Here is a 56181-nt window from a genome sequence, read left to right as displayed (position 1 = left end):
CGGAGGAAACCCGGGCCGTCGGAGGTGGTGAGAGTGGCGAGGTCGTCGACGAGCCGGGCCATCCGGTCGACCTCGTCCAGGAGGAGCGTCCGGGTGTCAGCCACCTCGTCGCGGCTGGTGGCGTCCAGCAGCTCCAGGTGCCCGCGCATGATGGTGAGGGGCGTACGAAGCTCGTGGCCGGCGTCGGCGAGGACCTCGCGGTACCGGTTCGTCGCCAGCGGGGCGAGGATGCGACCGGCGATCGGCCAGGTCGCGAACCCGACCAGGAACAGTCCAGCCGGCACCAGGAAGAGATATCCCGTCGCGGTGAGGGCGACCCCCACCGCCGTAGCGAAGACCGCCAGGCCGACGATCTTGAGCTGTGCGGAGCGGGTGGGCCGTCGCGCGAGCACTGCCGGGCCGCCGGCCCTGTGCACACCTGCCGTCGACGTCACCACGTCGCCCCCGAGTTTCTTCGCCCGATCTAGGTGCGATTATCGACGCTATCGAAAGATTTGTTGTACGAATCCAACGATTTTAATCCTTCGTACGAACGCCGGTGTTTTGTGACACCTCACGGGGAACACGCTAATTGAGTGGCAGGCTGCATCGGGTCTGATCTCGACGTGTCCTGGGTGGGCCGCTCTTTCGTCGGCAGGTTTCGCGTGAGCGGGGAGCCTCCGTTTCTGAGCGACAAAAACGATCGAGCACGAGGGGGCGGGTATGAGCAACATCCTCATCGCGGAGGACGAGTCCGGGATCTCCGGATTCATCGAGAAAGGATTGCGGGCCAACGGATTCTCGCCGACGACGGTGACCGATGGTGCGACCGCCCTCGACCATGCGGCGACGGGCGATTTCGATCTTCTCGTCCTCGATATCGGCCTGCCGGACACTGACGGGTTCGAGGTCCTGCGGCGTCTTCGTGAGGCTCGCAACTCCATCCCGGTCGTGATCCTCACCGCACGGGACTCGGTTGACGACACGGTGGCGGGTCTGGACGGCGGCGCCGACGACTACATGAGCAAGCCGTTCAGGTTCGAAGAACTGCTCGCGCGGATCCGGCTCCGGCTCCGCGCGGCCAACAGCCCGACGACGACCATCGTGCGCAACGGGGACCTCGCCCTCGACCTGCGGACGCGCCGGGCGTACGTGTCGGGGCGCCCGGTCGAGCTCACGACCCGGGAGTTCCTGCTCGCCGAACTCCTGCTCCGCCACCCCGACCAGGTGCTCACCCGGGAGCAGCTGCTTTCCCATGTGTGGGGGTACGACTTCGACCCGGGCTCCAACGTGGTGGACGTCTACGTGCGTTACCTGCGCCGCAAGATCGGCGCCGAACGCATCGAGACGGTCCGCGGTGTGGGGTATCGGCTCGTGCACGCGAGCCGTCGAATGACGAAAGTCTAATCTCGGGGAGCCCTCTGCACGGACCAGCCAGAATGACACCGGCAACGGGCACGACGGCAGGTCTCGGGGGGGTTTCGAACGTGGGTGCAGAATCGGCTCGATGGACGATGGTGACGGTCGACAACCGATGTTTCGGCCGGCTCACGGTCCGGACTCGTTGGCTCGGCCCGGACGATGATCTCGCCGCGGTCCTGCTCGAGTACTGCTCAGAACGCCGTCCGGGCGACACGATCGTGGTCAGCGAGAAGGTGGCCGCGCTGCTGACGGGCCAGTCCATTCCGGTCGAGAGTGTCCGGGTGGGCTGGGAGGCGAGGTTGCTGTCTCGGTTCATTCGTACGCACCATGACACCCTGGGGTTGTCGGTCCCGGTGAAGATGGCGTGGGTCGTGCAGCACGTCGGTCGCGTGCGGATCTTCGCCGCCGCGGCGGCGGCCGCCGTGACCAGGCCCTTCGGCATTCGTGGGACGTTCTACCGCCTCGCGGGAGACCCTGCCCGCCAGATCGACGGCGGGAGTCCACCGCACGCGGATCTGCTCTTTCCGCCGCTCGACGGCGAGGTCGCGGGCGCGATCTGCGACGAGATGGAAGCCAAACTCGGCGTCGGCGTCGCGATCGCCGACATCAATGATTTCGGTGGCTCCATTCGCGGTGTGTCAAAAGCCGCGCTTCCGAAGGGAATCCTGGCCGACGTTCTCGCGGACAATCCCATGCGCCAGAAGGCGACCGGTACACCTTTTGCCATCGTGCGGCCAGCGTGAATGGCGTCTCTCGGCTTTCGCGAGTTCATCCGGAAAGGGTGGGCTGACCCTTCGGCGTGCCGGGCAGTGGCTCTGTGAAGCAACCCCGAGCGCGATCGTAAAGGGATGTACACATGGCGCACCGCAAGCTCAAGCTCCTCAAGCGTGATGGCTTCGTGATCCTGGATCCGTACGAGGGGCGTATCTCACCCGAGGAGTGGGAGTCGCTCAATTACCTGGACTGGAAGTCCGGCGGTGACACGAATTTCGCCGTCCTGGCCTCGGCGGACGGCACGGACGACCCGCGCGGATTCTGGGAGTACGGAAAGCCCGACAAGGACGGCGTGTGGACCGAGAACATCCAGAAGGCGCCCACCCTGAAGCGTTGGGTGGAGAGTTCCGGGGTCCGGTACGGACGGGTCCGCATCATCAAGCTCAACCCGTCGTCCAACCTCGAGGAGGTGCAGACCCGGTTCCTGCACCAGGACGACAACAACCGGCTCAACCCCGACGGTGAGGGATGGGTGGTCCGGGCGTGGATGAATCTCACCGACGACCCTGACAGCTACATGGTGCTGCGTGAGGACAAGGACGACCCGTCGACGGAGCGGCACATCCCGCTCCTGCGGAACGCGCAGTTCCTGGTCGACACCGAGCGGCTCTGGCACGCGGTCTACCACCCGGGTCCGGAGCCGAGGTACGCGATGATCACCAGCTTCGAGTCCGGCCCGGAACTGGAGAAGTGGGTGCGCGCGCGGATGCCGAAGTAGGACCTGGAGTCCTAGCGTCCGTTCCGACCGCGGCGGTCGTTGCTGGTGCCTGCCCGCAGGGTGGCACCGCTCCGGCCGCCGCGTCGTTCGGAGCCAGCCCTCGATCCCGAGCCGGATCGGGCGTCGAGCCGTGCCCGCAGCTCTGTGTGGATGAGGCGGCTCGTGTCGTACGTGCCGTCGACGACCTGCGCGGCCAGGGTGGCGAGCCGCAGCTGGTGGCGTCGAGCGTGGCCGCGCAGGAGCGCGAACGCCTGGTCGACACCGAGCTGGACACGTTCGGCGAGGATGCCTTTGGCCTGCTCGATGACGAGCCGGCTGTTGAGGGCCTGCTGCAACTGCCCGGCGAGGGTGTCGGCGTCCTGGCGGCGCCGTTCGCGCAGGACGCTGATCGTGGCGAGGTGCACGAGGGTGAGCGCGACCTCGGCCTCCGCGTCGGTGCACTGACCGCTGCCGGTCCGGTAGATCTCGATGGCGCCGATGACGTGGTGGCGATGGGTCAGCGGCCAGGTGTGGACCGAGCGGAATCCGGCGGCCAGGGCGATGGCGGAGTACGCCGGCCACTTGGCTCGGGCGGTTTCCAGGTCGGCGCACATGACCGACCGGCCGCTCTCGTAGGACTCGGGGCCCGGGCCGTCGCCGGGTGTGGCCGGCGGAGGAAGGCCCGCCAGCGCCTCCGCCGGCGACGAGGAAGCGACGACCTGCAGGGTGGCGTGATTGTCGGCGAGCATCACCCGGGCGGCGTCGGCGGCGAGGAGATCGACGCTCAGTTGTGCCAACCGGCGCAGGAACGCCGCGATGTCGAACTGCTCGTCCAGGGTGTCGGCCAACTCGATGACGGCCTTGCTCACCCGCTGTTCACACATCCGACCATCCCCCGGTTACGGCGCCGTGGGCACCCCCACCCTCAGCACGGCGACAGCAGATTACCCCATCGATTCCTCGTGTGGAACGAGTGCGAAACCGGGTTGTCACGGGTTCGACCGGCAGGTCGCCGTCGCCGGATCTGAGCGGGGAATGTGGGAACGATGCCAGCACGTCGCCATCGCCGGACCTGACCACGCAATGTGGTAACGATGCCGGCCGGACCTGGGCGTGGGCACGATGTGGCCTGAACTGGGCACGGCGCACTGTTGACTTGGACGGGAGCCGGCAATGTACTTGGCGCACCGACGTGGCGCCTCGGCCTACCCAGTGTGGTAGCGCTCCCGCCCGTCATCAGGGACATCGCGAAGTGGAGGGTCGGCGGGATGGGAACGTCGGAGAAGAAGTACGAGGACGTCGAGGACGTCCTTCGATACCAGGTCATGAACCGACGCAACGCACTCAAGGCGGGTTTCGGCGCCGGCGCCGCGCTGGTTCTCGGCGGCGGCGCGCTGGCGGCGTGCTCGGGCGACGGTGGCAGCTACTCGGGCGAGGGGCGGGAGGCGCCGGAGGGTGCCGAGGCTCCCGTGGTGGGCCGGGCCAACATCCCGACCCCGCGCGAGAAGACCCTGGTCATCGGCCAGGTCGACTACCAGGTCTTCAACAGCTTCAACATCCGCATCCCCAACGGCAGCCAGGCCGGCAACGGCTTCGCCACCATGGTCCGGGAGTACCTCTTCTATCTCAACCTCCCGACCGGTGAGCTGATCCCGTGGCTTGCGACCGACTACGAGTACAACGCCGACTTCACCTCGCTCACGTTCACCTTCGACCCCAACGCGCGGTGGAACGACGGTGAGCCGTTCACCTCCGGGGACTTCAAGTTCACGGTCGAGTTGATGCGGGACAACCCCGACCTGCTGGGTGGCGGTGGCGACCTCGAGGACTTCGTCGAGAACGTCGCGACGCCCGACGAGCACACGGCCGTCCTGGAGCTGAAGAAGTCCAACCCGCGGCTGCACTACATGTTCATCTGCACGATCGCCGAGGGCTTCGACGTTCTTCCGCGCCACATCTGGGCCGACCAGGATCCGACGAAGTTCAAGGACAATCCTCCGGTACGCACCGGTCCCTACATGCTCGACCGGGCGATCGCGAACCAGAAGATGTTCGTGTGGAAGAAGAACCCCGACTACTGGAACAAGGAGAAGCTCGACCCAGCTCCGGAGTTCGTCATCTACCAGTCGGTGGCCGAGTCGCAGGACGCCGCGAGCCAGGCGTTCAAGCGCGCGGAGTTCGACGTGGGTTCGCTCGACGAGGAACACGCGAAGGTGTTGCGCTCGCAGAACTACCCCAACCTCGTGACAACCCCGTTCCACGACCCCTGCCCACGGGCGTTGTGGCTGAACTCCGACCCCTCGCGCGGCATCATGAGCGATCCCAGGATGCACTGGGTGATCTCGTACGTCCTCGACCGCGACAAGGTGGGCAACACGGTCTGGCCGGTGAAGACGCCACCGGCGCAGTATCCCTGGGCCGACTACGACGGCAACGACAAGTGGGAGATCCCGGAGGTCGCCGACAGTTACAAGCTCGAGTACAACCCCGATCGCGCGGCGGAACTGCTCGACGAGATGGGTGCGACCAAGGGCTCCGACGGCAAGCGGATGTGGAAGGGCGAGCCGGCGAGCGTCGAGATCATCACGTCCTCACCTGTCGACGGTGCGGAGTTCATCATCGGCCAGCTGGTCTCGCAGGAGCTGAAGAAGCTCGGACTCAACGCGTCTGTCCGCAGTTACAGCGGGTCTGTCCACAGTGAGAAGTACGAACGCGGCCAGTTCGACATCTCCTCGTCCTGGGTCTGCAACATGTCATGGGACCCGGGTCAGCTCTACACCTTCCTGGAGAGCCGCTATGCCAAGAAGGTCGGCGTCAACGCCGTCGGGCGCAACCAGGTGCGGTTCCGTAACGCGGAGATGGACAGGATCGCCACCAGGCTCGCGAACATGGATCCGGAGAGTGCCGAGGCGAAGCCGCTGCTCGAGCAGGCGATGGAGATCTACTACAAGACCCTTCCGGTGATCCCGGTCATCCAGACCGCCTATCCGGCGTACTACAACACGACGTTCTGGGAGGGGTGGCCCACTCAGGATGACCTGTACAACGTCCCGAACAACTGGTGGGGTCAGTTCATGTTCGTCATCGGTCGGCTGAAGCCGACAGGTAAGAAGTGACGGCGGTCGCGGAGACCGAGCGGGCGGAGTCGGTCGTCGAGGCGGGCCGGGTGCGGCTCTGGCTCGCCCGGCATCCGCTGGCCAACTACGCGATTCGCCGCTTTGGTCTTTACCTCGTCGAGCTCTGGGGCGCGGTGACGGTCGCGTTCTTCTTCTTCCGGATGATTCCGGGGGATCCGATCCAGACGTTCATCCAGACCCTGCAGCAGAACTACGTCTACAACGAGGCCGCGAGCGCGGAGGTCATCGCCCGTTACCGGTCGGAGTTCGGCCTCGACGGAAACGTCTTCTCGCAGTACCTGCACTACATGTACCAGGTGCTGATCGGGCACGACCTCGGTCCGTCGCTGCTCAACTATCCGACGCCGGCGCAGGACGTCATCATGCGGGCGATGCCGTGGACGATGGGTCTGCTCGGCATCTCGGCCGTGCTGGCGTGGGTGATCGGACTGTTGGCGGGCGCCCTCGCGGGGTGGCGGCGTGGCAAGGTGGGTGCGGACCTGATCACCAACCTGTCGATCGCGCTGTCCCACGTGCCGTACTACTTCCTGGCGCTGATCCTCACATTCGTCTTCGCGTACCAGCTGAACTGGTTGCCGGCCAGATCGGCCTACGACGCGCGCATCGACCCAGGGGTGAGCCTGGAGTTCATCGCGAGCCTGGTGCGCTACGGATTCCTTCCGGCATTGTCGATCATGGTGATCGGAGTGTTCGCATGGTTGTTGTCGACCAGGATGTTGATGGTTCCTGTGCTCGGCGAGGACTATCTGACCTACGCCCAGGCCAAGGGTCTGCGCCCGCGGCGGATCCTCACGAAGTACGCGCTGCGCAACTGCTATCTGCCGCAGGTGACCGCGTTCGGCATCTCACTCGGCTTCATCTTCAACGGCAATGTGCTGGTCGAGCAGCTGTTCAACTATCCGGGCCTGGGCGCGACGCTGGTGAATGCCATCAACATCCTCGACTTCAACACCATCCTGGGCGTCACCAACCTGGCGATCTTCTCGGTCCTCACCGCCAACCTCATTCTCGATCTGCTGCTCCCGCTGCTCGATCCGCGGGTGAAGTACTGGCGTTAGGGAGTCTGGGATGAGCGTGACGACGATGGCGGTGGCGTGGCGACGGCCCCTGGGTGCCTTCGGTCGTGCCCTACGGGGGAGCTGGAAACTCAGCGTCGGCCTGGCGCTGTTGATCGGGCTGATCCTGCTCGCGCTGCTCAGCCCCGTGATCTCGGCTCTGGTGGGCGGGGGCGAGGATCCGGTCGCCATTGCGGCGTACGAGAAGTGGCTCGTGCCGTCACCGGACCACTGGCTCGGCACCGACCAGTTCGGGCGGGATCTCTTCGCGATGACGGTCGGGGCGCTGAAGGTCTCCCTCGAGGTCGGCGCCATCGCCGGTGTCATCTCGACGGTGGTCGGCGTGATCATGGCGTTCATCGCCGGATACAAGGGTGGCGTCATCGACGGCACGCTGTCGACGATCACCGACATGGTGCTGGTCGTCCCGAGCTTTCCGCTCCTGATCGCGTTGTCGGCCTACACCAAGAACGTCGGCATCGTCGAGGTGGGCCTGATGCTGGCGGCCTTCAGCTGGCCGTTCGCGGCGCGCACGATCCGGTCGCAGGTGTTGAGCCTGCGCGCCCGGCCCTATGTCGAGCTGGCGAAGGTGACGAAGTTCCGCGACATCGAGGTCATCGTCTACGAGCTTCTCCCGAACATGCTGCCCTACATCGGTGTGGGGTTCGCGTCGTCGGCGCTGGGCGCGATCTTCGCACTGGTCGGTCTCGAGGTGATCGGGCTCGGGCCCGGCGAGACCATCGACCTCGGGAAGATCATCTTCTCCGCGATCGGCACCGGCGCGATGACCCTGGGGGCGTGGCCGATGTTCGTGGCGCCGATCTTCCTTCTCACACTGCTCTTCGCGGCACTCAATCTCATCAATATCGGGTTGGAAGAGGTCTACAACCCGCGGTTGAGAGGAGTGGCCGGTGCCTGACCCGACGCAGAACAAGGACGCCCCGGCCGGCACGGTATCGGCGGCAGCGGCCAAGGCGGCCGCGGCCGAGCCGGTGCTGGAGGTCAAGGGTCTCGAGGTCCACTACCGGACGACGCACGGCGACGTGGCCGCCGTCGACGGCGTCGATCTCACGGTGCGGCGTGGCGAGATCCTCGGTATCGCGGGGGAGTCCGGCAGCGGCAAGAGCACCTTGGCGGTGGCCCTGCTCCGGCTGCTGCGTCCGCCCGGATACGTCGTCGGTGGCGAGATCGCCTTCCACCCTGCTGGTTCGCCGTCTGTCGACCTGTTGTCCGTCGACGAACGCCGGCTTCGGGCGCTGCGCTGGCGTACGCTGTCCTACCTCCCGCAGGGGTCGATGAACTCGATGAACCCGGTCATGCGGGTGGCCGACCAGTTCCGCGACGTCATCGTCGAGCACGGCGTCGACCGGCACAGTGACGTCAACGCGATGATCCCGCGGCTGCTGCGTCAAGTCGGCCTTGACAGCAACGTGGCGCGGATGTACCCGCACGAGCTGTCCGGCGGCATGAAGCAACGCGTCCTGATGGCGATGTCCATCGCCCTCGAGCCGGACCTGGTGGTGGCCGACGAGCCGACCACGGCTCTCGATGTCACGATCCAGCGGGTCATCCTGCAGAGCCTCGGCGACCTCCGCGACGAGTTCGGCGTCACCCTCGTCGTCATCTCCCACGACATGGGCGTGCACGCCCAGCTCGTGGACCGGGTAGCGGTGATGTACGAAGGCAAGGTGGTGGAGGTGGGTGACGTCCGCCAGGTGTTCAAGAATCCGCAGCATCCCTACACCCGCAGCCTGATCGAGTCGATCCCCCGGATCGGGGAGGCTCCATGGCGCAAGGGCGCAGGGAACGAGCCGGTGGGCGAACCGCGCGACGAGAGCCGGAGTCAGGTGCCATGACCGACAGGGAATCGCCATGAGCGAGCGGAGCGAGCGAATCAGTGGGCACAGCATCGAGCTGAACGGCGTTGTGCAGCGGTTCCACGCCCGCGGTACGGCGTCGGGCTTTCTCACCGCCGTCCACGAAACGTCGTTCACGCTGAGTACCGACCCGCCGCACATCGTCAGCCTGGTCGGCCAGAGCGGCAGCGGCAAGAGCACCATCGCGCGGATCATCCTCGGACTGCAGAAGCCCACCAGCGGCACCGTGACCTATGGCGGCAAGAACATCTTCTCGCTGTCGAAGGCGGACTACGACGACTTCCGCCGCAACGTGCAGCCGGTCTTCCAGGATCCGTACGCGATCTTCAACCCGGTCTATCGGGTGGACCGGGTGCTCTCGACGGCGATCAAGAAGTTCGGCCTCGCGAAGTCGAAGCCGGCGGCGCGGGAGCTGATGGAGGAGTCGCTGCGCGCCGTGCGGCTCGACCCGGACCAGGTGCTCGGTCGGTACCCACACCAGCTCTCCGGCGGCCAGCGGCAGCGGATCATGCTCGCCCGGGTCCACATGCTGCGACCTGCGTACATCATCGCCGACGAGCCGGTGTCGATGCTGGATGCGCAGGTACGCAAGACCTTCCTCGACATCCTCGTCGACTTCCAGCAGGCGTACGGAATGACGACGCTGTTCATCACCCACGACCTGTCGACGGTCTACTACGTCGGCGGGGACGTCATGGTGATCACGAAAGGCCGCGTGGTGGAGCGGGGACCGGTCGCGGAGGTCATGCACACGCCCAGTCATCCGTACACGCAGATGCTGCTGGCATCGGTCCCACAACCCGACCCCGATGCTCGCTGGACCGACCGGATCAACCTCGAAGAGGCCGAGCGGGAGGAAGCCGGCCCAGAGATCCCGGCGGACGTCGACGCGGTCGACGTACGCCTTCCCTGAACCTCAGACGGGCTACGACGGCGATCCGGGCGGGCCCAGGATCGTGTCGAGGTAGGGGTTGGTGAAGACGCCGCCCGGGTCGAGTCGGTCGCGGAGGCGGCGGAAGTCGTCGAAGCGCGGATACAGCTCGCGGAGCGCACTGGCGTCCAGCCAGTGGATCTTTCCCCAGTGTGGTCGCCCCTCATATCGTGCGGCGATCTCGGAGACGGCCCGGAAGTATCGGTCGTACGGAAGCCGGTGGTACTGGTGGACGGCGACATAGCCGGTCTCCCTGCCATGAGCAGTGGACAACCAGATGTCGTCCTGCGCTGCGAACCGAACCTCGATCGGAAACGAGATGTGCTCGCCGCTGCGGTCGATCCAGCTCCCGATGTCGGCAAGCATCGCCGGGATGGCAGCACGCGGCACCGCCCACTCGCTCTCGCGGAACACCACCCGGCGAGGACTGACGAAGACGCGATGAGAGGCGTCGGCGTACGTCCGTGCCGACAGCGCCCGTGCCGCGACCGAGTTGACCGCCGGAGTCAGCCGGGGGACTGACGTGGTCACCCGGTTCGTCAACTCGAAGACCAGGTTGGCGAGGAACTCGTCATCAAGCCAGGAACGAAACCTCGACAGGGGCCGGGCGTCACCGGCCGGCGCGCGGTCGTGGTGTTTGGTGAGCGTACGCATCGTGTGTGGGAACCAGTAGAACTCGAAGTGGTCATGGGCATCGACCAGATCGTCGAGGTCGGCGAGCACCTCGCCGAGGGGCATCGGGCGTTCGTCGGCGACGAGAACGAACGCGGGTACGCAGCGCAGGGTGACGGCGGTGATGATGCCCAGAGCGCCGAGGCCGACGCGAGCCGCGGCGAAGAGGTCGGGATCGGTCGTCGCCGAGCACGTCTGGACGGCACCGTCCGCGCTGACGAACTGGAGCGCCTCGACCTGCCCCGCGAGGCCGGGATGTTTCGCACCGGTGCCGTGCGTACCGGTGGACAACGCGCCGGCCACCGTCTGCCGGTCGATGTCGCCGAGGTTGCTCATCGCCAGCCGGGCTTGGGCGAGCAGGGCACTGAGTGCATGGAGCGGCGTCCCCGCGAGCACGGTGACCAGGCCGGTGTCAACGTCGGCTTGCGGGACGCCGGTGAGGTGGTCCAACCGGACCAGCGTGTCGTCGGTGGCGGCGACGGGGGAGAACGAGTGCCCGGCCGACGGCCTTCACCCGGCGGCCGTCCCGGTGGGCAGCGGCGACAAGGGCCGCGATCTCGTCGACACCGCGCGGCGTGCTGACCCGCCGCGGCCGCGAGGTGACTGTCCCGGCCCAGTTCTGCCACGTGGCGGCGTTCATTTGCGACCATGGTCGCATGGCAGCGGGCGACGCGCACGATCTCCGAGCGCGGTACGACGCCGCGACGGCCGACCTGGAGCCGCCGCTGGCGATCATCGACATGGCGGCGTTTCGCGCCAACGCCGACGATCTGGTCCGGCGGGCGGGCGACACGCCGGTGCGGTTGGCGAGCAAGTCGGTCCGCGTCAGGTCCCTGCTGGAAGCGGTTCTGCAGCGGCCGGGGTTCGGCGGCGTTCTTGCGTACTCTCTCGCCGAGGCCGTCTGGCTGGCCGACCATGGGGTCGACGACATCGTGATGGGTTATCCCTCGGTCGATCGGCCCAGCCTTCGAAGGATTGCCGACGAGGAAAGCCTGGCGGCGGCCATCACACTATGTCTGGATGATGTCGCTCAACTCGACTTTCTCACCGCCGTACTCGGTCCTGGCCACGCCGTTGTCCGGCTCTGCATGGATATCGACACCTCGTGGCGTCCGCTCGGGTTGTACGTCGGAGCGAGACGGTCACCGGTCCGGTCTCCCGCACAGGCCTCGGAGCTGGCCCAGGTGATCAAGCGCCGACCGGGATTCCGGCTGGTCGGCGTCATGACCTACGAAGCCCAGATCGCCGGGATTCCCGACGCGGGCGCCGCCGTCCGCTGGATGAAGTCGCGGTCGGCGCGGGAGATCGACCGGCGCCGCCGGCGGGTGCTCGACGCCATTTCCTCCGACGCCGATCTCGAGTTCGTCAATGCCGGTGGCACCGGCAGCCTGGAGGTCAGTGCGGCAGGCGACGGTGTCACGGAGGTGACTGCCGGGTCGGGTCTTTTCGGTCCCACGCTGTTCGATCAGTACCGGACGTTCCGTCCGGTTCCCGCGGTGGCTTTCGCGTTGCCGGTCCTGCGCCGACCAGGGCCGCGGACCGTCACGGTCGCAGGCGGCGGTTATCCCGCGTCCGGCCCGGCGGGGTGGAGCCGGCTTCCCACGCCGTACCTTCCTCCTGGACTGCGAGTTCTTCGTACGGAAGGAGCCGGAGAGGTCCAGACGCCCTTGCGGGGAAGGGAAGCGGACGCCCTGAGCCTCGGCTCCCGGGTCTGGTTCAGGCCGGCGAAGGCCGCCGAGATCTGTGAACGGTTTCTGTCGGTGCACCTGGTCGAGGGGGACCGCGTGGTCGCGACCGTGCCGACCTATCGTGGTGAGAGCCGGGCATTCGGCTGACGGCGTTCCCTCTCCGCGTGAATCCCCCTCCGGTGCGAAGAATCCGTCAGTCGAGGATGCTGGTGAGCTTCTTCGCGAACGCGACGATCTCCCGCCCGGCGGCGCTGTCGGGCGCGGACACCACGAGGGGCGAGGGCGTACCGCGGCCAGAATCGACCGCACAGAAGGGGATCCGGCCGAGCTCCTCCACTCCCTGCTCCCAGATCGCATATTCATGGGCGACCCGCGGGAACAACGCGATGTGGTCACCGCAGGACGGGCAGTCGAGGCCGCTCATGTTCTCGACGCCGCCCACGATCGAGATCGTCCGGCGCTGCAACATCGACACCAGCTTGCGGCCGTCGAGGTGCGCGGCGTACTGCGGCGTGACGACGAGCACGACGCGGGCGTCGGGCACCAGGGCGAAGAGCTCCTGCTGCAGATCGCCCGTGCCAGGTGGTACGTCGACGAGCAGGAGGTCGAGGTCCCCCCACGCCACGTCGTGGACGAGCCGGCGCAGCAGCAGGCCGACAAGCGGCATCTGCCAGTCCAGCGGCTGGTCCTCGGCGATGAGGAACTGCGCCGACATGATCTTCACGCCCTGGTATTCCACCGGTTCGTCGGCGGGGACGTCGGCCTGCCAGAGCGTGATCGACCGTGCGGGTGTCCGCCGGGTGAGGCCCACCATCGCCGGGATGTCCGGCCCGTAGATGTCGGCGTCCACGAGCCCGATCCGCAGCCCCTGCTGGGCAAGGGCGACCGCGGTGTTGAGCGCCAGCGTGCTCTTGCCGACGCCACCCTTGCCGCTCGCGAAGACGATCGTCTGCGTCATGAGAGCAACCGCCGATGGAGGACGGCCGGGTCATCGGCCGGCCGGACCGGGATCAGTCGGTAGTGCAGCTCGTACGTCGTACCGGAAGGAATCCGGTAACGCTCCAACGTGTCGGGGCCACAGCTCGCTCCGCCAAGGCCGCGTTGACGCACGTCAATGGTGAGTTGCGCCTCAGCGTCGGGTGCGACGTCGGTCGTGTGTCGCGCGTCGGTGAGGGTCTGGTCGGAGTACTGCGACACCCTCGCCTCCACCGGCGTCGGCGCGCTCACCGCGAAGCCCACGCCGTCGCCACGCCGCACGGCGAGCCAGCGGACATCGGTCTTGTTGCCGTGTTCCTGGGGCAGGATGTACGGAACGTACTGCTCCTCGACGCTGCCCTGCCATCGTCCGAGGGCGGCTCCGACCTTGCGGTCGACATAGCTTTCGTGCGGGCCGCGCCCGAGCCATTCGAGCTGGGTGAAGCCCTCCGGCACGGTCATGATGGCCCCGATCCTGGGCAGGTCGGGGAGCCCCGGGTCGACGTCGAACCGGTGCGCGACCCCGACGGATCCGTCGGGGTTGACGTCCAGTCGAAGCTCGTGGCCGATGCCGTCGTCACTGCCCCGCGGGTGGAACCGTTCGGTGCGTCCGACGCGGATCCCGCCGTCCGGCCGCTTCTCCACCTCGACCCGCTGCACGTGGGAGACGAGCCGGTCCAGGCCGGCGTCGAGCCAGCGGTAGAGGACCTGCCGTTCGGTGTGCCACGGGTTGGTGGAGTCGCGGATGCCGTCGTTGTCAGTGGGTGCCCGCCAGGCGTTGAGGCCTGGCCCGGTCGCGAGCAGGTCGATGCCGTCGACCCGCCAGCAGGTGAGGGCGCCGTCGGACCGGCGTACGGCGACGTCGACGGTGCCGCCGTGGATCGTCCAGCCGGCTTCGGATTCCTCCACCGACAGCGCTGCCGGGGTCGAGCGTGGCGTGCCAGTAGGACCGTCGGAGGTGGGCGCACCCGCCGCGAGCGGAAGCTCGACCCAACCGACCTCGTGGCCCGATCCGAGCAGAGGCACTTCGCGCGTGTCGACGAAACGCAGGTGGACGAAGGCCTCCTGGCCCGGCTCGAGCGACGGCATACCCCAGGGCAGGGAGAGAACCTCGGCGCTGCAAGGTGGGGTTGACAACCGGCGGAGCGTGCCCGTCTCGACCGGTGTGCCATCGACGAGGACGGTCCACGAGACCTGGAGGTGCGACAGGTCACGGAAGTCGTACTTGTTCCAGATCCGCAGCCGTCCCGCCTCGGCGAGTTCGGGGTCGGGAAGGTCGGCGTCGAACGGCTGGAACAGCCGCTTCACCTCCCACATCGCCGGATGCGGGGTGCGGTCGGGCCAGAAGAGTCCGTCGCAGACGAAGTTCCCGTCATGGGGTTCGTCGTCGAAGTCGCCGCCGTACGCCCAGTGGGCTGGGGCGTCTCCGGAGGAGAAGCCAGGGCGGGGATCGCCGGGTGACTTCAGGATTCCGTGGTCGAGCATCTCCCAGATGAAGCCACCCTGCAGGCCGTGGTGCGACTCGATCGCGTGCCAGTAGTCGGCCAGGTTGCCGCAGGAGTTGCCCATCGCGTGGGCGTACTCGCACATGATGAGAGGCCGGTGGTCGGTCGTCGTTCGCGCCCAGTCGACGATCGCGTCGATCGAGGGGTACATCGGGCAGATGAGATCGGTCGACGCGTGCCCACTCGACCAGTCGGCCGCGATCGCGCCTTCGTAGTGCACGACGCGGGTCGGGTCGACCCGCCGCACCCACGCCGCCGCCGTGTCGTGGTTGGCGCCGTAGCCGGTCTCGTTGCCGAGCGACCAGGCGATGATGCAGGGATGGTTGCGGTCGCGCAGGACCATGCGGCTGATCCGGTCCACGAACGCCGCCTGATAACGCGGATCGTCGCAGAGCGTGGAGTAGTTGGCGTGCGCCTCGATGTTGGCCTCGTCGATGACATAGAGGCCGTGGATGTCCGCGAGCTCGAGAAAGTACGGGTCCGGCGGGTAGTGCGAAGTGCGTACGGCGTTGACGTTGAACGCCTTGAGCACGGCCACGTCCCGGCGCACGGTCTCCCGTGGCACCGCACTGCCGAAGCGGTCGTGGTGCTCGTGCCGGTTGACGCCCCGGATGTAGACCGCCTGGCCGTTGACCAGCAGTTCGCGGTCGCGGATCTCGACCGTACGAAAGCCGGCATGGGTGCGCGTCGCCTCCACCTCGTGGCCGTCGGGGTCGAGCAGGCTGACGATCACGGTGTAGAGGTTCGGCTCCTCCGCCGACCATGGCGCGACCTTCGGAAGTGACGCGGTGAGCTCCACCCGGCCGAGCCCGGGCGTGTCGCCAACACGAAGCGCCGGCTCGCCGCCGAGTGGGGTGTCAAGGGCGTCTTGACGGCCCGGTCCGTCGAGGTGCGCGACCACCCGCCAGCCCGGGCCGGGAAGGTCGCCCACGCTGACGTCGACCGACAGCGAACCCCTGCCGCTCTGGTGGTCGTAGCCCGCCCGCACCGCCACGTCGGCGAGGTGGGTGGGCGCGGTCGCGTAGAGGTAGACCGAGCGGTGGATCCCGGCCTGCCACCACTGGTCCTGGTCCTCGATGTAGCTCGCGTCGGACCACTGGATCACCTGGATGGCAAGAGTGTTTCGCCCCGGCTGCAGGGCGTGGTTGACGAGGTACTCGCTGGGCAGGCGGGAGTCCTTGCCGATCCCCACGGCGACGCCGTTGAGCCAGATCGAGGACACCGAGATCGCGCCGCCGACATGCAGCACGACCCGGCCGCCGGACCAGTCGTCGGGGAGGGTGAACGTGGTGCGGTAGAGACCGGTGGGATTGTGCGCCGGCACGTGCGGCGGGCGGTTGGGGGCAAACGGCATCTGCACGTTGGTGTACTGCGGCCGACCGTGACCCTGCATGGTCCAGTTGCCGGGCACCGCCACGGTGTCCCACGACGCCACGTCGAGGTCGAGATCGAGGTCGGGATCGGCGAAGTCGGCGGGGGTGTCCTCGGGCCGGTCGACCAGCCGGAACGCCCAGTTGCCGTCGAGGAGCAGCATCCTCGGCTGCGTCTGCGCCCGCGCGGCCTCGGTGGAGGCGTAGGGGAGGAGCGTCGCCCGGCCGGGCAGCCGGTTGACCCCGGTCAGTTCCGGTGTCTCCCACGGACGCAGGGCGGTCGCGGCGGTCGGTTCGTACACGATGACTCTCCTTGGTGCTGCTCACGGCCTTACGGCCTCACGGCGGGCCGCCGCCGTCATGGCCTGCCGCCGCCGTCGTGATCAGGAAGGAAATTCGGCGTATGGACCCCGAAGATCCTCATGATCACGATCATGATCACGGGTTGGGTGGGGAGTGGGACTCAAGGAACGCGAGCACCCGGCGCCAGGCGTCGGCGCACTCCGCGGCGTAATCGTCGTACGACCGGTCGAAGAAACTGTGCGGCGCGCCGGGATAGATGTGCACGGTGTGCTCGACACCGGAAGTCGCCAACGCCGCGGTGAACTCCTCGACCTTCTCGACCGGGATCCCCTGGTCGGCGCCGCCGAAGAGCCCGAGCACCGGCACCTTCGCCGCCGGCGCCGCGGTGATCGGCGTCGGTCCGCCCTCGACCCGTGGCCGCATTCCGGCATAGAACCCGACGACGCCGGCGAGGTCGTCGTTCGACGCCTGCAGCAACGAGTTGCTGCCGCCGAAACAGAAACCCACGGTGAAGACGGCGCCGACCCGACCACTCTCACGCAGGTGCGCGACGCCCGCCGCGACGTCGGCCGCCACGCCGTCGGGCGTCGTCTGCGCCACGTGTGAACGGAAGTCGAAGTCCTCCTCGCGATGGCCTGTTCCGGCCGTACGCCCGAAGTAGTCGATGGCCACCGCGTCGACGCCGACACCGGCGAAGCGTTCGGCGAGTCGTTCGTAGAACGCGAACAGCCCGCGGACGTCCGGCAGGATCACCACGCCTGCGCGGGTGCGTCCGGCGGGAGCCGAACCTGGCGCCTCGGCCCGAAATGCGGCGAACTGCGTACCGTCGGCGGAGGTGAGGGTGAGAGCGGTCCCCTGAACTCCCGGCCCGCCGCCGGGAGGGTCGGGCGGAACGGCGTCGGCTGCGAAGCACATGGCCTGCCCCTTTGCCTGCTATGAGCGAGAAATGCAAGGTCGACCCGAACCTACCCCGCGCACCCCACCGTGCCGTAGGGTGGCCGCCCGTGAGGATCGCGGTCCTCAGGGAGCGTCGACCCGGCGAACGCCGGGTCGCGTTGCTTCCTGAGCTACTACCCCGTTTGTTACAGGCCGGTGTCGAGGTGGCAGTCGAGCCCGAGGCCGGCGCGGAAGTCGGCGTGCCCGACGAGGCGTATGCCGCTGCCGGTGCCTATGTCGGCGACGACGCGATGGAGGGCGCGGACCTGGTCCTGTCGGTCCAGCCGATCAACCTGGCCACCGCGCGCGCTCTCGCCGAGGGCACCGTCACGGTCTCGTTCCTGCCGCCGACGCAGGAGATGCCGCTCGTCCGCCGCTTGCGCGAACGCCGGCTGACGGCGTTCTCGATGGACCTGATCCCGCGGATCGCGCGGGCGCAGACGATGGATGCACTGTCGTCCCAGTCGATGGTCGCGGGCTACCGCGCGGCAGTCGTCGCGGCCGAACGTCTACCGAGGTTCTTTCCGCTCTTCATGACCGCGGCGGGGACGGTACGCCCGGCGACGGTGCTGGTCCTCGGGGCCGGTGTCGCCGGTCTGCAGGCGATCGCGACCACCCGCCGGCTGGGTGCCGACGTCTCCGCCTACGACGTACGCAAGTCCTCCGCCGAGGAGGTGGCGAGCCTTGGCGCGCGGTTCGTGGACCTCGGTCTGCCGCCGCTGGAAGGCGAAGGCGGCTACGCCCGCGAGATGACCGAGGAACGTTCGACCCGCCAGCGAAAGCTGCTGACCCCGCACATCGCCGCCTCCGACGTTCTCATCACCACGGCCGCCGTGCCGGGCCGGACGGCGCCCCTGCTGGTCACGCCGGAGATGATCGTGGGCATGCGGCCAGGTTCGGTGGTCGTCGACCTGGTGGCCGACCAGGGTGGCAACGTCGCGGGCAGCGTGCCGGGGCAGGAGTTGTCGACGGGCGGCGTGCTCATCTGGGGCGGCCAGAACGTCCCGAGCCAGCTTCCGGTGCCGGCGAGCCAGCTGTACGCACAGAACGTCCTGAACCTCATCCTGCTTCTCGTCCGCGACGGCAGGCTCCACCTCGACTTCGACGACGAGATCCTGGCGGCGAGCTGTGTCACGCACGACGGCGAGGTCAGGCACCGTCACACGCAGGACCTGATCGGGGAGGTGGGCTGATGGCCGACCGGCGAAGGAGGTGCCATGACTGAGGGCATCGCACTGCTGACCATCTTCGTCTTCAGTGCGTTCACCGGGTACGAAGTGATTTCCAAGGTGTCGACCATCCTCCACACCCCCTTGATGTCCGGCGCCAACGCCATCCACGGGGTGATCCTGGTCGGCGCCGTTCTCGTCGCCGGCCGTGCCGACAGTGCCCTGGAGCTCTGGGTGGGCCTGGTCGCGGTGTTCCTCGCCACTCTCAACATGGTGGGCGGTTTCGTGGTGACCGACCGGATGCTGGAGATGTTCCGTACGCAGAAGAGGAGGCGGGACGTCCATGGGTGAAGCCGCGGCCAGCACCCCGACCTGGATCCAGTTGGGTTATCTCGTCGCCGCGGTGTGCTTCATCCTGGCGTTGAAGGCGCTGTCGTCGCCGCGGACCGCGCGGGTCGGCAACCTGATCGGTGCGGCCGGCGCCCTGCTCGCCGTCGTCCTCGTCTTCTTCGTCGCCCCACCGCGCAACCTGCTCGCCGTTCTCGGCGCGATGGTCGTCGGTGCGGCCGTCGGCCTGTTCGCCGCGCGCAAGGTCGTCATGACGGCGATGCCGCAGCTGGTCGCGTCGTTCAACGGTGTCGGTGGCGGCGCCGCCGCACTCGTCGCGCTGCTCGAGATCGGCGAACTCGGGCCGGGCGGTGGGACGCTCACGCGGATCGCGGCAGCGTTCACCGTGCTCGTCGGCGCCCTGAGCCTGTCGGGGTCCGCCGTCACCGTCGGCAAGCTGCAGGACCTGCTCCCGGGCCGGCCGATCGTCGTACCCCGCGTGCAGTGGGTCTACGGCGGGGCGCTGCTGGTCACGGTCGCCGCCGCGGTGGTGGCGGTGGTGGCCGGATCGCCGATCTTCGCGATCGTTCTCGGCGTTCTCGCCCTCGTCCTCGGGGTCCTGCTGGTGCTGCCGGTCGGTGGTGCGGACGTGCCGATCGTCATCTCGCTGCTCAACGCGTGCACCGGCCTTGCCGTCGCCGCGAGTGGATACCTGCTCGGCAACACCCTGCTGCTGGTCGCCGGCACGCTGGTCGGTGCGGCCGGTTCGCTCCTGACCCGGCTGATGGCGCAGGCGATGGGTCGCCGGGTGACCACCATCCTGTTCGGTGCGTTGGGCGGCGGGACCTCCACCCTCGGCGCGACCGACGAGAGCACCCGCCCGGTCAAGTCCGCGGGTGCTGAGGACATCGCGGTGCTCCTCGGCTACGCCCGCCGGGTCATCATCATCCCCGGCTACGGTCTGGCCGTCGCGCAGGCACAGCACGCACTCCGCGAGCTCGCCGACACGCTCACCGCGCGCGGCATCGAGGTCATCTACGCCATCCACCCGGTCGCCGGCCGGATGCCCGGACACATGAACGTCCTGCTCGCCGAGGCCAACGTGCCCTACGACCAGCAGGTCGAGATGGCCCAGGTGAACCCGGAGTTCAGGGCCACCGACGTTGCCCTCGTCGTCGGCGCCAACGACGTCGTGAACCCCGCCGCCCGCAAGGCCTACGGTTCGCCCATCGCTGGCATGCCGATCCTCAACGCCGACGAGGCCAAAGCGGTGGTGTTCCTCAAACGCTCGATGCGGCCCGGGTTCGCCGGCATCGAGAACGAGCTGCTCTACAACCCCAAGACGACGCTGCTCTTCGGCGACGCCAAAGACTCGCTGACCCGGCTCATCGCCGCCGTCGAAGCCGTCTGAACCGCCGTCCCGCCAACCCGCCGTCCCGGCGCGTCGCCGCAACCCGTGTCGCCGGCAACCCGGGTCGCCGGCAAGCTGCCTGGACGGGGGTCCTGTGCGGCGGTAAATGACCACGCTGGGTAGGTCTGTGGTCTCTGGACAGGCGTCGATGCCCCGCCCTGGTGTCGAACGCATGGGCAGCGTGGTCATTTGCGGCGTGCGGGCGCGCAGGAGCAGGCGCGTGCCCGGCCGCCACGGCCGAACGCACGTCGCCGCCAGCGGCTCACTCGGCGGCGGCGCGGTGGGTCGGCGACCGTTGGACCCGGACGCTCAGGCCGCCCAGCGCCGTCCAGTGCGGCTCGACGACCGGACCCTGGTCACCGGTGCCGAGCGTCCGGGCCGGCGCCGGAGCGGTGTGCTGGTAGAGGCTCGGCCGGGTGAGCCGGCGCCAGAACTCCCACCCACAACTCTCGACGCGAACGAAGCAGTCCCAGGTCCCCGCGTCCAACGGCCGACCCAGCCGGCCGGTCCTGACATCCAGCCGCGCCGTGCCCTGCAGGACCAGCTGCTCGGTGTCGTCGGAGACCTCCGGCACCAGATGACACTGGGTCGGGAGCCGGAAGTCGCCCGAGTCCTCGCGGCTCTGCACATAGACGTCGAGCCGGCTGTCGGAGAGCACCTTCGTCACGTCGTACGCATCGATCGGAACCTTGGTCTTCAGCGACACCGGCGGCTCCCACAACAGTCGCCCGTCGACCCGGCGGAAGGTCACCGGCCGCCCGTCGGCGTAGGTCAGTTGGGCGCTGGCCCTGATCACCAGCGCGTTGCCGTCCCAGTCGACACGGTCGAGGGTGGGTACGACGGTGAGTCCGCGCTCGGCCCCCGCCAGCTTCGTGATCTCGGCGTACGCCCCCGCGTGCAGCAGTCGGGCCCGCACCCGGATCGACGGAGGTAGCGCTCGTTCGACGCCGGTGGAGAACCGTTCGGCGGCGAGGTGGCGTACCTCCCGGAACAGTGCGTACGGGCTCTGGCGGACCAGCCGGCCACGCAGCGACCGGCCGCCGTGCAGACCGGGCAGGCCGAACGGTCCGGGGGATCGGGGCGACCCGAGCGGGCCGAGCAGGAGGTCCTGGTAGAAGCGCGCGTAGATCTGGTCGCGCTCGTCGCCGGGGTCGGTGTGGGTGTCGACGAGATCGAGGAGCTGCCGGAGCGACCGGGTGTACGCCGTGGGATCGAGCCGCCGCTGCGGCGGTTGCTCGGACGGGCGGTCCGGCGTACCCCAGTGGCAGCACACGCCGTCGGACAGCACGCCGGTGACCTTGGCGAGGAAGTACGCTTCGGCGACGAACCGCTCATCGGCCAACCAGGCAGGGCCTTCCGCGAACCGCAGTCGGTGTCGGAGCAGGAAACCGGTCCGGAACAGCTTGTGCGGCGTCATCAGCCGGAAGAGGTCGCCGGCGAGGATGTCCGCGTTGTCCCGCGACTCGAGGAACACTGCCCTCGGCACCTCGTTGGCGCCGTATCCGACGACCTTCCCCACGACGATGTCGGCGCTGCTGCGGATCGCCATGGCGTACATGCGTTCCAGGGCAGGCGAAGCCAGCCGATCATGTGCGGTGAGGAAGTAGAGGTACTCACCGCTCGCGACCTCGATGCCGACGTTGCGGGGACGCCCGGGACCGCCCGTGTGCGCGGCGTGGATCACCCGGATGTGCGGATGCTTCTCCGCCAGGGTGTCGAGGCGCTGGAGAGTGCCGTCGGCGGAGCCGGTGTCGATGAAGAGCACTTCGTACTCGCCGGCCGAAAGTGACTGACCGAGCAGGGATGCCAGGCAGGAGTCGAGTCGGGGTCCCGGGTTGTACACCGGAACGATGACGCTGACCTTCACTCCCATGGGTGCACCCCCATGGTGGGAGCATCGTCAGATTCCCGGACTCACAAACCTCAGCCGCGCGCCGGGCCCGCCTCACCGCCGCCCCGCCCACCTAGCCAGCGCGCCCGCGTACCCGCGTACCCGCCTCACCCGCGCACGCCCAACCGCAGCGCCCGCAGTCAGTCGACGACGCCGTACAGCCGGTCGCCCGCGTCTCCCAGCCCTGGAACGATGAAGCCCTTCTCGTTCAGATGGTCGTCCAGCCCGGCGGTCACCACCGTGACGGGAATCCCGATCCGCTCCAGCTGGGCCTCGAGGTGGGCGATCCCCTCGGGCGCGGCGAGCAGGCAGACGGCGGTGATCTCGTCGGCACCGCGGGCGACCAGGAACCCGATCGCGTCGGCCAGGGTGCCGCCGGTGGCGAGCATCGGATCGAGGACGTAACACTGCCGACCGGACAGGTCCTCCGGAATCCGTTGGGCGTACGTCGACGCCTTCAGGGTGCGCTCATCGCGGATCATGCCGAGAAAGCCCACCTCGGCCGTCGGCAGCAGCCGGACCATTCCCTCGAGCATGCCGAGCCCCGCCCGCAGGATGGGTACGACCAAAGGCTTGGGTGCGGCGAGCTTGCGCCCCTGTGCGGCGGCGACCGGCGTCTGCACGGTGACGGGTTCGGTCCGGACTTCCCGGGTCGCTTCGTACGCCAGCAACGTCACCAGCTCGTCGGTCAGCTGTCGGAAGGTCGGCGAGTCCGTTGCGGCATTGCGCAGGACCGTCAGCTTGTGGGCGACGAGGGGATGGTCGGCCACGTGGATCCGCATCGGCAGGCACCTCGAAGCGATCGACGACAGGGAGTGTGTAAAGCCGGCTGGCATGGGGTACGCACGACCGGATGTGGCCCCGCGCGGGCGTTGATCCGGAGAGGACGCGGAGCCACCTTAGTAGGGTCAGCGCGATCTGGCAGTAGCGTCAGCGCGATCTGGAAGCGCGTTCGACGGCGTTCGACCAGCGCGTTCGACGGGGGTGTTCAGAACCGGGGGGTTGGCAGGCGATCCATTCCGGCACCGGGAGTCGACCTCATGGCGAAGACCCAGCGACGTGGGACACCACGGGGCGAGCGATCATCCACCCGCGAACCGTCCCAGCCGGACAACCAGAGCGAACGCCTCCGGCGGCGCGCCGCGTTCCTCCGTGACCTGGCCGAGGCCAGGGAACTGCGGGCCCGGATCCGGCCCAGGCGCACCCGGCTCGCCCGGCTCCGCGACGCCCTCCGGCGCTCCACGTACCGCACCTCCTGAGCGGTCTGCCGCCGAACCGCGGCAATTGGGCGGAAAATCCTGGAGAAAAATGCGGTGCATTCTCCGCTGGGTCTGCCACGATCTCCCTTATGGCCGAGGAGAGCAGCACAACGGTCGACTTCGCTGTTGTGGTCTACCTCGAGGAGGGCTGCTGGCGGGCAACGTCGCTCGCCACATGGGCAGCGCGTGACCTCGACACCCTGGTACGCACCCTGCGCCAGCATCCGGGCGACCGGGGATGCCTCGGGCTGGTCTCGGTCGATGACGACTTCTTCGTCCTGGTACGCGTCGATGGGGTGGATGTGAGGTACCTCCTCTCGGATGTCACCGCCGCCACCGAGTGGCCGCTCGCCCGGGCCGTCCTCGACGAACTCGCGCTTCCGGTGCCCGATGACGACGACGACCGTGCCCAGCCGGCCGGCGACCTGACCATCGTCGCCGACCTCGGCATGGCCGCCATGGAGATGGGCGCTCTGTGCGACGACTTCGACCTGTACCCCGACGAGATGCTCGCCAAGATCGCCGAGCGGCTCGGCTGCGGCGTGGCGTTCCACCAGGTGCTGGACACGGCGATCAGTTAGGCGTGTGACGGCTACCCCTGGGGTACGACGCAACAAATCCCGACTCGACGATGTTCTGACCCAAGAGAGTTCTGAGCCCGAAGAGTTCTGACCCCGAAGAGTGCTCTGGCCGAGGGTTCTGGCCCACGAGATCTGTGACGAAGGAATGGTGCGCGGTGTCCTACTTCGCGGCGGCGTTCGCCCGTAGAGGTGGCGACTGGTTGGCGACGGAGATCGACCTCGACGACGCCGAAGGCGTCGACGGTGTGGCCGAAGCGGCGGCCGAGGTCGATGCCGACGACGGGATCGTGGTCGTCCTGGTGGAGGAAGAGGAGTGGTTCGGCGTCGTACGTGTCGAACCCGACGAAGATCCGCGAGTGTTCGTGTCCGACGGCGCCGAGGCCGGCCGTACGCCCGTCGGCGGGACACTCGTGAGTGAGATCGCGGCCGACTATCTCGACGACGACGAGGTGCCGGTGAGCGGCAGGGGCGTGGCGCTGCCCGCGGAGCCGCTGGGTGAGGCGGGACTCCTCGACGATCTGGGCGCCTCCGCCGAGACACTCAACCGGCTGGCCGGCGCGACCAGCACGACGCCTGCCGACGCCGTGGCCGAGATCGCCGAGCGGATCGGGTTCGTCGACGTCCTCGAGACAGTCCGCTGACACACAGCTCGGCCAGTCGGCCGGAGGCGTGGGACGACGCGATGCGCGTCGCCCTCGGCGAGGCGCGACTGGCGGAGTCGGCTGGTGACGTCCCCGTCGGCTGCGTGGTCGTCGATGCCGATGGGCAGGTCCTCGGCCGTGGCCACAACGCGCGGGAGGCCACCGCCGACCCGACTGCCCATGCCGAGGTCCTCGCGATCCGGCAGGCGGCGGCGGCGCGGGGTGGGTGGCGGCTCGACGGCTGCACGTTGGTCGTCACGCTCGAGCCGTGCACGATGTGTGCGGGCGCGGTGGTTCTCGCCCGGGTGGACAGGCTGGTGTTCGGCGCGTACGACGAGAAGGCCGGAGCGGTCAGTTCGCTCTGGGACGTCGTACGCGACCGGCGACTCAACCACCGGCCCGACGTCGTGAGTGGGGTCCTCGCCGACGAGTGCGCAGGCCTGCTGCGTGACTTCTTCACCGCCCAGCGTCGCCCTCGCTGATCCCATGGGACCGCGCGATACGCGTCCAGGAGAACGGCGTACTGATGAGGAGCGCCCTCATCCAACCCGGCGTCGCGTGAGGGTCCGTCCGAGGCCGCCTCGCCCGGGTGCCGGCGCTGGCGCAGGCTGGTACGGAACGCGGCAGGCGGCGACACGGCACGGTCCGATAACCTACCCGCGGTGGCGTGTCCGAGCGGCCTATGGAGCACGCCTCGAAAGCGTGTGAGGGGCAACCCTCCGCGGGTTCAAATCCCGCCGCCACCGCGCCGATGAGCAAGCGAAATGCCCGGCAGCCTCTACGGAGGTGCCGGGCATTTCGCCGTCTGATCTCAGTTTCGGTCGCAGTTGACCCTCGGCCTGGGGTTCCGACCACCGGTACGCCGGTCGAGCGGCGGAGTGAGTGGATCCGGGAAGATCCCCATCGCACTGTCGCCAGGCGGTAGCGCCCGCGGCCTCCTGGGCTCAGGTGCGCGGGGCGTACGCCGGATAGTTGGCGAGATCCACGTCGGCATCCGGCCATCGCTTGCGCAAGTGTCGCGCTACCTCGCGAACCCATCCGGTGAGGTGCGGAAGGCAGCGGTGACGCTCGGCCGTGCTCGCTGCCAACTCGAGTGTGAAGACCCTCTGGACGCGGCTGCTGTCCCCCGGGGGGCGGGCGTCGATGCGGTCGAACCCGCCGAGCCGCTCGAGCGCCATCAGGTGGCAGGAGGCCGCCATGCCGAACCCGAACGCGCTGTCGTCGGCCGCTTCCGGAACGCCACTGGCAAGCGCGGCGCGGTACTCGTCCTCGAGCCCGGTGGCTGCCGGGTCACCGACCGTGATCCACATCGGTCCTGGCACCGCCAGACTGGCGGCGTCGGTGAGAGCGTGCCGGAAGCCGGCGAACTCGAAGTCGGTGAGACGCCCGTCGTCCCCGTCGACCAGGAAGTTGTTGGAACCCGCGTCACCGTTGGAGAAGGCAAGGAACGGCCCCGGCTCGGCGAGTACGGCATGGACGCTCGCCAGCTCCTGCTCCGCCCGGTGCGGCATCGTGACGCCAAGCCCCTCGATCCGTCGGCGGGTCTGCGTCCATCGCTGGCCCATGAAGCGCAGCCGTTCGACCTGCGGATCGACCGGCCCGTACGTGCGACGTCTGGCGTAATAGATCTCCGCGTGTCCTGCGGTAGCCGCGTGCAGCTGGCCCATGGTCCGCGCGAAGGACACCAGGCCGGTCTTCGCGCCGGCCGCGCCGTACCGGCGAATCTGATCGGCGAGCGGAACACGCGGGAACAGGTCCTCGAGCACCAGGACGCCCGTCGTCAGGTCGGATGCCACCAGCCGTGGCACCAGATCGACGCCGAGTTCGGCGAGGAACCCCAGTGCCGCGCGTTCAGTGCACACCTGCGCCGGGTCGGTACGGAACTCGCTGGGATCCTCCCGCAGCCACTTCACGATCACCGATCCAGGTAGGAGGGCTGAGGTAGACAACTGCGAAGGCGGCTCGGCGAGGTGGCAACGCGCGACCGACCAGGGCGCCAACTGCTCGGAGCGGGCAATGGTCACGGTCGTGTGGAACGCCTCCGACAACAGCGTCTGCACCGCGGACAGGGCAGGGCTCGGCACAGGTTGGTGTCCTTGCTCGGGTTTTGGCGCGGATCTGGCCCGGCCAGTGTGCAACGGAAAGAGGCAGAGAACGAGTCTTGCTTTCGTTACGAGGCGCATGATCACGCTCGCCGCCGCACCCTGGCACCAGGGAAAGAGGACTGGGCCGGGTCAGGACCTTGGCCCCTCCCCTGCGGTTCATGGCCGCGGGCACCTTGGGCAATGAGGGGAGTACTTCCTAAGGTCCGCCTCGGTCAGGACGGACACTTGCTGGTGTCCTCGGGGTGATGACGCCCTCAGCGGGTGAAGGAGACCTCGAACGCAACCGTTCGAGGGGACTCCTGTGCTTGCTCAAGCTGCCTCGTCGGAGTCGATTGGTACGCCCTTGTTGTGGGCGGCCAGCATTGCCGTACTCCTCATCTTGGTCGCCGCTGACTTCCTGGTGACCCGCCGCCCGCACGAGGTGTCGCTGCGCGAGGCCGTCGGCTGGTCGGTGTTCTATCTCTCCCTGCCGCTGGTGTTCGGCGTGGCACTCTGGGCGGTATTCGGCGGTGCTCAGGCGCTGGAGTTCGTCACGGGCTTCGTGGTGGAGAAGTCCCTGTCGGTGGACAACCTTTTCGTGTTCATGCTCTTGCTGGCCGGCTTCGCGGTACCGGCCGAACTGCAGCAGCGCGTGCTGCTCTTCGGCATCGTCGGCGCACTGGTGCTGCGTGGCATCTTCATCGCGGCCGGTGCCGCGCTGCTGCAAGCCGGCACCTGGGCATTCCTGGTGTTTGGGGCGATCCTGTTCGTCACCGCCGTCAAGATCCTGCACGATGCCGCAGCCGGGTCGAACTTCGACCGTGACGTGTCACAGATGCGCTCGGTGCGACTCCTCCGGCGGTTGATGCCGGTCACCGACGGCTACCGCGGCACCCGGCTGACGGTCCGCGAGGATGGTCGGCGTGCCCTGACCCCGTTGACGGTCGTGGTCGTCGCTGTGTTCGCCACCGACGTGGTCTTCGCCGTCGACTCTGTCCCAGCCGTCTACGGCATCACCCAAGACCCGTACCTGGTGTTCACCACCAACGCATTCGCCCTGCTCGGCCTGCGCGCCCTGTACTTCGTGCTGCACACCGCACTGGGCAAACTCACCCACCTCAACTACGGGCTGGGGATCATTCTCGCGTTCATCGGCGTCAAGCTGGTCCTGCACTGGGCTCACGGGATCTGGCCCGCCGTGCCCCAGATCCCCACCCCGCTCTCCCTCGCCGTCATCGTGCTGATCCTGGCGGTCGTCACGCTGACCAGCCTGCGCGCCCGCAGCGGCGCTGAACAAACCACACCCGGGAGCTGATCATGCTCACCGACATCCTCATCGAAATTGTCATGACCGTACTCGTCCTGGCCTCAGTGCTGATCACCTGTGCCGCGCTGCTGGACGCCCGTCCACCCCGAGGACCAGATCGGCCGCCTGGCCGTCGTCGGCGGTCTCGCGCGCTACGCAGGTCCGCACAGGCGACACACTCGGTTTCGTCAGGCCCTGCATGGGGGACGGCATCCAGGAGGCGTAACAGCGTCGGCCGGCTGCTCCCGGCGGGGACGGTGGAGCGGGGGAAGCGTGGAACGCGGCACTGACCTTGTTATCACGGTCCGCTGCGCCGACGCCGACGCCGCCGGCCAAGCACTCAGCCTGCTCCGGGAGTGTGATGCTGCTGGGCAGATCGAGCTGAGGGGCGGGATCGTGATCGAACGCGCCCCGGACGACAGACTGCAGATGCCCGCTGACCCCCACATGGTCGCTGGCGTCGCGACCGGCGGTGGGAGCCTCATCGGCATGCTGATGGACATTCTCGGCGGACCGCTGGGAATGTTGCTGGGGTGGCGTGGAGCGGCCGTGATCGCCGCCGCCGTGGATCTACGAATGGCCGAGAGAACGGGCGAGCTGGGTGGGCTCGCCGCGCTGAGTGTCTCGTCCCGCATCGGTAAGGCGGTCGTCCTGGCCGACATCACCGAGTTCGACCCCGAGATCATCGACTCCGAGATGGCCAAGGTGGGTGGCACAGTGATCCGTCGCCCGGCCGACCTGGTGCTGGCAGAGCTTGCCGCGGCCGAGGACGCGGCGAAGGCAGCCGAGTTGGAAGCGGTGCGTGTCCTGCGCCAGCAGCACATCGCCGAACGCAGAAAAGGTGGTGGCGATCGCGACACGTTCGACTGAGGGAACGCCAGCCACAGCTCCCACCTGATCCACACAGCCTTGAAAGCACTGTCCGGTCGGCCGGACGCTCGTCCACCTCCCGGTCTGGGCAGGGCGCCAACAGCGACACGGGTCGTCAGCCTGTCCAACCACGCCTGACTGCGACACGTAGGCACCCGTTAGGCTTAGCCGGACAGGTTGGGGTCGTCAGCTGTGGACGGTCCGGGCGTGGGCTCGCAGACCTCGAAAGCGTGTGAGGGGCAACCCTCCGAGGGCTCAAGTCCCGCCGCCACCGCCTGATGGGGCCCTGGACACGATCACCTGGTCATGTCCGGGCCCTCGTCGTATCCGGCGGCCATCCGTCGGGGGATGGCAAGGTGGTGGGTGGGGGGATAGGCACAAGGTGACAGTCGCCGAGCTGGACCAGTTCCTGTTGTACGGCACTGTCGTACTGCTCCTGGGTGTCCTGGCCGTGCGGTTCGCCGTACGGTTCGGCCTTCCCAGCCTGTTGATCTACCTCGCGATGGGCGTCGCGCTCGGCGAGTCCGGGCTCGGCATCCACTTCGACGACGCCCAGCTCGCGCACGCCCTCGGATTCGCGGCACTGGTGATCATCCTCACCGAAGGTGGACTCACTACGCGCTGGTCCGATGTCCGGCCAGCGATGATTCCGGGTGTCGTCCTGGCGACAGTCGGCGTCGGCCTGAGCGTCGGTGTCGTCGCAGTCGCCGTCCATGTGCTGCTCGGGCTCGACTGGCAGTTGGCGTTCCTGCTGGGGGCCATCACGTCGCCGACCGACGCGGCCGCCGTCTTCTCGGTCCTGCGGCGGGTGCCGCTGCCACGCCGGCTCGCCGGCATCCTGGAAGCCGAGTCCGGCCTGAACGACGCACCCACGGTTCTCATCGTGACGACCCTCAGCTCGGCGTCGCTCGGCAGTCAGAACCCGGGTCTGGTCTCGCTCACGATCCTCGGCGAGTTGCTCCTGGGTGCCGCACTTGGATGCCTGGTGGGGTTTGGTGGCGCGTGGATCCTGCGCCGGGTCGCGCTGGGGGCGTCCGGGCTGTATCCACTCGCCATCGTGTCCTTCGCCGTCTTGGCGTACGCCAGCGCCTCGGCCGTGCACGGCAGCGGATTCGCGGCCGTGTACGTCGCGTCGCTGATCCTCGGCAACTCCGAGCTGCCGCACCGACCGGCCGTGCGTTCGTTCATCGAAGGACTTGCCTGGCTGGCGCAGGTCGGACTGTTCGTGATGCTGGGTCTGCTGGCCTGGCCGTCGCGGCTCGGACTCTCCGAGGTCGTCGCCGGGCTGGTCGCCGGCGTGGTGCTCACGTTCCTCGCCCGGCCGGTGTCGGTCGTGCTGTCACTGCTGCCGTTCCGGATTCCTGCCACCGAACACCTGTTCCTGTCGTGGGCAGGCCTGCGCGGCGCCGTCCCCATCGTTCTCGCGACCATCCCGATGGCGGCCGGCCTGGAGGGCGCGGACAGGCTTTTCGACATGGTCTTCGTCCTCGTGGTCGCCTTCACGCTCGTGCAGGCGCCGACACTGCCGGTCGTGGCGAGGCTGCTCCGGATCCACGGTGAGGACGAGGTACGCGACCTCGACATCGAGGCGGCGCCGCTGGAACGCGTCGAGGCCGACCTGCTGCAGGTCCGGATCTTCCCCGCGTCGCGCCTCGCCGGAGTCGAGGTCGGCGAGATCCGCCTGCCCCGGGGCGCCTCGGTCGCCCTCATCGTCCGCGAGGGACGCAGCATGGTGCCCACGCAGACGACCGTGCTGCGCGAGGCTGACGACGTTCTGGTTGTCACGCCACGCCGGTTGCGCGAGGCGACCGAACGACGGCTCCGGGCGGTCAGTCGCGGGGGCCGGCTCGCAGACTGGCTCGGCCGGAGCCGCGGGCAGGCCTAGCCCAGGCCTAGCCCCCCAGGGCCATCGGCGTGGGCGTCATCGTCACGCAGACGGGCACCCGGGTGTCGACCTCCATGGCCTTCGGGGCCTTGGAGACCAGCCCGGCGTACTCGCTCCCGAGGATCACGTCGACCGAGGTGTCGGTGCGCTCATCGCCACGCCGGGTCTCGCCGGAGAGCTGCTCGCCGACCAGCAGAACCTCGGGCGCGTCCTTGTGCCGACCACGGACCTCGACGGTCTTGACCTTGGCGTCGTACGGAGAGTTGCCCACCTTCGCGATCGTGAATCCGCGCTGGCGGAGCAGGTCGGCCGTGCGATCGGCCAGGCCGCTGATCTTGCCGGCGTTGTAGACGTTCAACGTGACGGTCTGCGCGCTGATCCGCTGCTTCTCCTCGGGCTTCGGTGTCGAGCAGACCTGGGTGGGACTGGGCGCGGGTGCGACGTTGAGTACGGAGTCCCAGCCGTACCACGCGGCGCTGGACAACAGGCCCAGGAGGACGAGCAGGGTGAAGGGTCCACGAATCCGTCGACGGCGCCTGCGCCGGATCTCCATCGTGTCGTAGGGCGTCATCTCGGACCTTTCCCCGTGCAGCGTGCTCAGCCTTCGAGTCGGAGCACGCGGGCGTGGAGCACCATCCGCTGGTGCAGAGCCGCGCGGAGCGCCCGGTGCAGTCCGTCTTCAAGATAAAGCTCTTGGCGGTATTCGACCACGTGCGCGAAGAGATCGCCGTAATAGGTGGAATCTTCTGCCAACAATGTGTCGAGATCAAGGGTGCGTTTGGTCGTGACCAGCTGGTCGAGCCTGATCGGGCGGGGTGGGAGCTGAGCCCAGTCGCGTTGGGTCGCTCCGTGATCGGGGTAGGGGCGACCGTCGCCGACTCGCTTGAAGATCACGCCTCGGCAGTGTAGTAGGCAGCGCTGGGTGGCCGATTGGAGACGCTGGGCGCCCATTTTCGAAACAATGACAATTCCACCAGTTCCCCACGATCTGGTGAGGCGCCCGTGTGGCATGGCGGCGCTGAGCAAAACGTCGATGCGATGATCGGGTACGCCGTCGTGCCGCGGGATGGAGTGAGGATGAAGAAGATCATCAACGATCCGTCGACCGTCGTCGAGGAGTCCCTGGCCGGTCTGGCCGCCGCCCATGCCGACCTGCTCCGGGTGGAGTTCGATCCGACATTCGTCGTACGAACGGACGCGCCGAGACCGGGCAAGGTCGGTGTCGTGTCCGGCGGCGGCAGCGGGCACGAACCCCTGCACGGCGGGTTCGTCGGGCGGGGCATGCTCGACGCGGCCTGCCCGGGCCCGGTCTTCACCTCGCCGACACCGGATCCGATCCTCGCGGCCACCCGGGCGGTGGACGGCGGTGCGGGCGTACTCCACATCGTGAAGAACTACACCGGCGACGTCCTGAACTTCGAGACCGCCGCAGAGTTGGCCGCGGCCGAGGACATCACCGTCGAGGCGGTCGTGATCGACGACGACGTCGCCGTCAAGGACAGCCTCTACACGGCGGGACGCCGTGGCGTCGGCGGTACGGTGCTCGCCGAGAGGATCGTCGGAGCCGCCGCCGAACGCGGTGACGACCTGACGTCCGTCGCCGCGCTCTGCCGGCGGGTCAACGCCCACGTTCGCAGCATGGGCATGGCCCTCACGTCGTGCACCGTTCCGCATGCCGGCAAGCCGACGTTCGAGCTGGGCGAGCAGGAGATGGAGATCGGGATCGGCATCCACGGCGAGCCCGGCCGTGAGCGGCTGCCGCTGGAGCCCGCCGACGCCATCGTCGACCGTCTCCTCTCGCCGGTCGTGGCAGACCTGCCGTTCGGTTCCGGCGACGGGGTGTTGCTCTTCGTGAACGGCATGGGCGGTACGCCGTTGATGGAGCTCTACCTCGCCTACGGTCACGCGGAGAAGCTCCTGGCCGCGCAGGGGATCAGGGTCGAACGCCGGCTGGTCGGCAACTACATCACCTCCCTGGAGATGCAGGGCATGTCGATCACGTTGCTGAAGCTCGACGAGGAGATGGTCGAGCTCTGGGACGCGCCCGTCCACACGCCGGCGTTGCGGTGGGGCGTCTGAACGCGGGACGGGTACGCGGCGAGAGGATGAGGACGTGGCCGTGACGACGCAGCACCTCGTGACCTTCGTGACCGCGTACGCCGAGGTGATCGCGGCCAACCGGGCGTACCTCATCGATCTCGACGCCGCCATCGGGGACGCCGACCACGGCGAGAACCTCGACCGTGGGATGAAGGCGGCGATGGCGGAACTCGCCGACGCGCCGGACGAGGTCGCGCCGGCCGAGGTGCTGCGCAGGGTCGCCACGGCGCTGGTGTCCAAGGTGGGCGGGGCGGCCGGGCCGCTCTACGGCACCGCGTTCCTCCGGGCCTCCGGTGCGCTCCGTGGCAAGCCCGCACTCGACGCTCCCGATGTCGTGGCGGCGATCGAGGCCGGCCTCGGCGGGGTGGTCGCCCGAGGCAAGGCGGTGGCCGGCGACAAGACGATGGTCGACGCCTGGGAGCCGGCGGCGCGGGCGGCCGAGCAGGCGGTGTCGGCGGGAACACCGCTCGCCGGGGCGCTGGCCGCCGCAGCCGACGCCGCTGAGGAGGGGATGCGGGCCACCATTCCGTTGGTGGCCCGCAAGGGCCGCGCCAGTTACCTCGGCGAACGCAGTGCGGGACACCAGGATCCGGGCGCGACGTCGACCGCGATGCTGTTCCGGGCGATGGCCGACGTCGCCGCCCGTGGGACGGGCGGTAGGGGACCGGCAGAGCCCGCGGGCCAGGCCTAGAGGTGCCCGGTGGATCGCCGCGCTCCACTGCCATGACCGTCGGACTCGTTCTCGTCGCGCACGTGGCCGAGCTGGCTGTGGGCGTACGTACCCTCGCCGCGCAGATGGCGCCCGAGGTCCCGATCGGCGCCGCGGGAGGTACGGACGAGGGTGGGGTCGGCACGAGCTTCGCCAAGGTGGAGGCGGCCGTCAGCGACGTCCTGGCAGACGCGGCCGGCGTCAGCGGCGTGGTCGTGCTCTACGACCTCGGCAGCGCCCAGATGACTGCCGACATGGTGCGGGACACGCTCGACCCATCGCAGGCGGACCTGGTGCGGGTCGTCGACGCGCCCCTGGTCGAAGGTGCTCTCGCGGCCGCGACGACGGCCGCTGGCGGTGGCACGCTCGACCAGGTGGTCGAGGCCGCAACGGCCGCCGGTACGCATGCGGCCGGTACGCAGGGGGCCGGTACGCAGGCGGGCGGTACGCAGGGGGCCGGTACGCAGGCAGCCGGCATCCAGGGGCCCGGGGAGGAAGAGCCATCCGGTCCGTACGAGGAGACGGCTCAGGTCACGGCGACCGCCGTCCTGCGCAATCCCGCGGGCCTTCACGCCCGGCCGGCGGCAGACCTGGCACGGCTCGCCAGCAGGTATGCGGAGTCGGCGACGGTCACGGTCGGACGGATCGGCCAGCCCGGCGTCGATGCCCGCAGCGTCCTCGGCGTCGTCGCCCAGGGTCTGCGGATCGGTGACGAGATCGGGCTCGTCGCCACCGGGCCGAGGGCGCAGGCCGCGATCGAAGCCATCCTCGAGATGGTCGCCGACGGTTTCGGCGAACTCGAGACGTCGTCACCATCGGCCGCTCAGCAGGCCGCCTCGACGCCGACCGCTCAGCCGGCGGAGGCGCCGCCGGCCGCTCAGCAGGCCGAGGCGACGTCTGCACCACCGGTCCCGCCAGGAGCGGGACGCGGCGAGCCCGCGGTCCGCAGCTCCGTTGCCGGCGTCCTTCGCGGGGTCCCGGCATCGCCTGGAACCGCCGTCGGACCGGTGCGGCACCTTCATCGCGGCGAACCGGTACTTCCGGAGCCCGACGACACCAGGCTGCCCGACCCCCGCCGCGAGCGTGCCCGTCTCGAAGCAGCACTCGACCGAGCCGACGCCGACCTCGCCACCCGTGCCCGCACTGTCGGCAGTGGACCGGCTGCCGACATCGCCGCCGCTCACCGGGCGATGCTGGCCGACCCCACGCTGCGGGCAACGGCACTGGATCGGGTCGACGCCGGAACACCGGCCGAGCACGCCTGGTGGCAGAGCGTCCAGGAGGCGGGGGAGTTGCTGGCCGGCGGCACGTCGTACGTCGCCGAGCGCGCGGCCGACGTCGACGACATCGGCCGCGCCGTCCTCGCCGCACTGGGCGTCGACCTGCCCCACGTCGCACCGGACGACATAGCGGGCGCGGTGCTCGTCTCCGCCGACCTACTGCCGTCCGACGTCCCGACGCTGGCCGATGCCCGTGTCGCGGGAATCGCTCTCGCCGGGGGCGGCATGACCGCCCACGCCAGCATCATCGCCCGTGGCCTCGAGCTTCCACTGGTGGTCGGGCTCGGCCCACCGATCCTCGAACTCGCCGACGGCACCACCCTGATCCTGGACGCCCAGGCCGGGAGCGTGCACGTCAACCCCTCACCGGCAGCGCGGGAGGCATCGCTCGTACAGGCCCGCCAACGCAGCGACGCACGCGACGACGCGCGCGCGATGTCGGTGCGTACGTCCATCTGGTACGCCGGCCGGCGGGTACGCGTCAGCGCCAACATCGCCAGCGCCGCCGAGGCACGCGCCGCCGTGGCGGAGGGTGCCGACGGCGTGGGCCTGCTCCGGACCGAACTCATGTATGTCGACAGGCCCAGGTTGCCCGACGAGGACGCGCAGGTGGCCGAGATCACCGAGATCCTGCGGGCACTGGGTGACCTACCGGTCGTCGTACGCACCCTCGACGTCGGCGGCGACAAGCTCCTGCCCGCCCTCGCTCTCGACCCGATCCGCCACGGACCGCTCGGCGAGCGCGGGCTCCGCCATGGCCTTCGCCACCCGGAGATCCTGCGTACGCAGGTGCGGGCCATTCTCCGCGCGGCCTACGAAGGGACCGGCGAGCTCTCGGTGATGGCGCCGATGGTGACGGTGCCGGAGGAGGCGCGGGCGTTCCGGCAGCTGGTCGACGACGCGGGCGACGCGCTGGCTGCCGAAGGCCGTGCGTACTCCCGTCCTGCCCGGGTGGGTGTCATGGTCGAGGTGCCGGCGGCCGCGCTCGCGGCGGCTGAGATGTGCGCGGAGGTCGACTTCGTGAGTGTGGGGAGCAACGATCTTGCGCAGTACCTCCTGGCGGCGGACCGGACCAACGCCGCGGTCGGTCACCTCTACCGGCAGGACCACCCGGCCGTGTGGCGGGTGATCGAGCTGCTGGTGGCCGACGCCCGGCAGGCGGGATGCGAGCTCGCGGTGTGCGGGGAGTTGGCGGGCCAACCGGCGGCCGCCGGTCGCCTGGTCGCGCTCGGCGTGGACGAGCTGTCCATGACCCCCGCCTCGATCCCCGCCGTCAAGGAAGCCTTGCACCGGGCGTACGGCGGATGACGTAGACCGTTCGGCCGTCAGCCGTACGAGCGGATCGGCCTGACGCTGCTGCTGGCGGTGGCCAGCGCCTGCGGATGGCCGGTGGAGAGGTTGTGCCGTGCGGCGAGCAGGGCGGTGACGAGTTCGCCGTGCCACTGCGCGCCGTCTCGACCGACCGCACCGCGGGCTATCCGGTCGGCGAAGAATGCGAGCTCCGTCACCGCCGTCTGGTAGTCGCGGACCGCGTTGGCCGCATCCCCACCCCATCGCGCCTTGACCGCCCTACGCCAGCCACGCCGTCCGGACAGGCTGGCCAGCAGGCGTACCTCGTCGGGCCAGACCCACCCGGCCGCGACGAAGCCTGGAAGCTGTGTCGCCACGATCCGGCGTTCGCGCTTGCGTTGCCAGATCACGATGATGGCCAGGCCGATGAAGATCGGCACCATGACGACCACGTAGAACGCGAGGAAACCCGCCCCGCTGAAGAGGAATGCCGAGCCGTTCCACAGCGCGTGCAGGAAGACCGCCGCGAGGTAGCCGAGGACGGGCAGGAGGAACCTCGCCGGGTTCGTACTCCGCGCCATCGCCCCGACCGCGAGGCCCGTCATGGCGGTGAACATCGGATGGGCGAACGGCGAGAGTACGCAGCGGAGACCGAACAGCACCAGGCCGCCCTGCAGGCCGTCCTCGGAGAACGCGGTACCGAGATAGAGGATGTTCTCGGTGAAGGCGAATCCGACGCCGACGAGTCCCGCGTAGACGATGCCGTCCACGATCCCGTCGAACTCTCTCCGCTTCGCCAGCACCAGGATCAGCAGGAAGAGCCCCTTGAAGCCCTCCTCCACGACGGGCGCGGTGACGATGCCGCCGAGGGCGTCACCCGCTTCGACTCCGGTGACGGCCACCCAGGCGAGGTCGAGGACGAAGCTGCTGATCAGCGCGGCCACCGTGGACACGCCGGCGCCCCACAGGAACGCGGTGAGCAGCAGCCGGCCGGGCTCGGGTTCCCACCGGTCGAGCCACAGGAACACGCCCACGACCGGGAGTACCGGGAGCAACGCGAAGAACGTGCCCAGCGCGGTGGGGACGGGGCCTGCCCCGAAGACGGTGAGGCCGAGAAGCGGAAGGATCAGCGCGGCCATGAGGACGAGCAGGATGACCGGCGGATACACCCTGCGGCGCTGGCTTACGGCCCACGGTCGATGGTGCGGCGCCGCCATGCCGGGTCCCCACGGCTCGGCGCCCTGGCCAGGAGCCGGGCCGTAACCAGGAGCCGGGCCGTGACCGGGTGGCGTGCCGTGACCGGGTGGCGGGACAGTCATGCGGACAGAGCCTAGGGGGTCCGTTGTGGATCGTGACCGGCCACCGCATCGGCGAAGATCAACGGTGTCGACACGGACTGCGCCGCCGGACGTGGCCGGATCGGGCGGCGCTGGTCACCTGCCATGTGGGGCCCGCGGGTGCGTCTCCCGGATCAGATACCTCACGTAGGCAAGCATGTACGTACGGTGAGTCGTGCTGGCCAAGCTCAGCCGGGCTCTCGTGAGAAGGGGCCCTCTCGCGGTACCGTCAGCCAGGTGATCGTCGTAACAGCTGCTCTGAAGGGCGGGGTGGGCAAGACCACCACCTCCGTCTACCTCGCGGCGCTCGCGACCTCCAACCGCCGCGCCGCCATCCTCGTCGACGCGGATCCGCAGGCCAGCGCGGCGGAATGGATCGAGCACGCGGGCGACGAACGCTTCGAGCGGATCACCGTTGTCGAGGCGCCGACCGATCGGCTGCTCACCCGGGCGCTCAACAAAGCTGAACCCGACGATGTCGTCATCGTCGACACCCCTCCCGCGCACGAACGCCTCACCGCGAAGGCCGTCGGCCGCGCTGACGTCGTGGTCGTTCCCACCAGGGTGGGCGGTATCGAGATGCCGAGGGTCGAGGCCCTGATGGAGATCGTGCCCAACGGCACGCCCGCCGGCCTCGTGATCTGCTCCGCCCGGACCTTCACCCGAAGCTACCGCGACGCGCTCGACGTGTGGTCGGAGGCGAAGGTGCCGGTCTGGGGCACCGCGCCGGAACGCGTCGCCATCACCGCGGGACCCACCGGCCCGCTCAGCTTCGACGGGCTCGAGGCCTACCGCAAAGTCTGGCGCCGCGCCCAGGCCGCCGCTCGCGCCGCCGCCTGACCCGCTGGCCGGTCCAGCACCGGACCTGTCCGACCGAGCCCGGACGGATCACCTGAACACCGCAGGCAGCGCCGGTAGCGTGACGCGGCGACGATCATTTCAGGTGATCGACCTGCGACCATGCCGTCGAGTCCGGTACGGGTGAGAGTGATGGGCAGACACGACAGCCGGCCGCGGGTCCTTCCCGCACTCGCGCGAGTGATGTGCCTCATGGTGGTCGCGGTGGTCGGACTTGCCGGGACCGTCGCCTGGGCGCCCCGCACGATGCTCGGCGGTCCGCCGGGCCCGAGCGCGCACAAGTCCTCCGAGAAGACCCCGTTCGGTTCGACCGCCCCACCGATCACGCCGGAAGAGGCGGAAGAGGCTGCCGAGGCCGCGCTCAACGACAAGGTGGACGGTGCACCAGGGGCCGGTTCGCGGGTCCTGGGAATTCCTTCGCCGGTGCTCGCCGCCTATCGCCGGGCGGCCACGACCCTGGCCCGTACGGACCCTGGCTGCCATCTGCAGTGGTGGATCCTCGCCGGCATCGGCAAGGTCGAGTCCAACCACGCCCGCGGCGGGCGGGTGGACGCGAAGGGACGTACGAACGGCGAGATCCTCGGCCCCAGGCTGGACGGATCGCTCGCGAACACCGCCGTCATCCGCGACTCCGACGACGGCCGGCTGGACCGGGATTCGGCGTACGACCGGGCGGTCGGCCCGATGCAGTTCCTGCCGACTACGTGGCGCACGTGGGCTACGGACGGCAACGACGACGGCGTGCGGGACCCGCACAACATCTACGACGCGACCCTGGCCGCGGGTCGCTACCTGTGTGCCGGCTCGGCCGACCTGTCGACTCCCTCCGGGCTCTCCCGGGCGATCCTGCGCTACAACCCGTCCGGGGCGTACCTGCGTTCGGTCCTGGGTTGGGCCGCGTCCTACCGGGACGGCGGGCGAGCGGTGCCGGCGCAGAACGGCCCGGTGGGCTCGGGACCGGAACCGCCGCGACGCGGGTCGTTGCCGAACGTTCCGGGCATGCCAGGTCCCATCCGCGACCTCCCACCCAACGATTCGCCGTCGGGCAGTCCGCCACCTGGGTCGAGTACGCCGCCGCCGCAGAGTCCGTCGGCTCCGGATACCCCCACCACTGGGCCGAGCGGTCCGAAGCCGACTCCGCCGCCGGACCCTCCCGATGACCCGGACCCGCCGAAGGACCCGGACCCGCCGAAGGACCCGGACCCGCCGGAAGACCCGAAGCCGACGGAGGATCCGGACCCGAAACCGACAAACTCGACGCCCTCTCCGGAGCCGACGGACCCGTCGCCCACGCCGACCGATCCTTCGCCGACGTGCCCGGCGCCGACCGAGCCGACGCCCTCGCCGACGCCGACGCTGTCCCCGTCGCCCACGCCGACGGGCACACCCACACCGTCGCCGACCTGCCCCGAACCCGAGCCGACCAACGCGACGCCGACCGCTTCACCCGCGCCCAACCCCGCATAGCCATCGGCACATCCGGAGGAAGGGACGGCGGCGCTGGTCCTCGCCAGCGAGGTCGTCGACCGATAGCTGTCTGGTGCGGAGCGGGGGCGTGCTCGTCGGGATGCTCGTGGGCGTGACCTTCCAGGCGAGCAGGTTCACGCCGACCCGCTGCAAATGACCACGCTGAGTGGGTCTGCGGTATCTGGACAGGTGTCGGCACCTGTTCCAGGTGCTGAAGACCCACTCAGCGTGGTCATTTGCGGGACCTGGCCCGGGCGCGAGGTCCTTCGGGGCGACCGGCTCATAGAGCGCAGACCAGGTTTCCGCCAAGTTTCCCTTCTTGGGAAAGGATTCGGAAGCCGTGTTGTTCGAGTTCGGCCCGGAGTGCCTCAGGCCGGAGATGCCTGCGATGCGGCATCCCGTTGTGGAGAACGATTCCGGTCGACGGGTCGTACGAGCAGTCGTCCTCGTACACCCGATCGGGGTCGTACATCGCCGTCGAGATCAGGTAATGACCGTTGCGGTCCAATGCGGATCGTACGGCTGCGAAGAGCCTCGAACGATCGCCGGTTGTGACGATGCTCTGCAGACAGAAGCCGTCGACGACCAGGGCGTAGGAGGCCTGGAAGGTCGTCTGACAGACATCGCGTACCTCGAAGTCGATTGTCAGTCCGCTTTCCGCGGCGAACCGGCGCGCCATGGTGATCGCGGTCGGAATCAGATCGACGGCATGAACCCGGAACCCCGCAGCAGCAAGTACGGATGCGGCCCGCCCTGTGCCGCATCCATACTCCAGTACGCGGGCGCCGGAAGGGACCTCGAGCCTGGAGAGGGCAGTTTCCAGGAACGCCCGGTGCGGAAACCCATCGTCGTTGAACAGGTCGTTCCACTCCGACTTGCCTTCACGTGCAAGCCGTTCGTACGCCGCCTGGTGTTCGGCGTAGTAGTACTCGCCAGCCATCGTGTTATCACCTGACCGCTCGTTGTCGGGAACGGCGGAGCAGAGTGGTGACCTCCTGCCGGTTGTGGGGGAGATGCCTGGTGGCGAGGACGTCGTACGCCTCGGCCAGGGCGGCATGCGCGCTGGCGATACCGGGTCCAGGACGGGTGGACGGCAGCTTGATCGTCATGATCGCGTAGCCACCTGGACGCAGCTGCTCGGCGACCGCGCACATCAGCTGCGCGGAGTCGACCGGATCGAGGTTGGTGTCGTTGACGAGCACGCCGACGCGGGTGCCGCCGAGGTCGAGCGTCTCCGCCCGCGCCCGCAGATGGACGACCCGCGGATGGGCGGCGACCTGCGGATGGAGGTTGCCCGGATCGACCGCGTAGACGGTGAGACCGCGCTCGGCCAGCAGGTACGACCATCCGCCCGGCGCCGCGCCGAGGTCCATCGCCCGACCACCAGCCGGCAACGGTACGCCGAAGACGTCGAGTGCCTCGGCCAGCTTGTGCTCCGCGCGTGAGATCAACGTCGCCTGGCTCGCCCGCCGGCGGTGCTGGTCGGCGTAGGGCGGGTGGGTGAGGCCGAGCAGCGCGCGGCCACCTTCGAGGTAGACCGAGACGATCTGCTCCGGTGCGGCGAGGTCGATCGGCAAGCTCTGCGCGTCAAAAAGCGCTGTGCCCACGCGGATCTCGACGTCGCGGGTGGTGTAGGCCGTGACCGGATGGCGGCCGCCGATGCTGTCCCGCCCCTTGCGGCACTCGACCGCGAAGCTCCGGCCTGACGTGAGCGGCAGCCTCCGCGCGGCGACGACGATGAGGTCGACGTCCCCCACTCCACCGGCCAGCACCACCTCGAGGTCGACCGGGACGATGCTGTGCGCGAACGTCACCGGCTCCGCCCGCGCGGCCCGCACCAGGTCGTGTCCGGGCTTTCCGGCCCGCAGCTCCGTCGTGTCGTCGTGGAGCTGGGACACCTTGGTCACGCCGGGATCGACCTGCCGCAGCTCGGCGATGTTCGTACGCACGAACCGCGGGTAGCCGCTCACCACGTACGTCGGCCGGTCGCCCGGATCCGCCCACGCGTGCATCATGTGCATCGCATACTGCTGCGCGGCCGGGTCGGACAGCTGAGCCCTGAGGCCGATGTCCACCTGGTCGATCCGGAAGTGTGCCGCCGCCCAGTTCCACGTGGCATCCTCGTCCAGGTCCAACAGGCGGTAGTCGCTCATGGCCCGGACCAGTGCGCGGCGACGGTCCCAGCGCTCGTCCCCGCCCACCTGGACCCGCATCGTCGGCGTATGGCCCATGCTCTGGTAGAACTCCGCCCCGTCCAACGGGTCGTGCGACATCAGGCGCACCTGCCCCCGCTCGTGAGCCGCCGCCGCACCCGCGTGCACCAGATCGGCGACCACGGGGTACGCATCGACGTGCGGGCTCACCACGACGTCGTAGTAGGTCATCCGGTTGGGGTGTGGCGTACCGAGGAAGATCCCCACCACACCCTCGCGGTCCTCCGCGCACCACACCGACTCGGCGTTCTTCTGGACGAGCGACCAGTAGTGGTGGAAGTCGCGACCGTTGCGGTTCATCGCGCCCGGTGCCGCGGCTTCGAGCAACTCCAGGCCAGCGCTGAGCGGACCGGCCTCGCGTACGCCGGAGATCCGGTACATGTGGCCTCATGGTTCACCCAGCGCTCGCCCGCGGGCAACCAGGTTTTGCCCGACGACCGGCGTCCGGTTCCGCGAGCATGGCACCCGGAACCCTGCGCGTGAGGTCGCCCCCGGCCGCTGGGGCCCCGGAGAATTCACCGTACGGACGATAGCCGTGGTCCACCGACACGGGCAGTGGGCGAGAACGTCCCTGCGGACGAAAGGATCAGCGAATGCCGGCACACGACGACGATCAGCCCACGTCCCTGGGTGCGCTCAGCCACGGTCAGCTGGGCTACCTGCAGATCCCGGCGACCGACGTCGCCCGCGCGGGAGCCTTCTACGCCAGGGTTTTCGGCTGGCAGGTCGAGCATCCCCATCCCAGCTTCGAGGCGCCCGGCCTGATCGGCCAGTGGGTGACCGGCCGGGCGCCGGGAGTCGATTCGGGCCTCGTCGCGTGGATCAATGTCGATCACATCGACACCACCCTCGACGTCGTACGCACGAGTGGCGGCGACGTACTCGGGCCGCCCGAGCCGGACGGGCAACGGTGGATCGCCACCATCCGCGACCCGGAGGGCAACGTCCTGGGAGTCGTCCAGCACGGGCCTCGCTGATCCCGGCCCGCGGTAGGGTCCCCGGCACGTCGACGGATGGAGCGAAGATGGTGCCACCGACGTCCGGCACGGCCGGCGAGAAGGAGATCCTGCACGCCTGGCTGGAACAGCACCGCGACGCCGTGCTGTGGAAGCTCGAAGGGCTCGACGCCGTTCAGCTGCGCCGGCCGATGACCCGTCCGACGGGGACCAACCTGCTCGGACTCGTCAAGCACCTCGCCGGCATGGAGGCGGCGTGGCTGTGCGGGCCGTTCGGGCGGGAGACCGACCCGATGCCGTGGTACGAAGGTGAGCGCGGCATGCATGGCGACGACATGTGGGCCGCGCAGGACGAGTCGGCCGACTTCATCGCCACGCTCTATCGCCGCACCTGCGCCGTCGCCGACCAGACGATCAGCGAGCTCGACCTCGACGCCACGGGTACGCGATGGACGGGCGAGGAGATCTCGTTGCGCTACGCGCTCATCACCATGGTCGGGGAGACCGCCCGTCACGCGGGGCACGCCGACATCGTCCGCGAGCTCCTCGACGGCACGATCGGCGCCTTCCGGGACATGCCGTACGCGGACGGTTCGGACGAGGAGTTCTGGCGGTCGTACCTCGCTCGGATGCGAGCAGGAACCGGTACGGAGGACGCCGCGGGCGACGGGTCGGCGTGCTGAAGGTTCCCTTCGATCGTCGTGCGAGTCCTGGGTACGGTGCTGGGGTGCACATCCGCGACTATCGCGACGGCGACTGGCCGTCGATCTGGCCCATCTTCGGCGAGATCGTCGCCGCGGGGGAGACCTACGCCTACGACCCGGACTGGACGTCGACTGAGGCGGAGGCCATCTGGGTCGAGCGCCCACCCGGGGCGACGGTCGTGGCGGTCGAGGACGACGGGCGGATCGTGGGTACGGCGAAGATGGGTCCCAACCGTCCGGGGCGGGGCGCGCACGTCGCCACGGCGAGTTTCATGGTCGCCAGCAGTGCGCGCGGTCGAGGGGTCGGTCGGGCGCTCGGGGGACACGTACTCTCCTGGGCCCGCGACCACGGCTATGCCGCGATGCAGTTCAACGCTGTCGTGGAATCCAATCTCGCCGCCGTACGCCTGTGGAAGGCGATCGGGTTCGAGATCATCGGGACGGTGCCCGAGGCGTTCGAACACCCCACGCTCGGGCGCGTCGGCCTCCATGTCATGTACCAGCGCCTCTGACCCGGTGTTCTGGACGCGTGTCGACCAGTGTGGCAATGGTCCACGACCTTAGGTCCTTCGGTTCGCGACTGGATCATTCGTGGTCGAGCACGCAGAACAGGTTTCCCTCAGTGTCGCGGAGCACCACGAAGTCCGCCCCATCCGGATAGGGCCAGTCGGGCACCCGTTGCGCGCCCAGGGAGAGGAGCCGCTCGACGTCGGCCTGCTGTTCGGCACGATCCGCGGTGTGAAGGTCCAGGTGCGTACGATCCCGCTGATACAGCGCCAGGCTCGGGCCGTCACCGCCAGGCGGAACCAGGATGTCCGCGGCCCGGGGGTGTGGTGTGTAGCCGAGTGCGGCCGCCCAGAACTGCGCGGCGCGCTTCCAGTCGGTTGCGTTCAGGCAGATCACTCCGATGCTCACCATGGGTCAGCTCCTTGGCTCTGGCTCGCGGGGAAGCGGAAGCGACGTCCGATCCAGCGTGGCAGTCGTACGGGACATCCTCTGTCCTGTTCAGCGGGAATGCGTGTATCGGGCGCCGTCGTTTTTGGTGCTGGCCGATCCGGACGGAACAAGGTCTGACTGTGCACCTGGCAGGGCCGCCTCTGAAAAGTCCTGCCAGGGCAGGACGCGAACGTCCCGGACAGTTCGCACATCGACCAAGGATGGCGAGAAACAGGACACAGCGCTGGCCGGTTTGCTCCCCTATCGTGAGCGGCCATGACCGCGAACCACACCGCGTTTGGACACCACGTTGGGAGAGCGGAGCGATGAGCACTGAGGCGCTGACCGGGCAGCAGGTCGCCGATGCCGGACTCGATGGCTGGGCGTTCCTTCTCTACTACGGTCAAGGCGGGCTCGAGACCCGGATTCACACCAAGGACTTCGTCACCAGCCTGAAGGTCGTCAATGCGATCGGGGAGGCTGCTGAGGAGATGAACCACCATGCCGAACTCGACCTCCGTACGTCTCGGGTCGACGTCCGGCTGAGCAGCCGCGACGGCGGCGGCGTGACCGAGCGCGACCTCAGGCTCGCCCGCCGGGTCTGCGACATCGCGGCGGCGGCGGGCGCCGAACTCGAGTGCCGAAGCGTTTCTCGGATCGAGTTTGGCCTGGACACCCCGGACTACGGGAAGATCGCGCCGTTCTGGGCCGCGGTGCTGGACAGGCACCACGTCATCGGCAACGACGAATGGGGTGACGTGGGCGACCAGCACCACGCACTGCCACTGATCTACTTCCAGCGCGCCAGTAGCGAACAACCCCGGCCACGCTGGCATCCCGACGTCTGGGTCGCTCCCGCACAGGTACAGCCGCGGATCGACGCGGCCATCGCCGCCGGCGGAACACTGGTCAGTGACGAACACGCACCGTCGTTCTGGGTGCTCTCCGACCCGGACGGCAACACGATCCGCCTGTGCACCTGGCAACCAGGCGACACCGTCCTCTGCGACTCGCAATACCGACCGGGATGACCTCTCAAGACCTCACCGGGTTCGCCGTGCTGACGCTCAGCTGCAGCAGGACGTGACGGCGTAACTCAGTGGTGGCGCCCGCTACGCCGGTGTCAGACTTCGCTGGATGCATGATCCCGAACTCGTCGCCCTGCTTGGCGTGCGATGGCCCGTGATCGATCACCGGTTCGCGCAAGCCCGTCTTCAGGGCCTGGGTTGGACGATGTGTGGTCGGGGTGACTGGGCGGTGAGGGCTCCGGGTCCGCAGTCGCAGCCTTTGACCGCAGGCGAGGAGCAGATCGAGATGCGTCGTCGGGTCGACCAGCTCCTCGCGCGATTAGGCACGAACTGCCGCGAACCACATCGAGGCGCGCCATCCTGAGCGCGGCACGCTGCGCCTCGGCAGGTCAGGCACGGGCTACGCTGGCGCCACCATGGCTGCCCGGCCGCCGATCCCGTTGGCGCGACACCTGTTGCGGGTGCGTGACCTGATCGACCGTGCCTACGCCGAGCAGCTCGACATTCCCGCACTGGCCCGCAGCGCGAACGTTTCGGAAACGTACTTCAGCCGCTCGTTCAAGGCGGCGTTTGGCGAGACGCCCCATCAGTACGTCATGAGTCGCCGGATGGAACGTGCCAAGGCTCTGCTGCGCGAGGACGAGCTGTCGGTCACCGAGATCTGCCTTTCGGTGGGGTTCACCAGCCTCGGTTCGTTCAGTACACAGTTCCGCCGTTTCGTGGGCGATAGTCCGACTGCCTACCGCGAGCGCGAGGGCCACGCCGACCTCGCACGACTGCCGGGATGTTACGTGAAGCGCTACACCCGCCCGCGCGCCTGACCGGGAACTGGGTGGTTTTCGAGAAGCGCCCGCCGGTTCGCCGCTCCTACGCTCCTCAGCAGTTCGAGATTCCCACGAATGAAAGAGGAACTGTTATGGAGACGGTGAAATCCAGGGACGGCACGATCACCGCGTTCGACCAGCTGGGCGAGGGAACGCCGCTCATCCTGGTCGCGGGTGCGTCCTGCGACCGGGCGGTCGACGCCCCGCTCGCGCAGGCACTTGGCGAGCATTTCACGGTGCTCAACTACGACCGCCGGGGTCGCGGCGACAGCACCGACACGCTTCCGTACGCGGTCGAGCGTGAGATCGAGGACCTCGACGTCCTCCTCGCCGCCGCGGGCGGCAGCGCCACGGTGGTGGGGCTCTCGTCCGGCGCCGCCCTGGCCGCGCTGGCGGCCGCGAGCGGGCTGCCGATCGGCCACCTGGTGATGTGGGAGCCACCGTTCGGCCTCGACGCTGACGGGCCGCGCCAGGCGAAGGAGTACGCCGACCGGCTGAACGCCTACCTCGCCGAAGGAAGGCGCGGCGAGGCGCTCGCGCACTTCATGCGCCGGGTGGGGCTACCGGAGGAGACGATCACCGGTATACGCCAGTCGCCGTACTGGTCCGTTGGTAAGGGTCTGGCCCCGACGCTCGCGTACGACGCGGCGGTGCTGGACGACGGCACGATCCCGACCGAGCGGTACGCGAGCATCCGCGTGCCGACGCTCGTCCTCGCCGGCGGCGCGAGCCCGCAGTGGATGCGGGAAGCCGCAGAAGCCGCCGCGGCGGCCATACCAGGTGGACGGTTCGGCGTCCTGGAGGGTCAGGGCCACAACGTCGCGGGCGAGGCGCTGGCTCCCGCTGTCTGCGAATTCGTGGCCGACTGATGTGTCAAGGTGTGGCTACGTCGTCGCTGGTGAGGAGAAGCTCGATGATCACGGGGTTCGCCCTGGTTTGCCTGAACGTTCTCGACCTCGATGAGGCGAAGGACTTCTACGTCAACACGCTCGGCTTCGACGTCGGCGTCGACATGGTGCGCGACGACTTCCGCTGGCTCACCGTGCACCCGTCAGGTCGGCCCGAGCTGCCCATGATGCTGGTGGTGCCCGGCGCACCCGTGGTCGACGAGGGGACCGCGAAACAGCTGCGCGACCTGATCGCGCGCGGCTACCTGGGCTTGGGAGCCCTTTCCACGCAGGACTGCTGGGCGACCTACCGCGAGCTCAGGGCGAAGGGCGTGGAGTTCACCGAGGAACCGGAGGAACGGTTCTACGGCATCGACGCGGCGTTTCGGGACCCGTTCGGCAACCACTGGCGGCTCACTCAGCCGAAGAACCTCGACGAGATCCGCGCGACGATCGAGCCACCGGCGGCGCCATGACCTCGTCGGCACTGTATTCGATGATCTTGCTCGCGGCCTGGCGTACTTTGGTCGACAGCTCGGCCGGCGCGATGACCACGGCGTCGCCGCCTTGAGCCAGCACGGCCGCGCACGCTTCATCGGCGTTCTCGAGATCCGCCTCGATGAGGGACCAGCCCTCGATGTCGGGCAGCACAGGTGCCGTTGGCCTGAATCGCCGTACAGCATGGTTTCGTACGCGCAAGACGATCGGGTAGGACGGCAACGTCGCCCGAAACCGCTGCTGGGCCTCGAGCCAGTACCTGGTCAGGTCGAAGTCGCGCGGCCTCGTGAACGCTTCGTCGGTCAGGGATGCTGAGGTCATTCTGCTCAGCCGATAGGTGCGCACGGTCTGGTCGAGGCCGGCCGCGACCAGGTACCACGTCCGGCTCTTGGCGACCAAACCGAGTGGCGCGACGGTGAATGGTTCCGCCGGGTCTCGGTAGGTGATCGTGATCCGCCGTTCCTCCCAGATCGCCTGCCGACAGAGGTCCAGCCAGCGAGGTGCCTCGCGGTGGTCGTCCCAGCCGGCATGGTCGATCAGGAGTCGTTGGCGAGCGAACTCGGCGTCGCGCCGTGTCCCCTCGGGCAGGGCGGCGATGAGCTTGGTCATGGCTTGGTCGCTCGACACGTCGATGCCGAGATCGGCGAGCACGTGCGCGGTCGCGCCGACGAACACCGACATCACCTCAGATGGCGTGAGCCCGGTGAGCCGGGTCCGGTAGTCGGGTAGCAGGGCCCAGCCGCCGCCTCGGCCGCGCACCGAGTAGACCGGCACACCGGCGAGGCTGAGGGCATCAAGATCGCGCTGGACCGTTCGCGGCGAGACCTCCAGCTGCCGCGCGAGGTGGTCCACGGTCGACTGACCGCGGGTCTGCAGGTGCAGCAGAAGCCGGAGGAGTCGTTCGGCGCGCATGGGTTCGACTATGGCGGACAAACAAGCCACAGTGTGGCGTCTTTACTTCATACGGTCGTCCCATGAGCTTTGTCGAGGTGCCGCGGGTCACTCGGGCGCAGGCGGTGGCCTACAGACTTGGCGTGAATCATCTGGTTGATCGGCTCGCGGCGGGCTCGTACGAGGAAGCGGCGTACGTCGGGTTGCAGGACTCGTCGCCTCGGGACGCGCTTCTGGGTCTGCACGCTCGGGTCGCGGGATGCGAGCCATCGGGCTGGGAACATCCGTCCCTGATTCAGACGTACAGTCCGCGCGCAGCGGTGTACGTCCTTCCCCGGAGGGACTTCGGCGTCTTCACGATCGGTCGGCTCCCGCTCGCCCGCGATGCCGTACGACGGATTGACGCGCTCGCGGACGCCGTGTGCCGGACACTGGACGGACGAGAGCTTCGTGGCGGTGGGCTCCCCGGTCTACGTGCCGCGTGCGCGAGCGGCAGGATCGCCTTGCGGTGGACGACCAGCGCTCTGTGGGTGCGCGAAGTCCCGCGGCCGGACGTCGACCTCGACGAGGCACGCAAAGAGCTGTGCCGACGTCATCTGCATCGGTTCGCGCCGACCAGCCCAAGGACCTTCGCCTGGTGGGCGGGGCTACCCGGCGCGGATGCTCGGCGGGTCTGGGACTCCTTGTCCGGCGAACTGCTCGAAGTGGACTTCGACGGCACTCCCGCGTGGATCCTGCGGGCCGACGAAGCTCGCCTCCTGGATGCGCCCCCGCCTCGCGGCGCACGGTTGCTCGTAGCGCCGGATCTCCGGCTCTTCGGGCAGGACCCCGAGGGCCTCTTCATCGCCCCGGGCAAGCGGAGGTTGACGCCAGCTGCGGACTCGTTCCATCCCCACGGGATCCTCGTCGACGGCAGGATCGTGGGTGCCTGGGGCAGAAAGGGTGGCCGGGTCGACGTCGTCTTGACCGAACGGCTCACGCCGGGCCAGTACGACGCGCTCGCCGCGGAGGTTTCGGCGTTCCCCATCCACGGCGCACACCTGTCTGCGTCTCCGCACGATTCATCTCGGCCTTGACGTGGTTCCGCCCCCATTTCTCGGCCCGAAGCGGAACGGCACGATGCAGGCAGGTCGGCCTACGACGTCGCATCGGAGCTGCACACCCGGCCCATGCTGTCACTCGATTGCGGCGAGGGCGGCGGCTTGCAGGTCCGTGTGTACAGCAGGCGCCTGCGCGGTCTCGAACATCCGCTGGGTCAGCACGATCACGGCGAGGTCCCGCGCCGGGTGGACGAGGAAGGATGTGCCGAGCCCACCGTCCCAGCCGATCGCGCCGGCCCATGGGCCGTCCAGCACCACCGAGGTTCCGAGCCCCCAGCCGCGCCCGCCGAGAATGGCCCTACCGAACTCGCGCTGCTCGGCGGTCAGGTGGTCGCGGCTCATCTCGCGCACCTGGTCCGCGGTCAGAACCTGATCGCCGCCGCGCAGCAGCATCCGCGCGAACGCCAGCAGGTCGTCCACCGTCGACACGAGCCCGGCGGCCCCGTCGTGGAACGCTGGCGGCCGGCTCCACTGCCCGTCCGGCGGGTCCCAGACCGCCAACCCGTCCGCAGTCGCCTGGTACGCCGTCGCCAGCCGCTCGACGTCCTCGGTGTAGAAGCCGGTGTCGCGCATACCGAGCGGTTCGAAGACCCGGGTGCGCAGGACCTCGTCGTACGACGTCCCCACGGCTCGGGCGCACAGAATGCTCAGCACATGCGCGCCAGTGTTGTACAGCCACCGCTCGCCCGGCTGCGCCAGCAACGGCAGCTCGCCGAACCTGGCGATCCAGGTGTCAGGGTCGATGAAGTCGTCCGGCTGCGGCGGGCCGATCGTGGCGAGCCGGGCCTGCGATGCCGCCGCGACGACCGGCCACGGCTCAGGTGCCATGAACATCTCCAGGGCCATCCCGAACCCGAACGTGAACGTCAGCAACCCCCGAACCGTCACCGGAGCCTCGGCGGGAAGGGTGTCGTCGACCGGGCCGTCCATCCGGCGCATGACCCGGCGGTTCGCAAGCTCCGGCAGCAGCCGGTCGACCGGCTCGTCCAGCTCGAGCAGGCCCTCGCCGACCAGAGCCAGCGTTGCGGTCGCCGTGATCGGCTTCGTCGTCGACGCGATCCGGAACAGCGACGTCCGCTCCACCGGCCTCCCGCCGACCGCGAGGGTGCCGAGTGCCTCCACGTGCACGTCGTCGCCGTGCGCCACCAGCGCGACCAGTCCCGGCACCCTGTCCTCGCCCACGTGCGAGACAGCGACCTCGCCGAACCGCTCCAGCCCGTCCTTGTTGAGTCCCATGCCTACTCCAACCACCAGACCATGCCGACAACGTATGGACCTGTCGAAGGCCGCTCATTCATCGGCGCGCGCACGATGTCGCCGAAGAAAATCTCAGCCGGGCCTACGCTCGAGCGACCCGACTCGACCGGAAGACGTGCCGCCAGGTGACGAGGGACCGGAGGCCGTCGGGCCCGGGCGCTGCCACCCACCACGACCGCCGGCAGCGGGCGGACCGGTCAGCGGCGCGAAATGAGATGAGGAATGCGGCCATGAAGTCGCAAAGCCGGTAGCTGAGCGCTACCGGCTTCGTTTTTGCCTGGTCAGACTGGCGGAGGATAGGGGATTCGAACCCCTGAGAGGTTGCCCTCAACACGCTTTCCAAGCGTGCGCCCTAGGCCAACTAGGCGAATCCTCCGCGCGAGAGATTACCCGTTCGGCTGCCGGCAGGCCGAACCGGCCCCGGCGCGTGAGCGACGGCGACGCTCCAGAGTCGCGGGTGCCCGATGAGGCGTCCAGGCCTCGCGTAGACTGCTGCGCGGCTCCCCGCGCGGCGGCAACTTGCCCAATCCCCCCAGGGCCGGAAGGCAGCAAGGGTAAGCAAGCTCTACCGGGTGCGCGGGGAGTCCTTCGTTGCCGCCGCCCGTTCCAGTCGCGGTACGCCCCTGTGTCTTGGACGCATGCCGGCAAGGTCCCCGCGTCGCGCATGGCGGAGTCTTGGCGGCGGGGCTGAGTGCGCGCGTGGCCGTGACCGTGCCCGTGGCGTCGCTGATGTGCCGCCCTGGTGCGTCGCGTGTACCCGGGCGGGCCGAGTAGTCGGTGGACCGGACTAGGGTTCGTTGGATGGAAGCGCCGCTCGCTCTCTACCGTCGCTACCGGCCCGAGACCTATGCCGAGGTGATCGGGCAGTCCCATGTCACCGAGCCTCTCCAACAAGCGCTGCGCAACAACCGCGTCCACCATGCGTACCTCTTCTCCGGCCCACGCGGTTGCGGCAAGACGACCAGCGCCCGGATTCTCGCGCGCTGCCTCAATTGTGAGAAGGGTCCGACGCCCGAACCCTGCGGCACCTGCCAGAGTTGTCTCGACCTCGCCCGCGGAGGTCCGGGCAGCATCGACGTGATCGAGATCGACGCCGCGAGCCATGGCGGTGTCGACGACGCCCGCGACCTGAGGGAGCGCGCGTTCTTCGCCCCGGTCGCCGCGCGCCACAAGATCTACATCGTCGACGAGGCGCACATGGTGACCACCCAGGGCTTCAACGCCCTGCTCAAGCTGGTCGAAGAGCCTCCCGATCACCTGAAGTTCATCTTCGCCACCACCGAACCCGACAAGGTGATCGGGACGATCAGGTCGCGTACGCATCACTACCCCTTCCGGCTGGTACCCCCGAAGCTGCTCCAGGACTACCTCGCCGGGTTGTGCACGCGGGAGGGGGTCACCGTCGACCCGGGCGCACTGCCGCTGGTGGTGCGGGCGGGTGGTGGTTCCGTCCGCGACACCCTGTCGGTGCTGGACCAGCTCATGGGCGGTGCGGGCGAGGATGGCGTGACCTACGCCCGCGCGGTGGCGCTGCTCGGCTACACCCACGAGGCGTTGCTGGACGAGGTCGTCGACGCGTTCGCGGCGGGTGACGGCGCCGGCGTCTTCGCCGTGATCGACAAGGTGATCGAGTCCGGGCAGGACCCGCGCCGGTTCGCCGAAGACCTCCTCCGCCGCCTCCGCGACCTCGTGGTGGTGTCGGCGATACCCGACGCCGCGGCTCGTGGACTCCTGGAGGGGCCGCCCGACCAGGCCGAACGCTTGACCGGGCAGGCCGCCCGCTTCGGTGCCGCCGACCTCAGCCGGGCGGCGGACGTACTCAACGCCGGGCTGACCGAGATGCGCGGTGCGACGGCACCTCGCCTGCATCTCGAGCTGATATGCGCCCGCATGCTGCTTCCCGCCGCAGACCATTCTGAGCAGGGCATCTATGCACGGCTGGACCGGATCGAACGCCGGATGTCGATCATGGGGACCAGCGGGCAGGCCAGTGCGCCGGACGCCCCATCTGGTGCCCCGGCATCGTCGTCACGGGAACGGTCCGCTCAGGACCAAAGATCCCGAGGCGTGGATCGCCACAGCCGGCAGGTGCAAGATCGGGGCGGCGACCATCCGGCCGAGGCGTCGCCGGGGGATACCGACCGGCACGGCAGCGACCCGCGAGCGGCGGGGCAGAGAGCCGAGGAGCAGGGCAGCGAGCCCGCTCGGGCATCGGGAAACCAGTCAGTGCCGGTCGACACCGGAGTCTCCGCAGCGGACGCGGGACGGTCAGCGGCCCCGGCCGCCGAGGCCCGACCAGTGAGCCCCTCACCCGTCAAGGCCGTGGATCCTGCGTCGGCCGGTGGGTCCAGCGGGTCGAGTGGGATGAGTCTCGCCGACGTACGCAGGCTGTGGCCGGATGTCCTCGAGACCGTCAAGAATGCGCGCCGCTTCGCCTGGGTGATGCTCAGCCAGAACGCGCAGGTCACCGGTCTCCACAATGATGTCCTCACGATCGGTCTCATCAATTCCGGTGCGCGTGACTCCTTCGCCCGCAGCGGAAGTGATGAGGTCCTCCGGAATGCGCTCCGCGAGGTGCTCGGAGTCGACTGGCGGGTGGAGCCGGTCATCGACCCGTCAGCCGGTGGCTCCGGTAGCTCAGGCACGGGAGGTGGACCGACCGCGGCCGGCCCGACCGGCGGTGGCCCGACCGGTGGCGGCCGCCCCACTGGTGGTGGTGGCACCGACGGGGGCGGTCAGGGTGGCGATGCGCCGGGTGATGACAGCGGCTGGAGCGGTAGTGGGTCGGACTGGGGAGGCTCGCTGGGAGGCGGCTCCGCCCGCGGACGCGCTGCCTCGGGCGGTACCCCGAGCGGTAGCGCGGCGGTGGACGGTGGAGCACGTGGCGCGGATGAAGCCAGCTCCGCAGGGGGTTCGGGAGGTGGGCCTACCGGACGCGGCGGTAGACCCGGCGGATCCGACGGCGGGGTGGGCGGTTCAGGCGCGCCGCGATCCGTTCCAGCGGCTGATCCCGAGCAGCGCCGCGCACACACGCACGAAGCCGCTGGCGGGACGCACTCCGAACTGCTGGGTGGGGCTTCCGCGCCACGGGGCGGGGCACGTACGCAAACGTCGGCCCGAGCTGGAGGCGCGGACTCGGGGCGCGGCGAGAATACCGGCGGTTCGGCATCCTCCGGACGTCCCGGCCGTGGCCGACGCGGCGTCGCGAGCCAAGGTCAGCCCGCCGACGAACCCCCCCATGACCCGGACGGCGACGTCGACCCTGACACCGACGGGACAGTCTCGGACTCACCGGCCTCGCAAACCGAACTCCTGGTCCGGGAGTTCGGCGCCGAGGTGATCGAGGAGCTCCCCGCTACCTGACGGGCAGGCCGTCCCCTGGGCCACCCACATCGGGCCACTCGCGGGCCGCCATCCCCGCCGGACCAAGGCCATCCCCGCCGGACCAAGGCCATCCGCCCGTGCGCCAGGGCGTACAACGGGTCGACCAGATGGTCCTCGCCGCCACCGGGCGGATTGCCAGCCGGTGGACGCCTCCACGGAGGATCTGTCCGATCATCTGACCAGTTATGCCGTGCACCGCATAGTGGCTCTTACCGGTGTGAAACCATGAGAAGTTGTGCGGAGACCTTCAAATCCCTTTTCAGGTATGCCCCGCGAGGTCCCGATCCTCGCAGCCATCTCGTTCGCGGTAGCCATCGGGTTTGGGGTCGTAGCTCCGGCCATCCCCGTTTTCGCGCGCCAGTTCGGGGTCGGCCACACGGCCGCCGCGGCGGTCATCTCGGCCTTTGCGTTCATGCGGTTCGTCTCCGCCCTGAGCGGTGGACGGTTGGTCGACCGGTGGGGAGAGCGCAAGGTCCTTACGGTGGGGATGTTCTTCGTCGCCGGGTCGACCGCCCTCGCCGGTCTCTCCCAGAACTACATCCAACTCCTCCTTCTCCGCGCGGTCGGGGGAATCGGCAGCGCGATGTTCACCGTCGCCGCCGTGTCGTTGCTGTTGAGGGTCACTCCCGCAGAGCTTCGTGGACGCGCCAGCGGTCTCTGGCAGGCGGGCTTTCTCATCGGTGGGTTGATGGGTCCGGTTGTCGGCGGGTTCCTCACCGATGTGTCGACCCGGCTTCCGTTCTTCGTCTACGGGGCCGCCCTGACCGTCGCGGGCCTGATCGGCATGATGTTCCTTGCCAAGGCGACGCTGCATGACCAGGAGCGAGGCAACCACCCGGACGCGATTTCGGAACGGACCACACTTCGCGAGGCGTTCCGCAACAAGGCCTACCAGGCCGCACTCGTCTGCAACCTCGGCACTGGGTGGGCGCTGTTCGGTGTCCGGTCGAGCCTCGTACCCCTCTTCGTCATCGAAGGCATCAAGCTCGGCGCGATCTGGATCGGCATCGGGTTCCTCGTCGGCTCGGCAGTGCAGACAGCCCTCCTGCTCCCGGCCGGACGCTTCGTCGACACGGTGGGGCGTCGGCCGGCCATGATCATGGGTGGCCTCCTCTCGATGGCTGCGATGTTGATCGTGACGTTCTCGACCGCTCTACCGACCTACCTGCTGGCCATGGCGTTGTTCGGCGTCGGGTCGGCCTATCTGGGCGTCGCTCCGGGTGCCGTCGTGGGCGATGTGGTGCGAGGTCGCAGCGGGCAGTTGGTGGCGGCCTTCCAGATGGCGGCGGACCTGGGTGCGATCGTCGGTCCGCTCGTGGCGGGACTGCTCGCGGACAGCTTGTCGTTCGGTGCGGCCTTCGGCGCCACCGCGGGGATTCTCGTCTTCGGTCCGCTGCTCGCGCTGCGCATGCCGGAGACCCGCTGGAAACAGGGCGAAGGAACGGTCGTCGCAACGTCGACGGAGGTGCCGCTGGGGACTCCGACTGCTGATGCTGGGCCGGAGGCCCCTGCCGCGGGCACCGACCTCAGTCGATCGCAGGACGGATCCCGAGGGCCGTCCTCGTGAGGTCCCGGTCGGTGAATCGCGCGCTGTCGATCGTGACCGACACGGCGACGCCAGGCGCCTGAAGCCAGAACACCTGATCTCCGCTCCGGTAGCCCGGGTGGCCGTGGTGCTCGAACGGCTCGAGCGGCCACTCATCGCCGCGCTCGTGGT

52 protein-coding genes, 2 tRNA genes and 1 other RNA gene (2 of these 55 cut by a window edge) are annotated in these 56181 nt (G+C 68.9%); 36 read left to right on the top strand and 19 right to left on the bottom strand.

The features are described from left to right. On the bottom strand, positions 1-434 hold the start of the coding sequence (locus tag ABNF93_RS02310; RefSeq protein WP_349325805.1) for a sensor histidine kinase. Its footprint begins 700 nt before the window's first position; only the first 434 of its 1134 coding nucleotides appear in the window; it begins with the start codon at positions 432-434; its stop codon lies off the left edge, out of view. Positions 435-702: 268 nt separating this feature from the next. On the opposite strand from ABNF93_RS02310, the gene ABNF93_RS02305 reads away from it, so the two are divergent. From ABNF93_RS02305 to ABNF93_RS02295, 3 genes are all read left to right on the top strand, one after another. Continuing rightward, positions 703-1386, top strand: coding sequence for a response regulator transcription factor (locus ABNF93_RS02305; RefSeq protein WP_349325804.1), 684 nt, complete (start codon positions 703-705; stop codon positions 1384-1386). Between the two features lie 80 nt (positions 1387-1466). After that, positions 1467-2144 carry a hypothetical protein gene (locus ABNF93_RS02300; protein WP_349325803.1) on the top strand — a complete coding sequence of 226 codons (678 nt, stop codon included), beginning with the start codon at positions 1467-1469 and terminating at the stop codon, positions 2142-2144. Positions 2145-2257: 113 nt separating this feature from the next. Next, the gene (locus ABNF93_RS02295) at positions 2258-2893 is read left to right on the top strand and encodes a hypothetical protein (RefSeq protein ID WP_349325802.1); all 636 of its coding nucleotides are present in this window, start codon (positions 2258-2260) and stop codon (positions 2891-2893) included. Positions 2894-2904: 11 nt separating this feature from the next. Here the strand turns inward: ABNF93_RS02295 and ABNF93_RS02290 are convergent, their stop codons facing one another. Next, the gene (locus tag ABNF93_RS02290; RefSeq protein WP_349325801.1) at positions 2905-3756 is read right to left on the bottom strand and encodes a GAF and ANTAR domain-containing protein; all 852 of its coding nucleotides are present in this window, start codon (positions 3754-3756) and stop codon (positions 2905-2907) included. 384 nt (positions 3757-4140) lie between these two features. Here ABNF93_RS02290 and ABNF93_RS02285 point away from each other — a divergent pair, with 384 nt between their 5' ends. The 5 genes from ABNF93_RS02285 to ABNF93_RS02265 are packed head-to-tail and all read left to right on the top strand — an operon-like array spanning position 4141 to position 9854. After that, positions 4141-5988: an ABC transporter substrate-binding protein gene (locus tag ABNF93_RS02285; protein ID WP_349325800.1), complete on the top strand. Its 1848-nt coding sequence runs from the start codon at positions 4141-4143 to the stop codon at positions 5986-5988. Then, positions 5985-7067: an ABC transporter permease gene (locus ABNF93_RS02280; protein ID WP_349325799.1), complete on the top strand. Its 1083-nt coding sequence runs from the start codon at positions 5985-5987 to the stop codon at positions 7065-7067. Before ABNF93_RS02285 ends, ABNF93_RS02280 begins: the two co-directional genes overlap by 4 nt. Positions 7068-7077: 10 nt before the next feature. Next, positions 7078-7983, top strand: a complete 906-nt coding sequence (locus ABNF93_RS02275; RefSeq protein WP_349325798.1) for an ABC transporter permease — start codon at positions 7078-7080, stop codon at positions 7981-7983. Next, complete coding sequence (locus ABNF93_RS02270; protein ID WP_349325797.1) at positions 7976-8920, top strand: ABC transporter ATP-binding protein; 945 nt, start codon at positions 7976-7978, stop codon at positions 8918-8920. The genes ABNF93_RS02275 and ABNF93_RS02270 overlap by 8 nt, the downstream gene beginning before the upstream one ends. 16 nt (positions 8921-8936) lie before the next feature. Further along, positions 8937-9854: an ABC transporter ATP-binding protein gene (locus tag ABNF93_RS02265; RefSeq protein ID WP_349325796.1), complete on the top strand. Its 918-nt coding sequence runs from the start codon at positions 8937-8939 to the stop codon at positions 9852-9854. A 12-nt stretch (positions 9855-9866) separates the two neighbouring features. Here ABNF93_RS02265 and ABNF93_RS02260 read toward each other — a convergent pair whose 3' ends face one another. Beyond that, entirely contained in the window at positions 9867-10994 is a 1128-nt protein-coding gene (locus ABNF93_RS02260; RefSeq protein ID WP_349325795.1) for a D-arabinono-1,4-lactone oxidase, read from the bottom strand. A gap of 206 nt (positions 10995-11200) precedes the next feature. Here ABNF93_RS02260 and ABNF93_RS02255 point away from each other — a divergent pair, with 206 nt between their 5' ends. After that, the gene (locus ABNF93_RS02255) at positions 11201-12379 is read left to right on the top strand and encodes an amino acid deaminase/aldolase (protein WP_349325794.1); all 1179 of its coding nucleotides are present in this window, start codon (positions 11201-11203) and stop codon (positions 12377-12379) included. A 46-nt stretch (positions 12380-12425) separates the two neighbouring features. On the opposite strand, the gene ABNF93_RS02250 is transcribed toward ABNF93_RS02255, so the two are convergent. From ABNF93_RS02250 to ABNF93_RS02240, 3 genes are all read right to left on the bottom strand, one after another. Then, positions 12426-13190 (bottom strand): P-loop NTPase, encoded by a 765-nt coding sequence (locus ABNF93_RS02250; RefSeq protein ID WP_349325793.1) that lies wholly within the window; start codon positions 13188-13190, stop codon positions 12426-12428. Continuing rightward, complete coding sequence (locus ABNF93_RS02245) at positions 13187-16384, bottom strand: glycoside hydrolase family 2 TIM barrel-domain containing protein (RefSeq protein WP_349325792.1); 3198 nt, start codon at positions 16382-16384, stop codon at positions 13187-13189. Before ABNF93_RS02245 ends, ABNF93_RS02250 begins: the two co-directional genes overlap by 4 nt. 136 nt (positions 16385-16520) lie before the next feature. Further along, positions 16521-17300: a dienelactone hydrolase family protein gene (locus ABNF93_RS02240; RefSeq protein ID WP_349325791.1), complete on the bottom strand. Its 780-nt coding sequence runs from the start codon at positions 17298-17300 to the stop codon at positions 16521-16523. 89 nt (positions 17301-17389) lie between these two features. Here ABNF93_RS02240 and ABNF93_RS02235 point away from each other — a divergent pair, with 89 nt between their 5' ends. From ABNF93_RS02235 to ABNF93_RS02225, 3 genes are read left to right on the top strand one after another with little or no spacing between them, the layout of a single operon-like run. After that, the gene (locus ABNF93_RS02235) at positions 17390-18514 is read left to right on the top strand and encodes an NAD(P) transhydrogenase subunit alpha (protein ID WP_349325790.1); all 1125 of its coding nucleotides are present in this window, start codon (positions 17390-17392) and stop codon (positions 18512-18514) included. 24 nt (positions 18515-18538) lie between these two features. Then, positions 18539-18841, top strand: coding sequence for an NAD(P) transhydrogenase subunit alpha part 2 (locus tag ABNF93_RS02230; RefSeq protein ID WP_349325789.1), 303 nt, complete (start codon positions 18539-18541; stop codon positions 18839-18841). Then, positions 18834-20228, top strand: a complete 1395-nt coding sequence (locus ABNF93_RS02225) for an NAD(P)(+) transhydrogenase (Re/Si-specific) subunit beta (protein ID WP_349325788.1) — start codon at positions 18834-18836, stop codon at positions 20226-20228. Before ABNF93_RS02230 ends, ABNF93_RS02225 begins: the two co-directional genes overlap by 8 nt. Before the next feature lie 262 nt (positions 20229-20490). Here the strand turns inward: ABNF93_RS02225 and ABNF93_RS02220 are convergent, their stop codons facing one another. Together ABNF93_RS02220 and upp are read right to left on the bottom strand one after the other, a co-directional pair. Then, positions 20491-22101: a glycosyltransferase family 2 protein gene (locus tag ABNF93_RS02220; protein ID WP_349325787.1), complete on the bottom strand. Its 1611-nt coding sequence runs from the start codon at positions 22099-22101 to the stop codon at positions 20491-20493. A gap of 158 nt (positions 22102-22259) precedes the next feature. Beyond that, positions 22260-22901, bottom strand: coding sequence for a uracil phosphoribosyltransferase (upp, locus tag ABNF93_RS02215; RefSeq protein ID WP_349325786.1), 642 nt, complete (start codon positions 22899-22901; stop codon positions 22260-22262). Between the two features lie 258 nt (positions 22902-23159). Here upp and ABNF93_RS02210 point away from each other — a divergent pair, with 258 nt between their 5' ends. From ABNF93_RS02210 to ABNF93_RS02190, 5 genes are all read left to right on the top strand, one after another. Then, entirely contained in the window at positions 23160-23378 is a 219-nt protein-coding gene (locus tag ABNF93_RS02210) for a hypothetical protein (RefSeq protein WP_349325785.1), read from the top strand. 89 nt (positions 23379-23467) lie between these two features. Continuing rightward, positions 23468-23959 carry a tRNA adenosine deaminase-associated protein gene (locus ABNF93_RS02205; RefSeq protein WP_349325784.1) on the top strand — a complete coding sequence of 164 codons (492 nt, stop codon included), beginning with the start codon at positions 23468-23470 and terminating at the stop codon, positions 23957-23959. A gap of 155 nt (positions 23960-24114) precedes the next feature. After that, positions 24115-24600 (top strand): tRNA adenosine deaminase-associated protein, encoded by a 486-nt coding sequence (locus ABNF93_RS02200; protein ID WP_349325783.1) that lies wholly within the window; start codon positions 24115-24117, stop codon positions 24598-24600. Between the two features lie 41 nt (positions 24601-24641). Next, positions 24642-25082, top strand: coding sequence for a tRNA adenosine(34) deaminase TadA (tadA, locus tag ABNF93_RS02195; RefSeq protein WP_502877518.1), 441 nt, complete (start codon positions 24642-24644; stop codon positions 25080-25082). Between the two features lie 179 nt (positions 25083-25261). Further along, a tRNA-Ser gene (locus ABNF93_RS02190) sits at positions 25262-25346 on the top strand. A gap of 198 nt (positions 25347-25544) precedes the next feature. Here the strand turns inward: ABNF93_RS02190 and ABNF93_RS02185 are convergent. Next, positions 25545-26684, bottom strand: a complete 1140-nt coding sequence (locus ABNF93_RS02185; protein ID WP_349325782.1) for an aminoglycoside phosphotransferase family protein — start codon at positions 26682-26684, stop codon at positions 25545-25547. 322 nt (positions 26685-27006) lie between these two features. Between ABNF93_RS02185 and ABNF93_RS02180 the strand changes: the two genes are divergently transcribed. The 3 genes from ABNF93_RS02180 to ABNF93_RS02170 all read left to right on the top strand — a co-directional run bounded on the left by ABNF93_RS02180 (position 27007) and on the right by ABNF93_RS02170 (position 30745). Further along, a complete protein-coding gene (locus ABNF93_RS02180) occupies positions 27007-27999 on the top strand; it encodes a TerC/Alx family metal homeostasis membrane protein (protein WP_349325781.1) in 993 nt (330 codons plus the stop codon). A 264-nt stretch (positions 28000-28263) separates the two neighbouring features. Next, positions 28264-28860, top strand: coding sequence for a hypothetical protein (locus tag ABNF93_RS02175; protein ID WP_349325780.1), 597 nt, complete (start codon positions 28264-28266; stop codon positions 28858-28860). Positions 28861-29242: 382 nt separating this feature from the next. After that, a complete protein-coding gene (locus ABNF93_RS02170; RefSeq protein ID WP_349325779.1) occupies positions 29243-30745 on the top strand; it encodes a potassium/proton antiporter in 1503 nt (500 codons plus the stop codon). Positions 30746-30752: 7 nt separating this feature from the next. On the opposite strand, the gene ABNF93_RS02165 is transcribed toward ABNF93_RS02170, so the two are convergent. Further along, complete coding sequence (locus tag ABNF93_RS02165; RefSeq protein WP_349325778.1) at positions 30753-31316, bottom strand: LytR C-terminal domain-containing protein; 564 nt, start codon at positions 31314-31316, stop codon at positions 30753-30755. Between the two features lie 26 nt (positions 31317-31342). Continuing rightward, a complete protein-coding gene (locus ABNF93_RS02160) occupies positions 31343-31639 on the bottom strand; it encodes a type II toxin-antitoxin system VapB family antitoxin (protein ID WP_349325777.1) in 297 nt (98 codons plus the stop codon). Between the two features lie 183 nt (positions 31640-31822). Between ABNF93_RS02160 and dhaK the strand changes: the two genes are divergently transcribed. Genes dhaK through ptsP form a run of 3 tightly spaced genes read left to right on the top strand, consistent with a single transcriptional unit; the run spans position 31823 to position 36142 of the window. After that, complete coding sequence (gene dhaK, locus ABNF93_RS02155) at positions 31823-32824, top strand: dihydroxyacetone kinase subunit DhaK (protein ID WP_349325776.1); 1002 nt, start codon at positions 31823-31825, stop codon at positions 32822-32824. A 34-nt stretch (positions 32825-32858) separates the two neighbouring features. Further along, entirely contained in the window at positions 32859-33536 is a 678-nt protein-coding gene (gene dhaL, locus ABNF93_RS02150) for a dihydroxyacetone kinase subunit DhaL (protein ID WP_349325775.1), read from the top strand. 32 nt (positions 33537-33568) lie between these two features. Then, the gene (gene ptsP / locus ABNF93_RS02145; RefSeq protein WP_349325774.1) at positions 33569-36142 is read left to right on the top strand and encodes a phosphoenolpyruvate--protein phosphotransferase; all 2574 of its coding nucleotides are present in this window, start codon (positions 33569-33571) and stop codon (positions 36140-36142) included. Positions 36143-36159: 17 nt separating this feature from the next. Here the strand turns inward: ptsP and ABNF93_RS02140 are convergent, their stop codons facing one another. Further along, positions 36160-37443, bottom strand: a complete 1284-nt coding sequence (locus ABNF93_RS02140; protein WP_349325773.1) for a PrsW family intramembrane metalloprotease — start codon at positions 37441-37443, stop codon at positions 36160-36162. Between the two features lie 255 nt (positions 37444-37698). On the opposite strand from ABNF93_RS02140, the gene ABNF93_RS02135 reads away from it, so the two are divergent. Together ABNF93_RS02135 and ABNF93_RS02130 are read left to right on the top strand one after the other, a co-directional pair. Continuing rightward, entirely contained in the window at positions 37699-38301 is a 603-nt protein-coding gene (locus ABNF93_RS02135) for an AAA family ATPase (protein WP_349325772.1), read from the top strand. A 150-nt stretch (positions 38302-38451) separates the two neighbouring features. After that, complete coding sequence (locus tag ABNF93_RS02130; RefSeq protein ID WP_349325771.1) at positions 38452-39786, top strand: lytic transglycosylase domain-containing protein; 1335 nt, start codon at positions 38452-38454, stop codon at positions 39784-39786. A 280-nt stretch (positions 39787-40066) separates the two neighbouring features. Here the strand turns inward: ABNF93_RS02130 and ABNF93_RS02125 are convergent, their stop codons facing one another. Both ABNF93_RS02125 and ABNF93_RS02120 read right to left on the bottom strand, forming a co-directional pair. Beyond that, positions 40067-40726 carry a class I SAM-dependent methyltransferase gene (locus ABNF93_RS02125; protein WP_349325770.1) on the bottom strand — a complete coding sequence of 220 codons (660 nt, stop codon included), beginning with the start codon at positions 40724-40726 and terminating at the stop codon, positions 40067-40069. Positions 40727-40733: 7 nt separating this feature from the next. Beyond that, complete coding sequence (locus tag ABNF93_RS02120; RefSeq protein WP_349325769.1) at positions 40734-42380, bottom strand: SAM-dependent methyltransferase; 1647 nt, start codon at positions 42378-42380, stop codon at positions 40734-40736. Between the two features lie 212 nt (positions 42381-42592). Between ABNF93_RS02120 and ABNF93_RS02115 the strand changes: the two genes are divergently transcribed. The 3 genes from ABNF93_RS02115 to ABNF93_RS02105 are packed head-to-tail and all read left to right on the top strand — an operon-like array spanning position 42593 to position 44171. After that, on the top strand, positions 42593-42976 hold the full coding sequence (locus ABNF93_RS02115) for a VOC family protein (protein WP_349325768.1): 384 nt from the start codon (positions 42593-42595) through the stop codon (positions 42974-42976). Positions 42977-43023: 47 nt separating this feature from the next. Continuing rightward, positions 43024-43638, top strand: a complete 615-nt coding sequence (locus tag ABNF93_RS02110; RefSeq protein WP_349325767.1) for a DinB family protein — start codon at positions 43024-43026, stop codon at positions 43636-43638. A 44-nt stretch (positions 43639-43682) separates the two neighbouring features. After that, complete coding sequence (locus ABNF93_RS02105) at positions 43683-44171, top strand: GNAT family N-acetyltransferase (RefSeq protein WP_349325766.1); 489 nt, start codon at positions 43683-43685, stop codon at positions 44169-44171. 73 nt (positions 44172-44244) lie between these two features. Here ABNF93_RS02105 and ABNF93_RS02100 read toward each other — a convergent pair whose 3' ends face one another. After that, positions 44245-44577 (bottom strand): VOC family protein, encoded by a 333-nt coding sequence (locus ABNF93_RS02100; protein ID WP_349325765.1) that lies wholly within the window; start codon positions 44575-44577, stop codon positions 44245-44247. Between the two features lie 344 nt (positions 44578-44921). Here ABNF93_RS02100 and ABNF93_RS02095 point away from each other — a divergent pair, with 344 nt between their 5' ends. The 4 genes from ABNF93_RS02095 to ABNF93_RS02080 all read left to right on the top strand — a co-directional run bounded on the left by ABNF93_RS02095 (position 44922) and on the right by ABNF93_RS02080 (position 47810). Continuing rightward, on the top strand, positions 44922-45626 hold the full coding sequence (locus tag ABNF93_RS02095) for a 4a-hydroxytetrahydrobiopterin dehydratase (RefSeq protein ID WP_349325764.1): 705 nt from the start codon (positions 44922-44924) through the stop codon (positions 45624-45626). A 413-nt stretch (positions 45627-46039) separates the two neighbouring features. Beyond that, entirely contained in the window at positions 46040-46444 is a 405-nt protein-coding gene (locus tag ABNF93_RS02090) for a helix-turn-helix domain-containing protein (RefSeq protein ID WP_349325763.1), read from the top strand. A gap of 95 nt (positions 46445-46539) precedes the next feature. After that, positions 46540-47316: an alpha/beta fold hydrolase gene (locus tag ABNF93_RS02085; protein WP_349325762.1), complete on the top strand. Its 777-nt coding sequence runs from the start codon at positions 46540-46542 to the stop codon at positions 47314-47316. 44 nt (positions 47317-47360) lie between these two features. Continuing rightward, positions 47361-47810, top strand: coding sequence for a VOC family protein (locus ABNF93_RS02080; RefSeq protein ID WP_349325761.1), 450 nt, complete (start codon positions 47361-47363; stop codon positions 47808-47810). Here the strand turns inward: ABNF93_RS02080 and ABNF93_RS02075 are convergent. Further along, positions 47749-48744, bottom strand: a complete 996-nt coding sequence (locus ABNF93_RS02075) for a helix-turn-helix transcriptional regulator (protein WP_349325760.1) — start codon at positions 48742-48744, stop codon at positions 47749-47751. The genes ABNF93_RS02080 and ABNF93_RS02075 overlap by 62 nt on opposite strands. A 62-nt stretch (positions 48745-48806) precedes the next feature. On the opposite strand from ABNF93_RS02075, the gene ABNF93_RS02070 reads away from it, so the two are divergent. Next, positions 48807-49799 carry a DNA glycosylase AlkZ-like family protein gene (locus ABNF93_RS02070; RefSeq protein WP_349325759.1) on the top strand — a complete coding sequence of 331 codons (993 nt, stop codon included), beginning with the start codon at positions 48807-48809 and terminating at the stop codon, positions 49797-49799. A 99-nt stretch (positions 49800-49898) separates the two neighbouring features. Here the strand turns inward: ABNF93_RS02070 and ABNF93_RS02065 are convergent, their stop codons facing one another. Both ABNF93_RS02065 and ABNF93_RS02060 read right to left on the bottom strand, forming a co-directional pair. Continuing rightward, entirely contained in the window at positions 49899-51059 is a 1161-nt protein-coding gene (locus tag ABNF93_RS02065; protein ID WP_349325758.1) for a serine hydrolase domain-containing protein, read from the bottom strand. Positions 51060-51367: 308 nt separating this feature from the next. Next, positions 51368-51456: transfer RNA gene (locus ABNF93_RS02060), tRNA-Ser, on the bottom strand. 119 nt (positions 51457-51575) lie between these two features. On the opposite strand from ABNF93_RS02060, the gene ffs reads away from it, so the two are divergent. The 3 genes from ffs (at position 51576) to ABNF93_RS02045 (ending at position 56031) form a co-directional block, all read left to right on the top strand. Then, positions 51576-51672: signal recognition particle sRNA small type (ffs, locus tag ABNF93_RS02055), an RNA gene on the top strand. Between the two features lie 209 nt (positions 51673-51881). Further along, entirely contained in the window at positions 51882-54443 is a 2562-nt protein-coding gene (locus ABNF93_RS02050) for a DNA polymerase III subunit gamma and tau (RefSeq protein WP_349325757.1), read from the top strand. Positions 54444-54729: 286 nt separating this feature from the next. Next, positions 54730-56031: an MFS transporter gene (locus ABNF93_RS02045; RefSeq protein ID WP_349325756.1), complete on the top strand. Its 1302-nt coding sequence runs from the start codon at positions 54730-54732 to the stop codon at positions 56029-56031. Here ABNF93_RS02045 and ABNF93_RS02040 read toward each other — a convergent pair. Next, positions 55991-56181, bottom strand: partial view of a hypothetical protein gene (locus tag ABNF93_RS02040; RefSeq protein WP_349325755.1) — the final stretch only. Its footprint extends 436 nt past the window's final position; the window shows 191 of its 627 coding nt (coding positions 437-627); the start codon falls outside the window, past its right edge; it ends in the stop codon at positions 55991-55993. The genes ABNF93_RS02045 and ABNF93_RS02040 overlap by 41 nt on opposite strands.

This window comes from Actinopolymorpha sp. B9G3, assembly GCF_040120725.1.
Classification (GTDB): Bacteria; Actinomycetota; Actinomycetes; order Propionibacteriales; family Actinopolymorphaceae; genus Thermasporomyces.
The sequence above is the reverse complement of the archived record's forward strand: the minus strand, read 5'-3'. Positions and strand labels throughout refer to the sequence as shown.

Bases quoted from the DNA above. Each gene is read 5' to 3' on its own strand.
- dhaK (WP_349325776.1), top strand. From the start codon at position 31,823: ATGAAGAAGATCATCAACGATCCGTCGACCGTCGTCGAGGAGTCCCTG.
- ABNF93_RS02305 (WP_349325804.1), top strand. From the start codon at position 703: ATGAGCAACATCCTCATCGCGGAGGACGAGTCCGGGATCTCCGGATTC.
- ABNF93_RS02140 (WP_349325773.1), bottom strand. From the start codon at position 37,443: ATGACTGTCCCGCCACCCGGTCACGGCACGCCACCCGGTCACGGCCCG.
- ABNF93_RS02100 (WP_349325765.1), bottom strand. From the start codon at position 44,577: ATGGTGAGCATCGGAGTGATCTGCCTGAACGCAACCGACTGGAAGCGC.
- upp (WP_349325786.1), bottom strand. From the start codon at position 22,901: ATGCGGATCCACGTGGCCGACCATCCCCTCGTCGCCCACAAGCTGACG.
- ptsP (WP_349325774.1), top strand. From the start codon at position 33,569: ATGACCGTCGGACTCGTTCTCGTCGCGCACGTGGCCGAGCTGGCTGTG.
- ABNF93_RS02210 (WP_349325785.1), top strand. From the start codon at position 23,160: ATGGCGAAGACCCAGCGACGTGGGACACCACGGGGCGAGCGATCATCC.
- ABNF93_RS02070 (WP_349325759.1), top strand. From the start codon at position 48,807: ATGAGCTTTGTCGAGGTGCCGCGGGTCACTCGGGCGCAGGCGGTGGCC.
- ABNF93_RS02090 (WP_349325763.1), top strand. From the start codon at position 46,040: ATGGCTGCCCGGCCGCCGATCCCGTTGGCGCGACACCTGTTGCGGGTG.
- tadA (WP_502877518.1), top strand. From the start codon at position 24,642: ATGCGCGTCGCCCTCGGCGAGGCGCGACTGGCGGAGTCGGCTGGTGAC.
- ABNF93_RS02065 (WP_349325758.1), bottom strand. From the start codon at position 51,059: ATGGGACTCAACAAGGACGGGCTGGAGCGGTTCGGCGAGGTCGCTGTC.
- ABNF93_RS02045 (WP_349325756.1), top strand. From the start codon at position 54,730: ATGCCCCGCGAGGTCCCGATCCTCGCAGCCATCTCGTTCGCGGTAGCC.
- ABNF93_RS02205 (WP_349325784.1), top strand. From the start codon at position 23,468: ATGGCCGAGGAGAGCAGCACAACGGTCGACTTCGCTGTTGTGGTCTAC.
- ABNF93_RS02130 (WP_349325771.1), top strand. From the start codon at position 38,452: ATGGGCAGACACGACAGCCGGCCGCGGGTCCTTCCCGCACTCGCGCGA.
- ABNF93_RS02075 (WP_349325760.1), bottom strand. From the start codon at position 48,744: ATGCGCGCCGAACGACTCCTCCGGCTTCTGCTGCACCTGCAGACCCGC.
- ABNF93_RS02230 (WP_349325789.1), top strand. From the start codon at position 18,539: ATGACTGAGGGCATCGCACTGCTGACCATCTTCGTCTTCAGTGCGTTC.
- ABNF93_RS02115 (WP_349325768.1), top strand. From the start codon at position 42,593: ATGCCGGCACACGACGACGATCAGCCCACGTCCCTGGGTGCGCTCAGC.
- ABNF93_RS02250 (WP_349325793.1), bottom strand. From the start codon at position 13,190: ATGACGCAGACGATCGTCTTCGCGAGCGGCAAGGGTGGCGTCGGCAAG.
- ABNF93_RS02120 (WP_349325769.1), bottom strand. From the start codon at position 42,380: ATGTACCGGATCTCCGGCGTACGCGAGGCCGGTCCGCTCAGCGCTGGC.
- ABNF93_RS02050 (WP_349325757.1), top strand. From the start codon at position 51,882: ATGGAAGCGCCGCTCGCTCTCTACCGTCGCTACCGGCCCGAGACCTAT.
- ABNF93_RS02295 (WP_349325802.1), top strand. From the start codon at position 2,258: ATGGCGCACCGCAAGCTCAAGCTCCTCAAGCGTGATGGCTTCGTGATC.
- ABNF93_RS02110 (WP_349325767.1), top strand. From the start codon at position 43,024: ATGGTGCCACCGACGTCCGGCACGGCCGGCGAGAAGGAGATCCTGCAC.
- ABNF93_RS02165 (WP_349325778.1), bottom strand. From the start codon at position 31,316: ATGACGCCCTACGACACGATGGAGATCCGGCGCAGGCGCCGTCGACGG.
- ABNF93_RS02220 (WP_349325787.1), bottom strand. From the start codon at position 22,101: ATGGGAGTGAAGGTCAGCGTCATCGTTCCGGTGTACAACCCGGGACCC.
- ABNF93_RS02225 (WP_349325788.1), top strand. From the start codon at position 18,834: ATGGGTGAAGCCGCGGCCAGCACCCCGACCTGGATCCAGTTGGGTTAT.
- ABNF93_RS02080 (WP_349325761.1), top strand. From the start codon at position 47,361: ATGATCACGGGGTTCGCCCTGGTTTGCCTGAACGTTCTCGACCTCGAT.
- ABNF93_RS02285 (WP_349325800.1), top strand. From the start codon at position 4,141: ATGGGAACGTCGGAGAAGAAGTACGAGGACGTCGAGGACGTCCTTCGA.
- ABNF93_RS02085 (WP_349325762.1), top strand. From the start codon at position 46,540: ATGGAGACGGTGAAATCCAGGGACGGCACGATCACCGCGTTCGACCAG.
- ABNF93_RS02265 (WP_349325796.1), top strand. From the start codon at position 8,937: ATGAGCGAGCGGAGCGAGCGAATCAGTGGGCACAGCATCGAGCTGAAC.
- ABNF93_RS02240 (WP_349325791.1), bottom strand. From the start codon at position 17,300: ATGTGCTTCGCAGCCGACGCCGTTCCGCCCGACCCTCCCGGCGGCGGG.
- ABNF93_RS02275 (WP_349325798.1), top strand. From the start codon at position 7,078: ATGAGCGTGACGACGATGGCGGTGGCGTGGCGACGGCCCCTGGGTGCC.
- ABNF93_RS02255 (WP_349325794.1), top strand. From the start codon at position 11,201: ATGGCAGCGGGCGACGCGCACGATCTCCGAGCGCGGTACGACGCCGCG.
- ABNF93_RS02290 (WP_349325801.1), bottom strand. From the start codon at position 3,756: ATGTGTGAACAGCGGGTGAGCAAGGCCGTCATCGAGTTGGCCGACACC.
- ABNF93_RS02125 (WP_349325770.1), bottom strand. From the start codon at position 40,726: ATGGCTGGCGAGTACTACTACGCCGAACACCAGGCGGCGTACGAACGG.
- ABNF93_RS02095 (WP_349325764.1), top strand. From the start codon at position 44,922: ATGAGCACTGAGGCGCTGACCGGGCAGCAGGTCGCCGATGCCGGACTC.